58 protein-coding genes, 2 tRNA genes and 4 pseudogenes (1 of these 64 running past the window's edge) are annotated in these 57,671 nt (G+C 36.4%); 19 read left to right on the top strand and 45 right to left on the bottom strand.

Annotation, left to right across the window (positions count from 1 at the left end; genetic code table 11):
* The 3 genes from BM350_RS22485 to BM350_RS22495 all read right to left on the bottom strand — a co-directional run bounded on the left by BM350_RS22485 (nucleotide 1) and on the right by BM350_RS22495 (nucleotide 744).
* Nucleotides 1–91, bottom strand: a tRNA-Ser gene (locus BM350_RS22485).
* Between the two features lie 8 nt (nucleotides 92–99).
* Nucleotides 100–174 (bottom strand) — tRNA-Asn (locus BM350_RS22490).
* Between the two features lie 105 nt (nucleotides 175–279).
* On the bottom strand, nucleotides 280–744 hold the full coding sequence (locus BM350_RS22495) for a SprT family protein (protein WP_090917271.1): 465 nt from the start codon (nucleotides 742–744) through the stop codon (nucleotides 280–282).
* Between the two features lie 107 nt (nucleotides 745–851).
* On the opposite strand from BM350_RS22495, the gene cmpA reads away from it, so the two are divergent.
* Entirely contained in the window at nucleotides 852–965 is a 114-nt protein-coding gene (gene cmpA / locus BM350_RS22500; RefSeq protein WP_020063275.1) for a cortex morphogenetic protein CmpA, read from the top strand.
* A gap of 91 nt (nucleotides 966–1,056) precedes the next feature.
* On the opposite strand, the gene BM350_RS22505 is transcribed toward cmpA, so the two are convergent.
* The 6 genes from BM350_RS22505 to acpS all read right to left on the bottom strand — a co-directional run bounded on the left by BM350_RS22505 (nucleotide 1,057) and on the right by acpS (nucleotide 7,058).
* Complete coding sequence (locus tag BM350_RS22505; protein ID WP_139207705.1) at nucleotides 1,057–3,228, bottom strand: Tex family protein; 2,172 nt, start codon at nucleotides 3,226–3,228, stop codon at nucleotides 1,057–1,059.
* Between the two features lie 66 nt (nucleotides 3,229–3,294).
* The gene (gene ndoA / locus BM350_RS22510) at nucleotides 3,295–3,645 is read right to left on the bottom strand and encodes a type II toxin-antitoxin system endoribonuclease NdoA (RefSeq protein WP_020063273.1); all 351 of its coding nucleotides are present in this window, start codon (nucleotides 3,643–3,645) and stop codon (nucleotides 3,295–3,297) included.
* Nucleotides 3,646–3,649: 4 nt separating this feature from the next.
* A complete protein-coding gene (locus BM350_RS22515; RefSeq protein WP_000004571.1) occupies nucleotides 3,650–3,937 on the bottom strand; it encodes an antitoxin EndoAI in 288 nt (95 codons plus the stop codon).
* A gap of 239 nt (nucleotides 3,938–4,176) precedes the next feature.
* A complete protein-coding gene (alr, locus tag BM350_RS22520; RefSeq protein ID WP_090917267.1) occupies nucleotides 4,177–5,346 on the bottom strand; it encodes an alanine racemase in 1,170 nt (389 codons plus the stop codon).
* 248 nt (nucleotides 5,347–5,594) lie between these two features.
* Entirely contained in the window at nucleotides 5,595–6,542 is a 948-nt protein-coding gene (locus BM350_RS22525) for a LolA family protein (RefSeq protein WP_139207707.1), read from the bottom strand.
* A 156-nt stretch (nucleotides 6,543–6,698) separates the two neighbouring features.
* Nucleotides 6,699–7,058, bottom strand: a complete 360-nt coding sequence (acpS, locus tag BM350_RS22530) for a holo-ACP synthase (RefSeq protein WP_090917263.1) — start codon at nucleotides 7,056–7,058, stop codon at nucleotides 6,699–6,701.
* A gap of 88 nt (nucleotides 7,059–7,146) precedes the next feature.
* Here acpS and BM350_RS22535 point away from each other — a divergent pair, with 88 nt between their 5' ends.
* On the top strand, nucleotides 7,147–7,716 hold the full coding sequence (locus tag BM350_RS22535; RefSeq protein WP_090917261.1) for a rhomboid family intramembrane serine protease: 570 nt from the start codon (nucleotides 7,147–7,149) through the stop codon (nucleotides 7,714–7,716).
* Nucleotides 7,717–7,718: 2 nt separating this feature from the next.
* Here BM350_RS22535 and uvsE read toward each other — a convergent pair whose 3' ends face one another.
* The 12 genes from uvsE to BM350_RS22595 form a co-directional block, all read right to left on the bottom strand.
* A complete protein-coding gene (gene uvsE, locus BM350_RS22540; protein WP_090917259.1) occupies nucleotides 7,719–8,681 on the bottom strand; it encodes a UV DNA damage repair endonuclease UvsE in 963 nt (320 codons plus the stop codon).
* Nucleotides 8,682–8,780: 99 nt separating this feature from the next.
* On the bottom strand, nucleotides 8,781–10,337 hold the full coding sequence (locus BM350_RS22545; RefSeq protein WP_090917257.1) for a degradosome RNA helicase CshA: 1,557 nt from the start codon (nucleotides 10,335–10,337) through the stop codon (nucleotides 8,781–8,783).
* Nucleotides 10,338–10,956: 619 nt separating this feature from the next.
* Entirely contained in the window at nucleotides 10,957–12,333 is a 1,377-nt protein-coding gene (murF, locus tag BM350_RS22550; protein WP_090917255.1) for a UDP-N-acetylmuramoyl-tripeptide--D-alanyl-D-alanine ligase, read from the bottom strand.
* 62 nt (nucleotides 12,334–12,395) lie between these two features.
* The gene (locus BM350_RS22555) at nucleotides 12,396–13,484 is read right to left on the bottom strand and encodes a D-alanine--D-alanine ligase (protein ID WP_090917253.1); all 1,089 of its coding nucleotides are present in this window, start codon (nucleotides 13,482–13,484) and stop codon (nucleotides 12,396–12,398) included.
* 236 nt (nucleotides 13,485–13,720) lie between these two features.
* Entirely contained in the window at nucleotides 13,721–14,995 is a 1,275-nt protein-coding gene (locus BM350_RS22560; RefSeq protein ID WP_090917251.1) for an MDR family MFS transporter, read from the bottom strand.
* Between the two features lie 147 nt (nucleotides 14,996–15,142).
* On the bottom strand, nucleotides 15,143–16,558 hold the full coding sequence (locus tag BM350_RS22565; protein WP_090917249.1) for a branched-chain amino acid transporter BcaP: 1,416 nt from the start codon (nucleotides 16,556–16,558) through the stop codon (nucleotides 15,143–15,145).
* Between the two features lie 318 nt (nucleotides 16,559–16,876).
* The gene (locus BM350_RS22570; RefSeq protein ID WP_090917247.1) at nucleotides 16,877–18,046 is read right to left on the bottom strand and encodes a homogentisate 1,2-dioxygenase; all 1,170 of its coding nucleotides are present in this window, start codon (nucleotides 18,044–18,046) and stop codon (nucleotides 16,877–16,879) included.
* Nucleotides 18,012–18,968 carry a fumarylacetoacetate hydrolase family protein gene (locus BM350_RS22575; RefSeq protein ID WP_090917245.1) on the bottom strand — a complete coding sequence of 319 codons (957 nt, stop codon included), beginning with the start codon at nucleotides 18,966–18,968 and terminating at the stop codon, nucleotides 18,012–18,014. The genes BM350_RS22570 and BM350_RS22575 overlap by 35 nt, the downstream gene beginning before the upstream one ends.
* Before the next feature lie 93 nt (nucleotides 18,969–19,061).
* Nucleotides 19,062–20,180 carry a 4-hydroxyphenylpyruvate dioxygenase gene (gene hppD, locus BM350_RS22580; RefSeq protein ID WP_090917243.1) on the bottom strand — a complete coding sequence of 373 codons (1,119 nt, stop codon included), beginning with the start codon at nucleotides 20,178–20,180 and terminating at the stop codon, nucleotides 19,062–19,064.
* A gap of 630 nt (nucleotides 20,181–20,810) precedes the next feature.
* Entirely contained in the window at nucleotides 20,811–20,921 is a 111-nt protein-coding gene (locus tag BM350_RS22585) for a DUF3948 family protein (protein ID WP_090917241.1), read from the bottom strand.
* A 90-nt stretch (nucleotides 20,922–21,011) separates the two neighbouring features.
* A complete protein-coding gene (locus BM350_RS22590; RefSeq protein WP_090917239.1) occupies nucleotides 21,012–21,131 on the bottom strand; it encodes a DUF3948 family protein in 120 nt (39 codons plus the stop codon).
* 43 nt (nucleotides 21,132–21,174) lie between these two features.
* On the bottom strand, nucleotides 21,175–21,285 hold the full coding sequence (locus BM350_RS22595; protein ID WP_090917237.1) for a DUF3948 family protein: 111 nt from the start codon (nucleotides 21,283–21,285) through the stop codon (nucleotides 21,175–21,177).
* Nucleotides 21,286–21,567: 282 nt separating this feature from the next.
* On the opposite strand from BM350_RS22595, the gene BM350_RS22600 reads away from it, so the two are divergent.
* Both BM350_RS22600 and BM350_RS22605 read left to right on the top strand, forming a co-directional pair.
* Nucleotides 21,568–22,437, top strand: a complete 870-nt coding sequence (locus BM350_RS22600; RefSeq protein WP_139207704.1) for a Cof-type HAD-IIB family hydrolase — start codon at nucleotides 21,568–21,570, stop codon at nucleotides 22,435–22,437.
* 390 nt (nucleotides 22,438–22,827) lie between these two features.
* A complete protein-coding gene (locus BM350_RS22605) occupies nucleotides 22,828–23,028 on the top strand; it encodes a hypothetical protein (RefSeq protein ID WP_090917236.1) in 201 nt (66 codons plus the stop codon).
* A gap of 3 nt (nucleotides 23,029–23,031) precedes the next feature.
* Here BM350_RS22605 and BM350_RS22610 read toward each other — a convergent pair.
* The 4 genes and pseudogenes from BM350_RS22610 to BM350_RS22630 form a co-directional block, all read right to left on the bottom strand.
* Nucleotides 23,032–23,721, bottom strand: a pseudogene (locus BM350_RS22610) (histidine kinase); the annotation flags it as partial.
* 370 nt (nucleotides 23,722–24,091) lie between these two features.
* Nucleotides 24,092–25,957: a ribosomal protection-like ABC-F family protein gene (gene abc-f, locus BM350_RS22620; protein WP_244548058.1), complete on the bottom strand. Its 1,866-nt coding sequence runs from the start codon at nucleotides 25,955–25,957 to the stop codon at nucleotides 24,092–24,094.
* A gap of 132 nt (nucleotides 25,958–26,089) precedes the next feature.
* On the bottom strand, nucleotides 26,090–26,224 hold the full coding sequence (locus BM350_RS27905) for an RAxF-45 family protein (RefSeq protein ID WP_090917231.1): 135 nt from the start codon (nucleotides 26,222–26,224) through the stop codon (nucleotides 26,090–26,092).
* A 594-nt stretch (nucleotides 26,225–26,818) separates the two neighbouring features.
* Nucleotides 26,819–27,157: a hypothetical protein gene (locus BM350_RS22630; RefSeq protein WP_170857756.1), complete on the bottom strand. Its 339-nt coding sequence runs from the start codon at nucleotides 27,155–27,157 to the stop codon at nucleotides 26,819–26,821.
* Nucleotides 27,158–27,198: 41 nt separating this feature from the next.
* Here BM350_RS22630 and BM350_RS22635 point away from each other — a divergent pair, with 41 nt between their 5' ends.
* The gene (locus BM350_RS22635) at nucleotides 27,199–27,966 is read left to right on the top strand and encodes a DUF4931 domain-containing protein (protein WP_090917227.1); all 768 of its coding nucleotides are present in this window, start codon (nucleotides 27,199–27,201) and stop codon (nucleotides 27,964–27,966) included.
* 18 nt (nucleotides 27,967–27,984) lie between these two features.
* Here the strand turns inward: BM350_RS22635 and BM350_RS22640 are convergent, their stop codons facing one another.
* From BM350_RS22640 to BM350_RS22655, 3 genes are all read right to left on the bottom strand, one after another.
* Complete coding sequence (locus BM350_RS22640) at nucleotides 27,985–28,518, bottom strand: transglycosylase SLT domain-containing protein (RefSeq protein WP_090917277.1); 534 nt, start codon at nucleotides 28,516–28,518, stop codon at nucleotides 27,985–27,987.
* 345 nt (nucleotides 28,519–28,863) lie between these two features.
* A complete protein-coding gene (locus BM350_RS22645; RefSeq protein WP_090917225.1) occupies nucleotides 28,864–29,622 on the bottom strand; it encodes a TatD family hydrolase in 759 nt (252 codons plus the stop codon).
* A gap of 770 nt (nucleotides 29,623–30,392) precedes the next feature.
* Nucleotides 30,393–30,749 carry a YxeA family protein gene (locus tag BM350_RS22655; protein WP_139207706.1) on the bottom strand — a complete coding sequence of 119 codons (357 nt, stop codon included), beginning with the start codon at nucleotides 30,747–30,749 and terminating at the stop codon, nucleotides 30,393–30,395.
* A 231-nt stretch (nucleotides 30,750–30,980) separates the two neighbouring features.
* On the opposite strand from BM350_RS22655, the gene BM350_RS22660 reads away from it, so the two are divergent.
* On the top strand, nucleotides 30,981–31,085 hold the full coding sequence (locus BM350_RS22660; protein ID WP_090917220.1) for a DUF3948 family protein: 105 nt from the start codon (nucleotides 30,981–30,983) through the stop codon (nucleotides 31,083–31,085).
* A gap of 78 nt (nucleotides 31,086–31,163) precedes the next feature.
* Here the strand turns inward: BM350_RS22660 and BM350_RS22665 are convergent, their stop codons facing one another.
* Nucleotides 31,164–31,772 (bottom strand): lysophospholipid acyltransferase family protein, encoded by a 609-nt coding sequence (locus tag BM350_RS22665; RefSeq protein WP_090917218.1) that lies wholly within the window; start codon nucleotides 31,770–31,772, stop codon nucleotides 31,164–31,166.
* A gap of 321 nt (nucleotides 31,773–32,093) precedes the next feature.
* Here BM350_RS22665 and BM350_RS22670 point away from each other — a divergent pair, with 321 nt between their 5' ends.
* Complete coding sequence (locus BM350_RS22670; protein WP_090917216.1) at nucleotides 32,094–32,195, top strand: DUF3948 family protein; 102 nt, start codon at nucleotides 32,094–32,096, stop codon at nucleotides 32,193–32,195.
* Nucleotides 32,196–32,258: 63 nt separating this feature from the next.
* On the opposite strand, the gene BM350_RS22675 is transcribed toward BM350_RS22670, so the two are convergent.
* Entirely contained in the window at nucleotides 32,259–33,188 is a 930-nt protein-coding gene (locus tag BM350_RS22675; protein ID WP_090917214.1) for a substrate-binding domain-containing protein, read from the bottom strand.
* Between the two features lie 165 nt (nucleotides 33,189–33,353).
* Between BM350_RS22675 and modA the strand changes: the two genes are divergently transcribed.
* The 5 genes and pseudogenes from modA to BM350_RS27095 all read left to right on the top strand — a co-directional run.
* Entirely contained in the window at nucleotides 33,354–34,154 is an 801-nt protein-coding gene (modA, locus tag BM350_RS22680; RefSeq protein WP_090917212.1) for a molybdate ABC transporter substrate-binding protein, read from the top strand.
* 8 nt (nucleotides 34,155–34,162) lie between these two features.
* The gene (gene modB, locus BM350_RS22685) at nucleotides 34,163–34,837 is read left to right on the top strand and encodes a molybdate ABC transporter permease subunit (RefSeq protein WP_090917208.1); all 675 of its coding nucleotides are present in this window, start codon (nucleotides 34,163–34,165) and stop codon (nucleotides 34,835–34,837) included.
* A 369-nt stretch (nucleotides 34,838–35,206) separates the two neighbouring features.
* Nucleotides 35,207–36,058 (top strand): GRP family sugar transporter, encoded by an 852-nt coding sequence (locus BM350_RS22690; RefSeq protein WP_090917206.1) that lies wholly within the window; start codon nucleotides 35,207–35,209, stop codon nucleotides 36,056–36,058.
* Nucleotides 36,059–36,192: 134 nt separating this feature from the next.
* Nucleotides 36,193–37,008 carry a pyrroline-5-carboxylate reductase gene (gene proC / locus BM350_RS22695; protein ID WP_090917204.1) on the top strand — a complete coding sequence of 272 codons (816 nt, stop codon included), beginning with the start codon at nucleotides 36,193–36,195 and terminating at the stop codon, nucleotides 37,006–37,008.
* Nucleotides 37,009–37,013: 5 nt separating this feature from the next.
* Nucleotides 37,014–37,160 (top strand): annotated as a pseudogene (locus tag BM350_RS27095) (peptide transporter); the annotation flags it as partial.
* Between the two features lie 37 nt (nucleotides 37,161–37,197).
* On the opposite strand, the gene BM350_RS22700 reads toward BM350_RS27095, so the two are convergent.
* From BM350_RS22700 to BM350_RS22715, 4 genes are all read right to left on the bottom strand, one after another.
* Nucleotides 37,198–38,343: a YhgE/Pip domain-containing protein gene (locus tag BM350_RS22700; RefSeq protein WP_090917202.1), complete on the bottom strand. Its 1,146-nt coding sequence runs from the start codon at nucleotides 38,341–38,343 to the stop codon at nucleotides 37,198–37,200.
* Between the two features lie 53 nt (nucleotides 38,344–38,396).
* Complete coding sequence (locus BM350_RS22705) at nucleotides 38,397–38,978, bottom strand: TetR/AcrR family transcriptional regulator (protein WP_090917201.1); 582 nt, start codon at nucleotides 38,976–38,978, stop codon at nucleotides 38,397–38,399.
* An 87-nt stretch (nucleotides 38,979–39,065) separates the two neighbouring features.
* Nucleotides 39,066–39,596 (bottom strand): DUF5823 family protein, encoded by a 531-nt coding sequence (locus BM350_RS22710; protein WP_090917199.1) that lies wholly within the window; start codon nucleotides 39,594–39,596, stop codon nucleotides 39,066–39,068.
* 20 nt (nucleotides 39,597–39,616) lie between these two features.
* Complete coding sequence (locus tag BM350_RS22715; RefSeq protein ID WP_090917197.1) at nucleotides 39,617–40,519, bottom strand: helix-turn-helix transcriptional regulator; 903 nt, start codon at nucleotides 40,517–40,519, stop codon at nucleotides 39,617–39,619.
* Between the two features lie 308 nt (nucleotides 40,520–40,827).
* On the opposite strand from BM350_RS22715, the gene BM350_RS22720 reads away from it, so the two are divergent.
* Nucleotides 40,828–41,289 (top strand): YusW family protein, encoded by a 462-nt coding sequence (locus BM350_RS22720; protein WP_090917195.1) that lies wholly within the window; start codon nucleotides 40,828–40,830, stop codon nucleotides 41,287–41,289.
* Nucleotides 41,290–41,451: 162 nt separating this feature from the next.
* On the opposite strand, the gene BM350_RS22725 is transcribed toward BM350_RS22720, so the two are convergent.
* The gene (locus BM350_RS22725) at nucleotides 41,452–41,976 is read right to left on the bottom strand and encodes a hypothetical protein (RefSeq protein WP_090917193.1); all 525 of its coding nucleotides are present in this window, start codon (nucleotides 41,974–41,976) and stop codon (nucleotides 41,452–41,454) included.
* Between the two features lie 229 nt (nucleotides 41,977–42,205).
* Between BM350_RS22725 and BM350_RS22730 the strand changes: the two genes are divergently transcribed.
* Nucleotides 42,206–42,853 carry a glycosyltransferase gene (locus BM350_RS22730; RefSeq protein WP_090917191.1) on the top strand — a complete coding sequence of 216 codons (648 nt, stop codon included), beginning with the start codon at nucleotides 42,206–42,208 and terminating at the stop codon, nucleotides 42,851–42,853.
* Between the two features lie 420 nt (nucleotides 42,854–43,273).
* On the opposite strand, the gene dctP is transcribed toward BM350_RS22730, so the two are convergent.
* The 3 genes from dctP to BM350_RS22745 all read right to left on the bottom strand — a co-directional run bounded on the left by dctP (nucleotide 43,274) and on the right by BM350_RS22745 (nucleotide 46,961).
* On the bottom strand, nucleotides 43,274–44,551 hold the full coding sequence (gene dctP, locus BM350_RS22735) for a C4-dicarboxylate transporter DctP (protein WP_090917189.1): 1,278 nt from the start codon (nucleotides 44,549–44,551) through the stop codon (nucleotides 43,274–43,276).
* Between the two features lie 120 nt (nucleotides 44,552–44,671).
* Nucleotides 44,672–45,370 (bottom strand): response regulator, encoded by a 699-nt coding sequence (locus tag BM350_RS22740; protein WP_090917187.1) that lies wholly within the window; start codon nucleotides 45,368–45,370, stop codon nucleotides 44,672–44,674.
* Nucleotides 45,360–46,961 (bottom strand): ATP-binding protein, encoded by a 1,602-nt coding sequence (locus BM350_RS22745; RefSeq protein ID WP_090917185.1) that lies wholly within the window; start codon nucleotides 46,959–46,961, stop codon nucleotides 45,360–45,362. Before BM350_RS22745 ends, BM350_RS22740 begins: the two co-directional genes overlap by 11 nt.
* 232 nt (nucleotides 46,962–47,193) lie before the next feature.
* Here BM350_RS22745 and BM350_RS22750 point away from each other — a divergent pair, with 232 nt between their 5' ends.
* Nucleotides 47,194–48,264 (top strand): TRAP transporter substrate-binding protein, encoded by a 1,071-nt coding sequence (locus tag BM350_RS22750; protein ID WP_090917183.1) that lies wholly within the window; start codon nucleotides 47,194–47,196, stop codon nucleotides 48,262–48,264.
* A 186-nt stretch (nucleotides 48,265–48,450) separates the two neighbouring features.
* On the opposite strand, the gene BM350_RS22755 is transcribed toward BM350_RS22750, so the two are convergent.
* Both BM350_RS22755 and BM350_RS27720 read right to left on the bottom strand, forming a co-directional pair.
* The gene (locus tag BM350_RS22755) at nucleotides 48,451–49,044 is read right to left on the bottom strand and encodes a CPBP family intramembrane glutamic endopeptidase (RefSeq protein ID WP_244548059.1); all 594 of its coding nucleotides are present in this window, start codon (nucleotides 49,042–49,044) and stop codon (nucleotides 48,451–48,453) included.
* Nucleotides 49,045–49,125: 81 nt separating this feature from the next.
* Entirely contained in the window at nucleotides 49,126–49,356 is a 231-nt protein-coding gene (locus BM350_RS27720) for a hypothetical protein (RefSeq protein ID WP_244548060.1), read from the bottom strand.
* Nucleotides 49,357–49,818: 462 nt separating this feature from the next.
* On the opposite strand from BM350_RS27720, the gene scfA reads away from it, so the two are divergent.
* Both scfA and scfB read left to right on the top strand, forming a co-directional pair.
* A complete protein-coding gene (gene scfA / locus BM350_RS22760) occupies nucleotides 49,819–49,968 on the top strand; it encodes a six-cysteine ranthipeptide SCIFF (protein ID WP_090917181.1) in 150 nt (49 codons plus the stop codon).
* Nucleotides 49,969–50,083: 115 nt separating this feature from the next.
* Nucleotides 50,084–51,475, top strand: a complete 1,392-nt coding sequence (gene scfB / locus BM350_RS22765) for a thioether cross-link-forming SCIFF peptide maturase (RefSeq protein ID WP_090917179.1) — start codon at nucleotides 50,084–50,086, stop codon at nucleotides 51,473–51,475.
* A 67-nt stretch (nucleotides 51,476–51,542) separates the two neighbouring features.
* On the opposite strand, the gene BM350_RS22770 is transcribed toward scfB, so the two are convergent.
* Nucleotides 51,543–52,142 carry an undecaprenyl-diphosphatase gene (locus BM350_RS22770; protein ID WP_090917177.1) on the bottom strand — a complete coding sequence of 200 codons (600 nt, stop codon included), beginning with the start codon at nucleotides 52,140–52,142 and terminating at the stop codon, nucleotides 51,543–51,545.
* A gap of 421 nt (nucleotides 52,143–52,563) precedes the next feature.
* Between BM350_RS22770 and BM350_RS22775 the strand changes: the two are divergent.
* Nucleotides 52,564–53,070: pseudogene (locus tag BM350_RS22775) on the top strand (mismatch-specific DNA-glycosylase).
* Between the two features lie 69 nt (nucleotides 53,071–53,139).
* Here the strand turns inward: BM350_RS22775 and BM350_RS22780 are convergent.
* Both BM350_RS22780 and BM350_RS22785 read right to left on the bottom strand, forming a co-directional pair.
* Entirely contained in the window at nucleotides 53,140–53,997 is an 858-nt protein-coding gene (locus BM350_RS22780; RefSeq protein ID WP_090917175.1) for a putative protein N(5)-glutamine methyltransferase, read from the bottom strand.
* Between the two features lie 284 nt (nucleotides 53,998–54,281).
* Complete coding sequence (locus tag BM350_RS22785; RefSeq protein WP_090917173.1) at nucleotides 54,282–55,478, bottom strand: FAD-dependent monooxygenase; 1,197 nt, start codon at nucleotides 55,476–55,478, stop codon at nucleotides 54,282–54,284.
* A 112-nt stretch (nucleotides 55,479–55,590) separates the two neighbouring features.
* On the opposite strand from BM350_RS22785, the pseudogene BM350_RS22790 reads away from it, so the two are divergent.
* Nucleotides 55,591–55,806, top strand: a pseudogene (locus BM350_RS22790) (DUF2314 domain-containing protein); the annotation flags it as partial.
* A 33-nt stretch (nucleotides 55,807–55,839) separates the two neighbouring features.
* Here the strand turns inward: BM350_RS22790 and BM350_RS22795 are convergent.
* Nucleotides 55,840–56,529, bottom strand: a complete 690-nt coding sequence (locus tag BM350_RS22795) for an MBL fold metallo-hydrolase (protein ID WP_090917169.1) — start codon at nucleotides 56,527–56,529, stop codon at nucleotides 55,840–55,842.
* A gap of 192 nt (nucleotides 56,530–56,721) precedes the next feature.
* Nucleotides 56,722–57,671 carry the 3' portion of a malate:quinone oxidoreductase gene (locus BM350_RS22800; RefSeq protein ID WP_090917167.1) on the bottom strand. Its footprint extends 553 nt past the window's final position, so only the last 950 of its 1,503 coding nucleotides appear in the window; the start codon falls outside the window, past its right edge; it ends in the stop codon at nucleotides 56,722–56,724.

Genomic DNA, 57,671 nt, shown 5'->3' on the forward strand with positions numbered 1-57,671 from the left:
TGGCAGAGAAGAAGGGATTCGAACCCTCGCACCGCGTAAGCGATCTACTCCCTTAGCAGGGGAGCCCCTTGAGCCACTTGGGTACTTCTCTATATTATATGGCTCCGCAGGTAGGACTCGAACCTACGACCGATCGGTTAACAGCCGATAGCTCTACCACTGAGCTACTGCGGAATAAAAAAGATATTTTTTATCTTATAAAAAATCATTTTACAAGTCAAGCACTTCCTACAATGTCTTGTAGTGAGCTGACATGTTTATAATATACTGGATTGATTTTTAACTGTCAAGGTGTTTTTTCACCTGCTTCAAACGCCCTTTACACTTTCCGCAAACGTAGCGATTTGTATCCATTCTTCTCCTTCTTATATATTGAAAGCCACACGATAAACAAACATATATGTATTGTTTCTTCTCTTTCCTCTCATCGGGGATTCTTTTGCAAAAACGCGGCGCATCTACCTTATTCAACAACTCACGAAAATCCCTATCCCTATGTTGATACCCTTTTCTCATAAGGTGTAAATGATAATGACAAAGCTCATGCTTAATTACTGCAATTAATTCCTTTTCTCCATAAGTTTGATAATAACGATAATTTAATTCTATATTGTGTGTCCCCAATATATACCGTCCGCCTGTCGTACGTAAACGTTTATTAAATGTTGCTTTATGCAAAAAAGGTCTCGCAAAATATTTTATCGATACTTCCTCCACTAATCCCTGAATATCTATTTCACGCATCCTTATCTCTCCTACCCATAAAAATAAATCTACACGTCTTTTTTGTCTCATGCATACATTAAATAGTACATATACCCATCCTCATTCCTGTAAAAGGAGGGATTCATATGCCAGCATGGCTTCGCAAACAAATGCGGCGTGCTTATTATGAAAAAAACCGCTATCAAATTAAATTACTTAACGAATGCTGGTTTTTTTATAAAAAAAAGCAACATCCTTAGTAAACAAAGGGAGCGGACTAACATTCCACTCCCCTTTCATTCAACTAATAGAAAAGTTATTCATAGGCGCGGCACCCAATCATTCATTTTTTCAGCCTTCTGTCGGCAGCATAGATAAGGCGACGCGTCCCTTTTTCATATCAATCTCATCGACCCACACTTTTACAATTTGTCCGACAGAAACAATATCTAATGGGTGTTTTACAAACTGCTTACTCATTTTAGAAATATGAACCAATCCATCTTGCTTCACACCAATATCTACAAAAGCACCAAAATCAACAACATTCCGAACTGTACCTTCCAATTCCATACCGCGTTTTAAATCTTCTAGTTTTAAGATACCTTTTTTAAGAAGCGGCTTTGGTAATTCATCACGTAAGTCTCGCTCTGGACGAATAAGGGCATCAATAATATCGCGCAGCGTAGGTTCGCCAATATTTATTTGCTCTGATAACGAGGAGATTTCTACTTCCTCTAAACATTTTTGCAAATGGGGTTGTCCAACATCTGTAATAGATAATCCTAAACTTTTCAATAATAACTCCACATTCTTATATTGCTCTGGATGAATACTCGTTCGATCAAGCGGATTCTCACCTTCTACTACACGTAGAAAACCGATACATTGTTCATATGTCTTTGCACCTAAGCGCGGTATATCTTTCAGTTCAGCACGTTTCGTAAACTTCCCGCTCTCTTCACGTTTTTTTACAATATTTTTCGCAACAGTTTTTGATAAACCAGAAACATATTGCAGCAAGGAAACCGAAGCCGTATTTACGTTCACTCCAACTTGGTTTACAGCTGTTTCAACAACAAACGTTAATGATTCATTCAACCGTTTTTGCGACACATCATGCTGGTATTGTCCCACACCAACAGATTTCGGATCAATCTTCACTAATTCTGCAAGCGGATCTTGCAAACGTCTTCCAATGGAAACTGCACTTCTTTCTTCAACTTGTAAATTAGGAAACTCTTCTCTCGCTAAATCTGATGCAGAATACACACTTGCACCAGCTTCATTAACAATAATATAAAACACATCACGCACAGCCTCCTGTAGTACATCTACTACAAATTCTTCTGTTTCACGAGAAGCCGTACCATTTCCAATTGCAATTACTTCTACTTCATACTTTTCTAAAATTGAAATACACTTCTTTTTCGCTTCTTCATATTTCTGAACAGGCGGATGCGGATAGATGACATCAATATAAAGCACTTTCCCTGTATCATCTACAACTGCCAGTTTACATCCTGTACGATAAGCCGGATCTACAGCCAATACTACTTTCCCCTTCATCGGCGGTTGTAACAATAAATTTCGTAAATTCTCTGAAAAAATATGAATTGCTTGTTCTTCTGCTACTTCTGTTAACTCTTTACGAATTTCCCTTTCAATAGACGGTTGAATTAAACGCTTATAACCATCTTCCATCGCTTCTTGTACATAAGAAGCACTTGACGCGTATGAATTATGAATTACTTTTTTATGTAAAAATTGAAGAATGTCTTCAACCGGAGGAACAATTGTTATTTTTAAAATTTCTTCTTTTTCACCGCGATTCATAGCCAATATACGATGAGGAACAACCTTTTGCAGCGGCTCTTCATAGCCATAATACATTTCATATACATTTTTTTCGTCTTTTTCTTCATCTTTTACAACTGCTGAAATCGTTCCTTTTCTAAAGGTAGTATTACGAATCCAACTACGATAAGATGCTTCATCGGACACATATTCCGCAACAATGTCTTTTGCACCCTGCAGTGCTTCTTCTGGTGATTGGACTTCTTTCCCCTCATTTACGAACATTTTTGCTTTTTCTAGCACATCATCCTTCGCAAACGTTAATAGCCAATCTGCTAAAGGTTCTAATCCCTTCTCTTTCGCAATTGTCGCTTTTGTTCTTCGTTTTTCTTTATATGGACGATATAAATCCTCCACTTCTTGTAGTTTTGTTGCAGATACAATGTTACGACGCAATTCTTCTGTAAGCTTTCCCTTTTCATGAATTAAACGCAACACTTCTTCTTTACGATTTTCAAGCTGAGTGATATATTGCCATCTTTCTAAAATCGAACGAATTTGCACCTCGTCTAACGAATTTGTCCATTCTTTTCGATAACGAGCAATAAAAGGGACTGTATTACCTTCCTCTGTTAACTCAATAACATGACGAACTTGCTTCTCTGAAAAATTCAATTCTTTCGCTAACATTTTCATTAATTCTTGGCGGTTATCTACCATTTCCATTTGCAACAAAACCTCCTTCAATAATAAAAAAAGTTGCTCTTAAAAGAGAGCAACTTCAACGTTGAACTAAAAATCTATCAGTCCTAGACTAATTTGCAGAGCTTCATCTACACGATTCATCATCAGATCATCTAACTGAGTGATTTTGTCCGTTAAGCGCTGCTTATCGATTGTTCGAATCTGTTCGAGCAAGATAACCGAATCTCTCTCAAATCCATACTTTTTTGCATCGATTTCCACATGGGTGGGCAATTTTGCTTTCTGAATCTGTGCAGTAATGGCCGCCACAATTACAGTAGGACTAAAGCGATTCCCAATGTCATTTTGAATGACAAGAACCGGACGAACGCCTCCTTGCTCAGAACCAACAACTGGGGAAAGGTCTGCAAAATACACGTCGCCGCGTTTTACAATCAAAAGATTACCCCCCGCTAACTAAGCGTTCTACTGTATGAGCTGCTTCATACTCTGCTAAGAAAGCTTCAGATGCAATACCAAGATTGATTTTTCCCATTTCAATGTACCCACGTCTCATTGATTCATGCTGGTAGCGCTTCTTCGTTTTATGTTGGCGCAATAGCAATTGTGTTGCCTGGCAAATAAGTTCATGGCGATTCTTATTCTCTTGTTTTCCAATTCCGTCTAATTCTGTTACCACTTGTTTCGGCAACCGAACAACGATTTCAGTAGTTACACTTGATTCGGACACAAAAATACACCTCCACCGTCAACTACACACACATATATGACACCTATTGTAATAATACCATTGTATAGGGCCTGTTGCAAAGACTTCCTAATGTCTTGTTTTATGTTTTCCAACTTGGAAATAAAACATTCATTTCTCTGTACTTTTCTATGTTATTCTTCTAAAGCGAGTTTCCCAAATTGCCATCTAGTAAAAAACATTGCTATTATAAGCATACATTTAAACTCCGGAAGCCCCTTTTATATATCACTCAAATAATTTACCACCTCTACAACTTTTCCATTTTTCACATATACACGTGGAACACGAAAACTAATCGTTGCAATCAATTCATAATTAATTGTCCCTAAATACTCTGCAACCTCAGTAACACTAATATACTGATCGTCTTGTCTTCCAATTATAGTGACTTTTGTCCCAAGCGGTACTTCATATGGCATGTGAAGCATCAGCATATCCATTGTAATTCTCCCCACAATTGGCACTCTTATACCATTTACAAGAACTTTAAGTCCTTGCAACCTACGCAACCAACCATCAGCATATCCAACGGGCAATGTAGCAATCCATTCTTCTTTTTCTGTTCGATAAGTGACGCCATAACTAATACCATCACCTTTTATCACCTGTTTTATATGCGCAACCGTTGTATGCCAAGACAATGCCGGTTCAAGCTTAATTGGTAAAAAAGGGCCGATCTGTATAGATGGAGTCAATCCATACATCGCAATTCCTATTCTGACGGCATTAAAAGTAATGTTTTGAAAACGTAAAGTTGTCGCACTATTAGCTGTATGAATAAACTTTGGATTCACTCCAAATTCTTTTAGCCAGCTTAATTGTTCTAAAAAAGTATTATACTGCTTATCAAAGTAAGTTGTTACTACTTCATCAGCTGTTGCAAAATGAGTATAAACTCCTTCAAACTTAAGAAAGGGAGCACCTTGTAGACTCTTTAGAAATTCTTTCAATTCATCTTTTTCACGAATTCCAATTCTCCCCATCCCACTATCGAAGTTAAGATGAAAATGTAATGAATCTGAAGAACACCACACCTTCTTCGCTATTTCTATCCATTCTTTTTGAAATACAGTTAATGTAACATCATTCTCCGCTGCCACATTAACATCTTCTGGACGTGAAGGACCTAATACTAAAATAGGCGATTTAATTCCAGCTCTTCTCAAAACCAAAGCTTCATCTAAAAAAGCAACAGCTAACCTTGTTGCCCCCGCCGCTAATGCTGCACTTGCAACTTGCACTGATCCATGACCATATGCATTTGCTTTCACAACAGCAAAAATCTCTACACCTTTCGGGATAATAGACTTAATACGAGTTAAATTCTCATAAATCGCATCTAAGTTTACCTCGATCCACGTATCACGATAAAATGGCGATTTTTCCATCTAGAAAAAACACTTCCTTTATACGATATGCAAAGCTTATTCTTTTATATTCACTTTTTTCTCACCTTTATTTCATCAGATTACATAAAAATTTTTATCAATAAAGTGAAACTTCCATCAGTGGTTTTTTTTTTATCCCCCATCTAGCTTCCTTGTTTCTCTCTGCATCTTGAGTGCCCGTTAAAGCGGGATAAATTAAACCGTGCTAAAAAACGTGGTGTACACTGTAGTCACCACGTCTTAGTTGTTTACTTTACTTGTTTCTGAGTCACAGAGCGTGCTACCATTAATAATTCTTCTTGTTTCAAACCTTTTGATACAAGCATATACTCCGCCCCATTATGTGACCATGTAACAGAATCTTTTGTTAATGCCCCAATAGTGAAACCTAAATCAACAGGCTCCCCGCTTACACTTTGCATAGCAATAGTTGGTGCTACTTTCGCCTTTTCTTGTATTAATGTAAAACTCTTCTTATTACCAGTGTACGTGAGAATGCTACGTTTTCCATTATCTTCATTAAATTCTTTCTCTTCTTTTAAAGTCATGCCTTGTGGTGTATCACTTGGGTACAAAACAGCTAATGGTTTTTCTTGTTGAGCTGCCGTTTGTATATCTACTTGTGCTCTAGACATATTTTGCTTCGTATCAAATGCACCTTTATCAAATTTCGCATCAAACTTTACTTTCGAAAAATCTACTTGCACAAGAACATTTTGATCGTTATCCATCAACTTCACCGAAACAGGCGATAAATCTTTTTTATTAAATGTAATTTGTTGCCTTGGCAACATATTTTGATGATGATAGTTTGTTTTTGTTTCAAACACATAATATTTGTCTGTTTTCTTAAACGAACGGTCCTTATCATTCAAAATATCCCTTACAAGTGATTCATATAAATATGCTTGACTGCTATTTTGCGGCCAATCACTTTGAAAGCGAAAACTTTTATTTAAAGATGGAGTAAGAACAAACACACCTTCATCATTTCGTAAAATAATTTGACTTTGATCTTTCTTTGCGTTTTTTAAATTAACTCGGTAATACGAGGGCTTACTATACCAAACTTCAACATCATACACTTGTGGTTCATTTCCTGTTTTAATCGATAGTTTCGCTTCGGCTTGATAGCTTTTCATGTCTTTTACTCTTTCATTCAAATCTTGCACAACATCTTCTTTCTTCTTCTCCATGCAACCTGCTAACAGAAAAACGGTCAACAAACCGACAATAAACAAAAATAGCCGCCTTTTCATACGTTCAGCCCCTTTGTCTCAATAAGTAAGTGGAAGAAAACCTCTTCCTTAACGCTACTCAAATATATGAGACAAGGAGATGAAATATGCAGACTAGCTTGACGGGCTTTCTAAAACAACCTGCGCTACCGCAAACTCTCGGCTATGGCTAATCGAAAGATGGATAGTATGACTTGTATTCGCAAGCAAAATAGGTTTTCCTCTTTCATCATTCATAATTTCAATATGCAAAAAACTAACCTCTTTTCCAATTCCAGTACCAAGCGCTTTCGAATACGCTTCTTTCGCTGCAAAGCGCCCTGCAACAAATTCACTACGTCTCTTTCCTTTTAACGTGTATGCCACTTGGCGCTCATTTTCCGTTAAAATACGCTCTATAAATTTCGGTTGCCCTTCTATCATCTTTTCAATTCTTTCAATTTCAATAATATCGATTCCAACTCCTACAATCATATCCTTCCGTTCCTTCCTTCTATTTTCTCTCTCACTTTCATATTGTAAGAATAACAGACAATACGTTAACAGCAAAAGGAGTGTAAATATGAATACTCCATTAAAATACTCATTTTCTTCTTTCCCTCCGATTACTACGGCACTACTTTTTATACAACTTGTTTTACTATTGTTAGGGAATAAGAGCTTATCTATCGGAATCGCCTGTAACGAGTGTATAGCTGACGGAGAATGGTGGCGACTCATTTCTCCATTACTTGTTCATACAACATTTTCTCATTTCCTATCCAATAGCATCTGCTGCTTTGCGCTTGGATTTTCATTAGAAAAACAACTTCATAGCATTCGATTTTTATTTGTGTTTCTTACGTCTGGAATTACCGGAAATATTGCCTCTTACTTTTTATTTTCGCCCCAATATACTCATACAGGAGCTTCTGGTGCTATTTTCGGACTACTAGGAGTGCAGCTTTACCTATTCTATATGCAAATTCAGCCTACTAGAAGAAAAGAAATTCTTCTCTTTGTTATCATTTTATTTATTCTCCTTGCATTTACATTTCTTGATCCAACAACAAATTCAATTAGCCATCTAACCGGATTACTTACAGGAGCTTGCTTAGGACCATTATTCATAAAAAAAACAGATGGTACATAAGCTTATTTCACCCAAAAGCTTGCACCATCTATTATCTCCACTCCCGTCTTACCTATCATATCCCTCATCAACCGTAAGAGAGCTTCGTCTTTTTGTTTCGCTTCTATCATACAGTGAATTTCCGGAACACTTCCTTTTATATATTGCAAAAAAGAAATAAAATAATCAGAATCAATAAAATCGGCATGCGCCCGCGGATCCTTCCCTTCTCGCGGACTCGAAATATGCATTTTAATCGCCAAAGGGGATTGCTCCCACGTTTGCACAACACGTTCCCAGTGGGTTTCCCATTCTTCTAAATCATGATTCATCATATGATGATGTAAATCAAAAACTACCGGGGTTCCAAGTTTTTCCCCTAAGTATAGCGTCTCTTTTAAAGAAAATGTTGTGTCATCATTTTCTAGCATAATCATCTTTTGAATCCATGCTGGAACAAGCGACCAATTTTCAATAAATTGTTCTAGCGCTTGTTCTTTATCCCCATATGCACCGCCAACATGTAAAACACAACGATGCGTTCTATCGATTCCCATTCCCTGTAGTAACTTCCCATGCATCTGTAATGTTTTTAGAGACTGCTTTAAAATGGGTGGACGCAATGAATTTAAAACAACAAAATGATCTGGATGAAAGTCAATTCGCATTCCTTTTTGTTTTGCGTATTCTCCAATTTTCCGTAAATTTTCTTGCAAAGGCTTTATATAATCCCACCCTAACAATGCCTCATGGTTTGCCAGAGGAATTAATTTCGAACTTAAACGAAAGAATGAAATATCATGTCCATAATTATGCTTTAACAACCGTAAACAATTCTCCAAATTAGAATTAGAAATCCTCTCTAATTTTTTGATTGCCGCTTCTCGGTCTTGTATTCGCTGAAACTGTGCATACGTCATTGTTTGCGAAGGAGAAGCATCCTTGACATGCACACTCATCGCAACATATCCAAGCTTTACAAGCATTCCATTTCCTCATTTCCGATACAAGTTTCTATGTAGTATGTCCAAATGAAGAAACAAAAAAGACAGCCTTTCGAAAAAGGCTGTCTCTTTTCTATATATTTAGTTAGATTGTGGTTTACGGCTTTGATGCTTTCTTTCGCCACCGCGTCCTCTAGGAGCTCCAGAACGCCCTTCACGCCCTTCGCGTCCTTGACCTTCTCCTTTACGACCGCCACGATTGCGGTTGCCATCACGGTTACGGCCGCCTTCACGATTACGATTGCCTTCGCGGTTACCATCACGATAACCACCTCTTCCGTTTCCGTTTCCGTTTCTCTTTCTAGAACGATCTTTTGAAACTACTGGCGGCTCTGATGTTAAAGAAACTGGCGTTGCATCCGGCTCTTTTGTCATCATTTTTAAAGCACCTGCTACAACCGCTACAGAATCATGCTCTTCTAACAGCTCTTCTGCAATACGTTTGTAGTATGATAAGTTTTCACTTTCAATAATGCTTTGAAGCTTTTCAGCGATTAAACGTTGTTGGCCTTCTAAAGCTTCATCTAATGTTGGCGGGTTCATACGATCTATTTTACGTTTTGTTGTACGCTCAATATTCTTTAATTGACCCGTTTCACGTGGTGTTACAAATAGCATCGCAAGACCCGTTTTACCTGCACGACCTGTACGACCAATGCGGTGTACGTACGATTCAGGGTCTTGTGGAATATCAAAGTTATATACGTGCGTTACACCTGAAATATCAAGACCGCGCGCTGCTACATCTGTCGCAACAAGAACTTCAATTGAACCTTCTTTAAATTTACGTAATACAGAAAGACGCTTCGCTTGTGTTAAATCACCATGAATTCCTTCTGCTGCATAGCCACGTAAGTTTAATGCTTCTGATAATTCATCAACACGACGCTTTGTACGACCGAACACGATTGCAAGCTCTGGAGATTGAATATCTAATAAACGTGTTAATACGTCAAATTTCTTTTTCTCTTGCACTTCTAAATAGAACTGCTGAATGTTTGGCATTGTTACTTCTTTAGCTTTAACCTTAATATGTTTAGGCTCACTCATGAAGCGTTCAGCAATGCGACGGATTGGATCTGGCATTGTTGCTGAGAATAATAATGTTTGGTGTGTTTCAGGAACATCTGTTAAAATCGCTTCAATATCTTCAATGAAGCCCATATTTAACATTTCATCTGCTTCATCAAGAACAACTGTCTCTACGTTTTGCAGACGAAGTGTTTTACGTTTAATATGATCTAAAATACGTCCTGGCGTACCCACAATGATGTGTGGACCTTTTTTCAACGCGCGAATTTGACGGTTAATATCTTGACCGCCATAGATTGGTAAAATGCGCACACGCTTATGCTGACCAATTTTGTATAGCTCTTCACCTACTTGAATTGCTAACTCACGAGTTGGCGCGATAACGATACCTTGAACTGTATCTTGACGTGTATTTACTTTTTCTAATAGTGGTAATCCAAATGCAGCTGTTTTTCCTGTACCTGTTTGAGCCTGACCAATGATGTCCAAACCTTGTAAGGCTACTGGAATTGTTTCTGCCTGAATTGGTGTTGCCTCTTCAAACCCCATGTTTTCAACAGACTGTAACAAAGAACTGCTTAATCCTAACTCTCGAAATGTTGTCAATTTTACTTCTCCTTTTCTATCTAAAATAGCCCAGATTATTCCTTCTTCTCATATTTACAGGATATCCAAGTAAGGTTGGGCTAAGTCTTCTTCAGACAAAATGCGTCATCAGCGCAAGGTTGCCTGACAATTATAATAAAACTAGCTTTTGAAAAATGAATGTAACAAGTATGCGTACTTCAAACATCCAAACGTAAAGCTAGATAAAAGTAGTCCCGAGACAAATTTATCCCGCTATTCTTGGGCAGTAAACCCCCAACTTCAAACAATTATAACTTTCAAATGGCAGGAGTAATTATCCTAACTATCCATTCAAAAAAGACATTTTCCGTGTTTGCGGAAAATGCCCTTTCCCTTATGTTCACATATATAAACGGGCCTACATTTATCACAAAAATACTCTACAACGTTATTACACCCTATCAATTATAAGTTTTGTATGGGTAAAAAGCAAACCCAACTCTTCCCTTATTTTACATATGGACTTTTCCATCTTTATTCTAGCTTTTCACTCTCCGTGTTGTAAGCGTTTCTTTTTATCACGTATTAACGGGCAGTAACCAAGTAGTAGCACAGACCATATGCAGAGCAACAAAGAAACCCCTTACTGATGGAAGTTTCACTTTATCATCGTGATAATTTCTTCTAATTTCATTCCACGAGATGCTTTTACTAATACAACGTCTTTCACATCAACGACTTCTTTTAAATCTTTAACAAGTTCTTCTTTATTATCGTAAGCCTTCACGCGTTCATTAGAAAAATTAATTTTTGCACCTTCTGCCATTTGCGCCCCTAACGTACCGTACGTAAATACATATGCAATACGGGCCGGATCAATTAGTTTTCCAACTTCATAATGAAATTGTACTTCTTGGTCACCAAGCTCCAACATATCGCCAAGCACGAGAATTTTTTTGGAAAATCCATTTAATTCACTCATTAAATGGAACGCCGCTTCCATCGCTGTCGGACTTGCATTATATGCATCATTAATAATTGTTAACCCTGCATCCGTTTTTACAACTTCCATACGCATGCCTGTCATTTTCAAATTCACTAAACCTTGTTTCATTTCTTCCCACGTTACGCCAAAGAACTCAGCGACCGCCATTGATGCTAATGCGTTATATACATTATGTTTCCCAAGAACGGGCAAATAAAACACTACATCCTGCGCTTGATTCATTTTAAATTGTGTACCTGTCGCTTCCAACTTTACAGATACTGGGTAGTAATCATTCGCTCTTGCATCACCGAATGTAATTGTCTTTGCTGATAAATTCATGCCTGGCACACGTGTAGTTAACAATGGCTCATCTCCGTTATAAACAAATACACCATTATCTTGTAAACCTGTCACAATTTCTAACTTAGCTTCTGCAATTCCATCACGAGAGCCCAAATCCATTAAATGTGCTTCTCCAATATTTGTGATAATCGCTGCATCAGGACGAGCAAGCTTTGACAAAAATTCAATTTCACCACGACTCGACATTCCCATCTCTAATACAGCTATTTCTGTATCTTCTTCTAAATTTAAAATTGTCAACGGAAGTCCGATATGGTTATTGAAATTCCCTTCTGTTTTTTGCACTTTAAATTTTGCTCCAAGTAAGCTTGTCACAATATCTTTCGTTGATGTTTTTCCGTTACTCCCTGTTACACCAACTACTTTCACATTTAATTGATCACGATAGTTTTTCGCTAATGTCTGCAATGCTTGTAGTGTATCTTCCACAAAAATAACTGGTACATTTTCTGGCGGGTTGGCTACACCTTTTTTCCACAGCGTTGCAACAGCACCATTTTCTATCGCTTTCCTCGCAAAAGTATGACCATCAAAACGTTCTCCTTGAATCGGAACATATAAATTTCCTTGTTCAATCTTTCTTGTATCAATGGAAACACCTTTTATCGCTATATCATTCCACTGCTCCGCTAAACTAGTTCCACATACCATTTGCTCAACTTGCTTCGCTGTTCGTTGTATCATATAAAAAACACTCCTTACAAGGAAGAAACACTATTCATTTGAATAGTGCTTCTCCTTTCTTGTTAGATTGTATATTTAATTTTTTGTTTTTCTTCATGACGTTCAATCGCTAAGCGCACTAATTCTTGAATAAGCTCTGGATACGCCAATCCTGTATTTTCCCATAATAGAGGAAACATACTAAATGGCGTGAATCCTGGCATTGTATTTACTTCATTAATAAATACATCACCATCTTTCGTTAAGAAGAAATCTGCTCGTGTTAATCCCGCACCGTCTAAAGATTGAAATGCACGAATCGCATACTCTTTAATCTTCTCATATTCCGCTTCCGTAATTTCAGCAGGAATAACCATCGCCGTATCGCCATCAATGTATTTTGATTTATAATCATAGAATTCTTTTTTAGCTACAATTTCACCTACAACCGAACATTTCGGTTCATCATTTCCTAATACACCAATTTCCACTTCACGACCAACAATATTCTCTTCTACGATGATTTTACGATCGAATTGGAACGCTTCTTCAAATGCACTCTCTAACTCAGCACGATCTTTACATTTATTAATTCCAACGCTCGAGCCAAGGTTTGCTGGCTTCACGAAACATGGATAGCCTAATGTTTCTTCAACTTTTTCATACGCCGCTGTGCGATTTTTCTCCCAAGCACTGCGAATGAACGAAACATATTTTGCTTGCGGTAAGTCCGCTTCTGCAAAAATATTTTTCATAATAACTTTATCCATACCTGCAGCCGATGCTAATACACCGTTCCCTACATATGGAATATTCATAAGTTCTAACAAACCTTGCACTGTTCCATCTTCACCATTTGGTCCATGTAATAACGGGAAGATTACATCAATTGCATTCTCTTTATCAGAAGCTGACATCGGGATAATCTCTGAACTTAATGATACAGGAGAAATTGCGTTCTCTTCTCCGTTCAATTGTAACGCTTGAACGTTCTTTACTTCACCTTCAATACGCTCGCCGCGAATCCATTGTCCTTGTTCAGTAATATAAATTGGATGAACCTCAAATTTTTCTTGATCTAACGCTTTACTAACAGCAAAAGCTGTTTGTAAAGAAACTTGATGCTCTGCTGATTTCCCACCATATAATAAACCTAATTTAATTTTCATAATGAAATCACCCTAATCGTTTGTTTTCATTTTTCTATTGTAGCACTTTTTGCGAAAATAGATAGTTCCTATTTTCGTAAAAAGCGAAACTGACCACAAATAGTGAGATAGCCACGTCGTCATAACAATTTTTCTAGTTATGTACCTAATAATATGAGAAAAAGAACCTATTTGTGTATAATGAAAACTTTATCCCGCTATTCGCGGGCAGTAATCCCCCCACTGATTAAAGTTTCACTTTATGACGTTTGCTTTACCACGTTGTCTTTTTGTCTTTGCTCTACAAGTCGATCTAATGATATGTAAACAAGTCCTGCTATCACACATCCAATTCCTAAAATCGTAAATAAAACGTGACCTAACAAACGATCGAGTAAAAATCCTGCAAGCAGAGGACCGAACGCATTACCTGTAATCCACTGTAAGCTAGCCGCTCCCATATACGTCCCGCGCAGGTGCTCTGGCGCTAAATTTGCTACAAACGTCATTTGGACAGGAGACATAACCATTTCTCCTAATGTATAAATCGCATATACAATTAATAGCGTAATTAGAACTACAGTAGCATTTGTTCCCATTTCACCAAACCATTTCGGAAGCCATCCAATCGCAAGAAGACCGATGCCAAATAACCAAGCACCATATAGCATCGTTTTTCCTACCGGTTTATCTGTCGCCCATTTCGAAATTTGAAATTGAAACAAAACCACCAAAAGTCCATTCATGGCCATTAAATAAGGATACGGATTATTCATTCCAAATATCTCTTTCATTTCATTATCAAAATGAAGAGGAAGCATGCCTTCTGTTTGCGAAAACCCCATCGAAATAACAATTCCTGCTAACAAATAAATAAGTAAAATTTTATCTTGAAACACAACTTTCCATACAGATTGTTTCGTTTCCCCTTCCTTATTCGTTTGTGTTATTGCACCTTTTGGCATTGTCTCTTGAATAAGTAGTAAAACGAGTAATGCATAAAATAGCATAGAAGATGACGCAATCATAAAAATAACCGTTTTAGAAAGCAATGCAACTGAAGCACCTAGAATCGGCCCAATTGCCGCTCCGATATTATGCCCCATTCGCAGCAAACCGTATGCTTCTGTTCGCTTTTCAGGTTCTGTTACATCAGCTACCATCGCAGAAGCTGCTGGATGGAACAACGAATTACTAAGTCCTAAACAAACGGATAGAATAGCATATGGTATAAATCCATCTATAAATAAGAACCCCAGCATTAAAATCGCATTGCTAGCCATTGAAAATATCATAATTGGCTTTCTTCCATAAATATCGGCAATTCGGCCACCTATAAGAGAACCAAAACTTGCCGCAATTGGAGACAACGCCATAATAATTCCCACTTGTAGCAGTGAATCTACTTTATCTTTTAAATATAATGCAAAAAATGGCATTAACATCATCATTGCAATTCCATTTAACGTTTCTCCAATAAATCGAATCCAAACATTACGATCCATCTGCTTTAATTCTTGCCATGTTTTCTTCATATTCCCCCTCCTTTTCTCTCATTACTTTTAACCAGAAAACACCTAAAATTTTACTTTAGCAACCAATTTTCATCTTATATCACTTTTAGAAAAATGTAAATTTTCAAAAATAAAAAGCCGTTCTTTTTCTACGAACGGCTTTCAACTTTATAGATTCACGGTGTCTTTATTATCTGCTTCTTTGTTTAACGCACTATTCTTTCTACTATATAAGAAATAGACCACTATTCCAATTACCATCCAAACCCCAAAGCTTTTCCATGTAATTGCCGGTAATTGAAGCATTAAATATAAACAGAAAATCACTGTTAATGCCGGTAAAACTGGCACAAGCGGCGCTTTAAATGCACGAGGTAAATCCGGATGTGTTTTGCGCATTACAATAACCGCAACTGCTACAAGTGCGAACGCAGATAGAGTTCCGATATTTACAAGGTGAGCTAACACACTTAAGTCAACAAGTCCTGAAATAAGCGCTGCTACAATCCCAGTTATCCATGTATTTAAAAACGGTGTTTTAAACTTCGGATGTACTTTCGCAAAACGGTTCGGTAATAAACCGTCACGACTCATTGCATACGACACTCGGACTTGACCATACATCATAACTAACATAACAGTTGTAATCCCTGTAATAGCACCTACTGAAATAATGCCTGCTAAACCATCTTGTCCAATAAATTGAAGTGCAAATGCTACTGGATCTGATATATTTAATTGTCCATACGGTACAATACCTGTCAAAATAAGCGAAACAGCAATGTACAAAACAGTACAAATTAATAACGATGCTATAATACCAATCGGTAAATCACGCTGCGGACGTTTTACTTCTTCCGCCGCTGTTGAAACAGCATCAAAACCAATAAAAGCAAAGAATACTGTCGCTGCACCTACCATTACGCCATCAAAACCAAACGGCATAAATGGTGTCCAGTTTTCTGGTTTTACATACTTAAACCCAGCAAAGATAAACAATAGTACAACGGTTAATTTAATAAATACCATAATATTATTTACGCGGGCACTTTCACGAACACCTCGTGATAAAAGGATCGTCATAATTAAAATAATACAAACAGCTGGTAAATCAATAATTCCACCTTTTCCTGCCCCAGGAGCAGAAGCTAAAATTGTTGGAATTTGAATTCCAAACCCCTTTAATAAAGACTGAAAGTACGCGGACCATCCATTAGCAACAGCTGATGTTGCTAATAAGTACTCAAGCATTAAATCCCATCCAATTAAAAAGGCAAACACTTCTCCCATCGTTGCGTATGTATACGTATATACACTACCAGATACCGGTACGCTAGAAGCAAATTCTGCATAGCAAAAGGCAGCAAAGGCACAAGCTAGCGCGGCTAATGCAAAAGATAAAATAATAGCAGGTCCAGAATGTTTCGCAGCAACTACCCCAGTCAAGACGAAAATACCTGTCCCAACAATTGCCCCTACCCCTAACATCGTTAAATCTAACGCTCCTAATGTTCGATCTAATTTCTTTTGACTTCCCTCTTGCAACAGTTGTGTAATCGGCTTTTTTTGAAAGATTTGCTTCATACTCAGCACCTCAACATTTATAATTTTCTGAAAATTTTAATATTTACATTCATTTTACTTATTTCACCTTTTTTCGTCAATAACTTAATGGAAACTTTGTCCTTCCACCACTATTTTGAATGATCCAAAGTAGTGTGGTGCGTTATGGTATTAATAATTAAAATGAAATAAAAATCATAAAAACAGTTTATATTTTTATATTTATATATCATTTTACAAATATTTTTGGTATTTTATATAAGTCGATTCCTTTATGACAACAGGCACACTCATCAAATGAGTGCGCTTGTTGTTCTTTATACATCATAGTCATTCACCTTATACGGTATGTGTACCTTGTTCTAGCCAGCTATACATGTATTGCTCATCTTCCGTATCATGCGCATCTTTTATAACGCGTAATGGACGGAATGTATCAATCATAACCGCTAGTTCGATTGTTTCTTTTTTACCAAGGCTAGCCTCTGTTTTCCCAGGGTGCGGTCCATGTGGAATACCGCTTGGGTGAAGCGTAATAGACCCTTCCTCTACACCTTTTCTGCTCATAAAATTACCTTCTACATAATAGAGCACCTCATCACTATTTACATTGCTATGATAATATGGTGCCGGTATTGCTTCTGGATGATAATCATATAGACGCGGAACGAATGAGCAAACAACAAAGTTATGTCCCTCAAACGTTTGGTGTACTGGCGGCGGCTGATGAATGCGTCCTGTAATTGGCTCAAAATCCTCAATATTAAATACCCATGGATATAAATGTCCATCCCATCCAACAACATCTAAAGGATGATGCTGCAAAACATGTTTATGCATATATCCTCTAGATTTTGTCATCACAATAAATTCACCTTTTTCATCGTACGTTTCCAACGTCTCTGGACCACGAATATCACGCTCACAAAACGGACTATGTTCTAACAATTGTCCGTACTCATTGCGGTAATTACGCGGCGTTGTAATTTGACTATTTGCTTCAACAACGAGAAGTTTTGATTCTCCCGCTTCAGGGATTACACGGTAAATTGTACCGATTGGAATGATAATATAATCTCCTTTTCGGTAATGAATCGTACCAAACATTGTCTCAATTTTTCCAGATCCGTAATGAACAAATAGCATTTCATCTCCATCGCCATTACGATAAAAATAATCCATCTTTTCCGCCCCGTTTACAACCCCAATTAGTAAGTCTTCATTTCCTAATAGAAAATTCCTTCCGTTCACGGCATCTCCTATTTTTCTATATTCTTTCGTCCGAAAATGACGATGCGCTAACGCCACATCTTCTTCGTACTGCACACGACAAGACCGTGCTAAAGAAGCATGCCCAACTTCTGTTGGCATGTAGTGATGATACAAAATAGATTGCGTACCAGAAAAACCTTTCGTCCCCATAACTTGCTCACGATAAAGCGTTCCGTCTTGTTTACGAAACTGTACATGTCGTTTACGAGGAAGTTCCCCCATGCGACGATAATACATGCTCATCCCCCGCTTCCTTTTCTGCTTTTACCGTATTACGCAATGTTCCCAAACTAGTAATTTTCAACTCTACCACATCGCCAGCTTTCAGCCATCTCTCTGTTCCAAGTTCTAAAATACAGCCGCTTCCAACTGTACCAGAACCAAGTACATCTCCTGGATATAACGTAACACCTTGAGATGCTCGTTCAATCATTTCAGCAAACGTATAATAAATATCTTGAAAATTACCCTTGGACCATTGTTCACCATTAATATTAGCTGTCATTTCTAAATTGTAACGATCCTCATTTCGATACGCGTCTAACTCATCTTTCGTTACAATATACGGTCCAAGCGATGTAGCAAAATCCTTTCCTTTTGCCGGTCCAAGTCCGACCTTCATTTCATGCGCTTGTAAATCTCTAGCGCTCCAATCATTCATAATACAATATCCGAAAATATATTCATGCGCTTGCTCGCTTGAAATATTTTTACCTTCTTTGCCAATGACACAAGCAATCTCTAATTCATAGTCAAGTTTCTTCGTTGCGCCTGGACAAACAACAGCTTCTTCCGGTCCGATAACAGCGCGATGATTCGTAAAATAGAAAACAGGAATATCATACCACTCTGGAACAATCTCCAAACCGCGGCGGCCCCGTGCTGTCTTTACATGCTGTTCAAACGCATAAAAATCGCGGATACTTCCCGGGTTTGGTAAAGGTGCACAAAGCTCTACATCCGTAATATGATAAATCCCTCTTTCTGGCGTACCAATCTTACTAATGATTTTCATATATTCATCAGATTTCTCTAAAAAAGAAATCATTGTGGACGGAAGTGCCCCATGGCTTGCCATATGCATATCAATAACTTTGTCACCGTCAAGCCAGCCAGCTCGCATTTCTTGTGAAGGAAGACGAAATGTAATAAACTTCATCATTTTCTCTCCTCGCTTAAAAAGTAAAGCGCGGGAGGAAGGAGCATCCCTCCTAACCATTATCCCGCTCTAACAGGCAGTAGAATTTTTACTTTACAGATTTCCGCGACGCGCCTGTTCTCTTTCAATCGATTCAAATAATGCTTTAAAATTACCTTCACCAAACCCTCTTGATCCTTTACGCTGAATAATCTCAATAAATAAAGTTGGACGATCTACAATTGGCTTCGTGAAAATTTGTAATAAGTATCCTTCATCATCACGATCCACAAGAATTTTTAGCTCTTTTAATTTTTCAATCTCTTCATCAATTTGACCAACACGTGCTGTTAACTCTTCGTAATACGTATCTGGCGTATCTAAAAATTCGACGCCATTTGCACGAAGCGCAGAAACAGTTTTCACAATATCATTCGTTAATAATGCAAGGTGTTGTACACCTGCTCCGTTATAGAATTCTAAATACTCCTGAATTTGTGATTTTCTTTTTCCTTCTGCTGGTTCATTGATTGGAAACTTAATACGGCTTCCATTTGTCATGACTTTCGACATTAACGCAGAATACTCCGTACTAATATCATCATCGTCAAAATGAATCATTTGTTTAAAGCCCATTACATTTTCGTAATAACTTACCCATTCTTCCATTTTTTCCACATTTCCAACAACATGATCAACAGCAACTAAACCTGTTTCTTCAAATGGAACGATAGATACAAATGGTTCATACCCTGGCATAAACGCACCTTTATAATTTTTTCTTTCTACAAGTGTATGAATCGTATCACCGTATGTGCCAATGACCGCTTTTTTAAGAGTTCCATGTTCATCAGATAGCTCTTCTGGAGGAGCAATTGCAACGGCCCCACGCTTCACAGCTTCTGCATATGCTTTCTCTACATCTTCTACTAGAAGTGCCACATCTTTTACACCATCACCGTGCTGTTTTACAAACTCGGCAATACGACTATTCGTATTTAAAGCACCCGACACAACAAAACGCATATTTTTCTGTACAAGTACGTAAGATACTTTATCTCGATTTCCTGTTTCTAAACCAGAATATGCAGCTATGCTGAATCCAAATGCCCTCGCAAGGTAATAACTCGTTTGTTTTGCATTACCAACATAAAATTCTAAATGATCAACATCACGTACTGGGAAAAAATCCTCCATCTGTGCCGCTAAAGTATCCATAGACTTTTGTTTCATAACTTCCTCATCCCCCTATAATATAAATTTCCAATACCTTCTCCCAAAACCGTAAACGCTTCCAATCGCAAACCAAAAAACAAATTGCGTCACAACTTATTTTATCAATTTTAAATTTTCTATCTTTTCCGTCAAATACCTTCCTTTTTTTCACATAGAAAATTCGACTTTTTTCTATCTATCCCATCCGAAATAGCGTTCCCTTTACCATATAAACCCATTTTATTTTTTCAGCATCTAAATCGCTTTTATGTAAAACAAAACATGACCCGTACTCACTGAAGGCACTGAAAAAGTGATTACTTTGAAAAAACAAAACGCATTTTATTAATATGCTGAAAATAGCGAGGGGTACATCACCTGTATATAGTAGGTGGTGGACTCCTTTTTCTTATGAAGTGGACTTTTTCAGTGGCCTCGTACTCACTTTCTTCCTTTGTTTTAAACCTTGCATGTGGTAGAAAAAGGCGCTGACCGCTTCTATGCATGGCCAGATGCTCTCGTCCACCTAAAAAGAGGGAGGGTTTTATGTCATTTTTTAATTTGCATTTATATAATATCCCAATAAAAAAAGGAACTTCGTTTTTCGAAGTCCCTCTTGTCTTTCACGTTCAAATTTATCTACTTAAATTACACTAAAGCACTTGATAGAAACATAATAAGTGCTGTTAAAGCCATTGCCACTCCTGCTGATCCTAGTAAATCCGTTTTTGTTAATTGTAATACTTCTTTATTTTCCATTATCCTTATTCTCCTTTTAATAGATTTCTATATGTAACGTGCATTTTGCTATAGTTTTCCGCTCTATTTCCTATACAAAATTGCTATGAATTAAACTAAAACACTTGATAGAAATACGATAAATGCTGTTAATACCGCTGCTGCTCCTGCTGATCCTAATAAGTCCGTTTTTGTTAGTTGTAATACTTCTTTGTTTTCCATTGTTCTCATTCTCCTTTTATAAGATGTATATATTCCGTTCTGTTTTTATAAATTAAACTAAAACACTTGATAGAAATACGATGAATGCCGTTAATGTCGCTGCTGCTCCTGCTGATCCTAGTAAATCCATTTTTGTTAGTTGTAATACTTCTTTATTTTCCATTGCTCTCATTCTCCTTTTTTATAAGTATTTATATGTAATTAGAATTTATGTCATCTTTAAGAAATAATTTATTTGAAGTTTTCATCTTAACGTTACATTGAAACATTAACTGTAACGTTTGTAACATTAATGTAACATAACTATTTTATTTAAGCAATAGCTCTATGAATTTATTACAAATTTTTTTAGGAATCTTTAATGCTATTATTTCTTTCCAATATATGTGTAACAGTTTCGATATACCGCGCAATTTAGTATGATGGAAACGAAGAGGTGATCACTTTGAAATTAATTGCACTTGATATGGATGGCACACTGTTATCATCCAATCTAGAAATCTCCAATGAAAATTTAAAAGCAATCAGAAATGCTGAAGAAGCAGGACACATCGTTATGATTTGTTCTGGTAGAGCTAAAGAAGATATTTTAAAACTACTTGAGCAATACCAATTATCCCTTCCACTTGGGGCTAGTAATGGAGCAGTAGTATACGCTGATGGAAAGGTCATTCACTCACGTACTTTAAAAAAAGATAAAGTATATGAAATTGCCAAGCAGCTCGAAGCGGAGGAGTTTCCGTATAAACTCTATACAAACAAGGGTGTGTATGCACCATATAGTTGGAAAGAACAAGTTACGAAATCCTTTCAACTAAACAAAGAGTCTCTTGACATTACAATTGAAGAAATTGAGCGAATTACTGAAAAACAGCTAAAGGCTAACTTAATTACAACATTCCAAAGTATCGAAGATGTAATATCTGATTCAACTATTGAAATTTCTAAATTCTTTATCCTTACATTTAATAAAGATAATCGTACACAATTACTACAATTATTAGAAAAAGATGCAGCAGTAATGGTGACAGCATCTGCTCCAACAAACTTAGAAATTATGGACAAACACGGGCATAAAGGCAACGGATTGCAAGAAATGGCAAAATACTTTCATATCCCTTTACAAGATACAATTGCCATTGGAGATAATTTTAATGATGTACCGATGTTAGAAGTAGCCGGTTTGTCGATTGCAATGGGAAATGCAGAAAACGATGTCAAACAGCTCTGTGATATCGTAACAGCGACAAATGATGAAAATGGTGTAGCTTATGCCATCGAGGAACATATTTTACCTAAAACAATACAAGGATAATAAAAAATAAAAAAGAAGATAACCACCTACTATGTATAGTATGGTTATCTTCTTTTTTATTTTCTGTACATCGATGGAATTTCGGGTACTTCTTTCTTACAAGTATATATATTTTGATTTTTCAACATATAAATCGCTGCTATGCAGAATACAGCATGACCTGCACTTGTTTTCTCCTTTTGTTTTCAATCTTGCATGTGGTAGGAAAAGGCCCCCACCGTTTCTATGCACGGCCAGATGTTCTCGCCCCCTCTAAAAAGAAAAGGGATTTTATTTCGTTTTTTAATTTGCATTTATATAAACAATGAAACTTAAATACTTGAAAATCTATTCTATTTTTTGTAAAACGAGCATACGATAATAGCAGATTCTTAATAAAGGGGAGAAAACATGGACAAGTTATTCCTACATGTCTTGAACTATATTTGTTTAATGCTCGTCATATTAGGAGCATTACTCTTATTCCCGTTCTTCCCGACGTTCGTCCTCTTTTCAGTGTGTATCTTCATGTTCGGGATTGCGATTATCATTTCACTTAGGCCAACGGAAGCACAAGAAAAAGAAAGCAGAATTCAGCGTGCCAAGCTGTAAATTCTGCTTTCTTTTTTTCAATTTGATTAGTCCAAAACCAGGATGTACTTCATTTATAGCTGTTCCATCATCAAAAATAGAGATTTGCACCTTTCCATCCAAACAAGAAAGTTTCATTTCACATGTAGCTGCCTTACCATGACGCTTTGCATTTGTTAACGATTCCTGCATAATACGCAATATAGTTGGGTGTAATGACAACGGAATGATGGCTGGATCACCATGCAATTTAAATGTCGTTCTCACATTTGTTGCATTCGAAAATTCGTTTAACATCTGCCTAATATTACCCACTAAATCCCCTGCATTCTCTTCTTCTTTCAAGGTTCGGACAGATGCCCTCACCTCTTGTAACGATCGCTTTGCTAACTCATGACATGTTTGCAAAACCGCTCCAGTCTGATCTGATTTCTGTTTCAATAACTCCTCAGCAAGCTGCAGTTGAACAAGTAATGCCGTCATATTATGACCAACTGTATCATGAATTTCACGCGCAATTTCATTTCGTTCTTTAACTGCCGTTAATTCTTCCACCTCTTTTGCATATAGCTGCAATTGCTCATGCGCTTCTTGAAGTGCTTCATGCGATGAAGTCAATTTTTCATACTGTTCATCTACCGTTTTGCGAGCTAGCGTTAATTTTTTAATTAACCCTCCAGTAAGAGCACTAAATACAACAAACAGAAATGCCACAATAAAATTCCAATATATAGAAATCAAAAGTGTTTTATGTTAAGGTGGCATTGTGGTTAATATGTAAAGGAGAATGATACTTATGAATCTAAAACTTAAAAGACCTTTAATGTTATTGATTCCCCTATATATTATTCTCGTTTTATTTGATTATAACAATTATAATCAATTTAAATGGATTGAGAATATTATACAGTCATTATTTTTAGTGATATTTTATGAATTTTTTATGTGGTCATTTTCTACAGAAAAAGAATCAAACTCTAAACATTAAGCACGTCACGTGTAATATAACAACAAAGCGGAAACTTAAATGGATTTATAAATAAAATACATACACACAATTTAAAAAGCTGGCATACACCAGCTTTTAATCCTTCATATCTATATTATTCTCTAAATCCTCATATAACTTTGTTCTTACCAACTCTTTTTCCTCTTTTTCATGGTGCAACTTCTCCAGCTCTGCAACATTTTTCGTTTTAGCCATTTTGCAATCTAACTCGTATATACTTTGCTCCACATTCATAAGCTGTTCTTCCAGATCGACAATCTCCTTATTTATAGGCTTTGGCACAGCTGCTACTCGTTCCTTTTTCACAACGCTTCGTTGTTCTGTTTCTCTTTTTTCTTGCCACTTCTCACGTGCCCAAGCATAATTCCCAGCAAATCCATACGCTGTTTGATTATCAATCCAATACGTTTTAGGGAACAATTTATTTAAGAAATAACGGTCATGAGAAACCGCTAAAATCGTTCCATTATACTGTTCAAGCGCTTCTTCCAAAACTTCTCTCGATTCAATATCAAGGTGATTTGTCGGTTCATCAAGTACAAGAAAATTAATATCTTGATACATGAGCTGCGCTAATCGTAAACGCATTCGTTCGCCCCCGCTTAATTGATTCACCTTTTTAAATACAGCTGGTCCGTAGAATAGAAAGCGGGCAAGTATATGACGTGCTTCACCTTCTGTTACTGCTACCTGCTCCCTAAACATTTCTAATACCGTTTGTTTACTGTTCACTTGCACATGTTGAGACAAATAACCGAGCTTTACTCCGCTACCAATGCGAATTTCACCTATATCTGGACTCATCTCTTGTAATAATAATTTCAATAACGTTGTCTTTCCTGTACCGTTCCGTCCAACGATTGCAACGCGCTCTTGAAAACGAACATGTAATTCTACATTTTGAAATAAAGCACGATCATCAAAATTCTTTCCCACTTCTTTCATGATCACAACGTCTTTCCCGCTTCGTTCTTGTCCTTCAAACTGAAGACCCATTTGCTTATGCTCTAAAATTGGTTTCTTCAATTTCTCCATTCGCTCTAGGGCACGTTCCATATTGCGGGCACGTTTATGCAGTCCCTCGTTTGGCGGATTTGCTTGATTGGCCCATTCCCTAAGCCTTTTAATAGCTTCCTTCATTTTCTTTATCTTCTTTTGCTGCTCTTGATATGCTTGAAACTCTTGTAATAATCTTTCTTCTTTCTCCTTTACAAACTGTGAATAGTTCGTATGGTATACATGTACTTCCCCATCTTCTAAATCAAAAATCTTCGTTACGACTTCATCCAAGAAATAACGATCATGTGAAATCACAACGACTGTCCCGTCATATTCCTTTAAAAATTGCTCAAGCCATTCCACTGCGAATAAATCTAAATGGTTTGTCGGTTCGTCTAGAAGCAATAAGTCCGGCTTTTTAAGGAGCATATATGCAAGACTCACTTTCGTCTGTTCACCGCCGCTTAGCTCCCTAAAATCGCGTGAAAATAATTCCGTCACTTGCAGACCATTAGCCACTTTCATCATATTCGCTTCTATTTCATAACCACCTAGAAACGAAAACTGTTCCTGTATTTCTCCGTACTCCGCCATTATTTTTTCCGTAACGTTTACAGCCATCTTCTCTTCAAGTTCCCGCATCTTTCTTTCTAATGCTTGCTCTTTCGCAAATGCAGAACGTAATACATCATATACAGTCATTCCTTCCGCAAACCTCGGAATTTGAGCAACATGACCAATCTGTGTACCTTTCTTCATATGAATTGCACCGCCATCCACATGTTCAATTCCCGTTAACAGTTGAAAAATTGTTGTTTTCCCGCTGCCATTTCGGCCAACTAAACCAATACGTTCGCCTTTCTTTATTTCAAATGATATATTTTCAAATATGATATTTCCACCAAACGTCTTCGCTATATTATTTACACTACAAATCATCATCTTTTCCGTACTCCTTTCAACGTAAAAAAGCCATGAGTAAAGAACCTTACCCACGGCTTTTATTTCAAAATAGAAAAGGGAACTACCATAGCTCCCTTTTCACACGTTTCTATAAAATGGGTGAAGAGACTTCTATCGTTCAATAGTTATTATGAAATTGCTAAAAAAGGGCATACGTATCCCGTTAGCAACTACACGATGAAAAATTGCACGACAAATGTAGATAAAATCTAAAAATTGCGTGCGCATAACTATAGAACGATTCATCTCTTTCACCTCTTTCGTACGGAATTTTATACTTACCTTTTCATTATACTCTCCTAAAACACGTTTGGATAGTCATTTTTCTGAAAATAATGTAAATAGACATATTCATACATAAAAGACATCTGTTACACAGCCAAAAGAAACCTTTCATTAAATAACAATGATCCTTACAAAACTGTTATATTGCCGTAATGGAAATCGATAGTTACAAAACAAGCTTCCCGATACAATAAGAGTATAAACAAGCGGCAGACAAAAGGAGGCAAATAAGATGATGAATATGGTAAAAGCAATCTTAGAAGTATTGGTGAATGGTAAAGCTGTGGTACAAGAATTGAACTGCATGTAAAAAGGAGGAATCGGAAATGATGGATATCGTAAAAACTGTTATTCAGATTTTAATTGATGCAAAACCAATCGTTGATGAAATGAACAATTTATAAAAAGGAGACAAATATGAAGAAAGCCATGATAATACTTGTAAGTAGCGTTGTTATCTTACATCATTTGAATAATAAAAGAGAAACAGCAACACTATTAACGAAAAAATAAAGACGAGATACCTTGAAATAGTCAGGATATCTCGTCTTTATTTTACTCTACCGCAAATTGCTGTTGTACAATTTTTGGGTAATATGCATGATTCTCCATAAGTTCCTCATGTGTACCTACACCTGTAATATTCCCATCCTCTAATACAAGAATTTGATCCGCTTGTAATACTGTCGATAAGCGGTGTGCAATTACAAACGTCGTCTTATTTAAAGATGTGTTCATCAAAGCTTCTTGTATTTTTGCTTCTGATTCCGAATCTAAACTAGCCGTCGCTTCATCATCTCTCGAAACGATACATTTCTTTCTTCTTCCATACGATAACTCCTTCTTCCGATTTTTTCCTAATTCCACTATAAAGGATTTAAAATGACTTTTCACGAATATGTACTAGTTGGAATATGACAAATAGGGGGAGAAAAATGGAGGCACAACAGCAGCTATACTTTTTAAATCAGATTGGACAACAAAAACCAAACAGTATGCAAAATAAAGAAGCAGCTTGCCCATTTTGCGATCAAACACAACTAAGCAATATTTTAGAAACAGACGAAACAATCATTTGGCTAAAAAATAAATATCCAACATTACAAAATACATTACAAACGGTCATTATCGAAACTGATAATTGTCATGATCATATTGCAACCTATACACAAAAGCATATGCGAAAACTTATCCGATTCTCAGTTGGGCACTGGTTATCGTTAGAAGAAAGCGGAAAATTCCAATCTGTTATTTTATATAAAAATCATGGACCTCTATCAGGGGGAACAATCCACCATGCACATATGCAAATTATTGGTATGGAACAAGTCGACTATCGACAAAATGTAAAAACAGAACATTTCAAAGGAATCATTGTAAGCAAAGAACACGGAATTGAACTGAATATTTCTACTCGTCCAATTATCGGCTTTACAGAGTTTAACATTATAATAGAAAATACAAATCAAATTGATTTGATGGCCGATTATATTCAAAAAACAGTACGCTACGTATTACACGATTTTCATAAACGGTGTAATAGTTATAATATGTTCTTTTATAACTTAGAGGGAAAAATGATATGTAAAATTGTTCCTCGGTTTGTCGTTTCACCACTATACGTCGGATACAACATTCCTCAAGTTTCTACGCAATTACAAGCAGTAAAAGAACAGCTAGAGACATATTTTACAGAAAAATAGAGTAGGTCATCTCCGGGCCTACTCTTTCATAACACCTTTATTTTTATGATACACATTCTCTAGTCCAATATTATATTTCATATTTTTATCAGTCCACTCTGTTCCGAGATTACCCGGCCAACCAGATGTGTTCGCTACATATTTAAGTAACTCAAGTTCTGTTAACCCTTTCTCCATACCTCTTTTATATCCTTTTGCCAAATGTGGCATAGCAATTTCAGCATTTTTGTGCGGGTCTTTTAACTCCTCATCTGTTACATGCTCAGGAGCAAGTCCACCACCGCGATGCAATTGAAACAACCCAAACGATGTCCCATGATCTCCAACTGCTTTTGGATTAAATCGGCTCTCATGCTCAGCAATTGTAAGAGGTATCCATTCTGGAAGATCATATTTCTTAGCCTCTTCGCTAATAATTTGTTTCGCCTGTTTTGCTTCTTCTGAATTAACGTAACTCGTTTGTTTTACAGGTTTTTCCACACCTTCTGATTCGCCTCGAAAAAACATATATACTCCTAAAACTACTAAGAATCCTACAAAGAATTTCTTCATGTATATTCCCTCTTCTTCCGCTGAAATTTGTCCCCTTTCAGCATTACGTATATACAACTGCTTCATTATCTATCATACCAAGAATATCCAGAAGCGACATCCTTCTTAAATCTAATTTTGTGATGCATAAGGTGCGAAACAAATATAAAAATGTAATATTTTTATATCAATCATTGAAACTAGTTTAATGTTTCAACATATAATTCGCTGCTATGCAGAATACATCATGACCTGCACTTGCTTCCTTCACACGTGGCAGTGAAAGGCCTGACTGCTCTTATGCACGACCAGATGCTCTCGTCCACCTAAAAGAAAAGGGTTTTTATGTCCTTTTTTAACTTGGATTTATAAATTATAAAATTGAACCGTATTTTTATAGATCGTTTCCGCAGCATCTTCAAGCGATATTCCTTTTATTTCACTCACACCTTTTAACACTTGCAAAATCATACTTGGATGCGTCATTTCATCAGTAAATTTCCACGGTCCATCCGTTTCGACCATAAGATGTGATAACGGATAAAAAGCAACAATATCTTTAATTTTTTCTTTATATACAATGTCAGGAGTAACCGAAATATAATACTCATTCTCGATCATTCTCTCCATCGTTCGTTGACTTCCCTTAAACCAATGAAAGTGAGCTCGGCGTATTCGATAAGATTCAAGTAAATCACAAACAACCTCCGCGTCATCATAAACAGCGTGTAATATAATTGGCAAATTATATTTTCGAGCCATATATACAAATCTTTCTAGCATTTCAATATATGGCTCTAGCAACAACTTTGGATTTTCTTGACGTAAATAGTAAGGTAAACCAACTTCCCCAATCGCCGCAATACGATGTGCTTCTTTTTCAATTAATTCACAAATTTTTTCGCATTGTATGAAATCAACTTCTTGCTCAGGATGATATCCGAGAGCTGGATATATAAATGGATAGTTCTTTGCTAGCTCCAATGTTTGCTGACAAGAATGATCATTCATCGACACAGCAATTATTGCCGCTATTTCCTTCGTCTTTTGTATATCTTCAATTAACTGTAATTGCTCTTCTTTTTTATATTGATCCAAATGTATATGACTATCAATCCATTTCATTTCTATCACCTCTTCCTGGCATTGTATATAAAGTGAAACTTCCATCAGTGGGGGTTTTCTTCATCCCCACTGACGGAAAGCCCTCACCTATCTTCTTTGCTTCTCTCTGAATCTTGAAGTGGGGGTCTTACTGCCCACAAATAGCGGGATAAACCTATTTTAATTTTTCAACATAGAAATCGCTTCTATGCATAGCCAGATGCTCTCGCCCGCCTCAAAAGAAAAAAGGGGGGTATGTCGCTTTTTTAACTTGTATTTATATAGTACAACTTTTTAAAATGTATATGAAAAAAACAAGAAGATTCGCCTTCTTGTTCATTTATTTATTAAACAATAAAGTTTGTAATTATATCAAAAATCCCAATACATACAATTGCAACGCCAAAGTAGCTAAAACACTCTACTAATGGAAACTTAACTACTTCTTCTTTTTGCATCTCACTTATCTCCCTTCTATAATATCCCTAACTTTTATATCTATTTCTATTATGAGAGAAATATGACAAAAGAGCCATTGAATTTGCTTACGTAAACCTTACATTTTTGTAAGATAGAAAAATAGTCCCATCTCTTTTGAGATGAGACTCACATTTAGTTGGTTGTTAATCCTTTTCATCACATTATAAATTCAAACAGAAAGATATATTTCATTCTTTCTATTTTTATTATAGATAATACTCGCTATCACAACTATCGAATTACATTACAGGTACCTTACAATATTGTAATAAGGTAAAACTTCCATTAAACAATGATAGAAGTCCTTCTTTTTATCGTATTGTTAAAAGTTTTCCTCTTGCATTTAACGGAATATCTTCTTTATCTATTTCAACTAATTTCTCAGCATAACGTCCTTTTGCAATGATTTCTAACGGTTCATTTTGTTTTAACATTTTCTGAATCGTTTTTGTAATCTTCTGTTCCCGTCCATCTTCATCGTATCCAACGAACTCATATTCATACCAGCCATCTCCAATATGTTGACCAATACCTTTTACGACTGTGTAATACGCTTTCGTTTGATAAAACGGATTATATTTATCAATTACTGGACCAAGTCTTGTTGGTAATAGTAAGACAACGATAGCAATACTAGCAAGTACCCCAAAAAATACACGTCTCCGTATTTTTTCCACTTTGGTTTCCTCCCTTGCACTTTATACGTAACCTTTCTCTCAGTTTAGAAAAAAAAAGGAACATCTACCATTGAACTGCCTTACACTTCTATTACAAAAATGTAAGCTTTCTGTAAGCTAACTCGATGGTTAAAACGCCCCTGATTTCGTACAATGAAATCAGAAACAGGGTAGATCAAAAAACCTGTTTCTACTAAATCAAACAAGTAAGGAGAGATCATAATGGAAAACCAAATAACTTTTAACAAATTTGATTACGCTGGACTTGCTAGCGGTGCGGCTCTTCTTACAGCATTCATTTACGTTGCCGCAGTGATTCTTATATAATTTTGTGTCCCCTTTCCCCTTATATAGATAAATTTGAAAAGACGACCTTCTATGCCAGGTCGTCTTTTTCTATTACCATTATGCTGTTTTATCTTCTTGCAACGTTTCTTTTAACTGTGTAAACGTCTCATTTAATTTTTCTGTCATCAATTGCATCACTTCTTTACGATCCATCTGTGCTGACTGCTCCACTTGAATCGGGTCACCAAAAATTAATTGCGCTCTTTTTCCGCGAAACAATTCTTTTAAACTGTTAGGCCCAACGTATGCAGCCGGAACTAACGGAACATTAGAACGAAAGGCAATTGTAACAGCACCAGCTTTCAATGAAGTCGCTTCGGCAGATCTCGTTCCGCTCGGAAAAATCCCAACAACCTTTCCTTCTTTTAATAACCTAGATGGAATTTTCAGCGTACTCGGCCCTGGATTTTCACGATCAACCGGAAACGCATTTACCCCCTTAAAAAACCAATTTCCAAATTTACTTTGAAACAATTCCTTTTTCGCCATGTAGTAAATTTTCGTTGGTAACATTCCCGTTGCTAACATGACAACATCCATCCAGCTTGTATGGGTACAAGCTACAACATATGCTCCGCTTTGCGGTAATTTTTCTTTTCCATATACCTCCACTTTCCCAAATGTTTTAAATATATATTTCAACACCCTTACAATGAATGTATACATTCGATCTGTTCCCTTCTACAATTTAATTTTTTATAACTGTATTTATTTTTAATTATAACACTAAGTATTAATAGTTGGTAATAAAAATAAGTGACAATTTTTAAAATATTTCCCTTACAAAACTGTAATCCTACTGTAAGCTAATTCGATAGTTACTTCCTTACATCTGTCATATACTTAAAACAGAAACAGGGCAACAAAAACACATCGAAAAGGAACTCACATAATAAACACAATTGCAACTATAATGCGGCTCGTGTTATCCCCCCTTATCGATGCAAAAATTGTTGCTACTGATTACATAAGTAAGGAGAGATAACTATGAACAACATTACTTTTAACAAATTTGATTATATGGGACTTATAGGCGGTGCGGCTCTTCTTACAGCAGTTGTTTACGCACTCGCACATGTCCTTGCATGAAAATGCACTCCCCCCCTTTATATAAATAAAAAGTGCTGCTTGTAATCTTACAAGCAGCACTTTTTAATTTGTTTCATATATAATTTGACCTGTTTTACTTATATCATAACCACCAATAGCACGCAGTTCGTTTTGAAATTCAGAAGACTGTAATACCGACTTTATTGTTTCAATTAACTCCATATTCTCTTCTGTTTTTAAAATTACCAAATCATAGCGTTCTTGTATAAGTGGAACAAAATCTACATTTACAATTTGCGCTACTTTTTCTGTCCCTACTCCTACATCAGCTTTTCCATTTGCAACTTGAGAAGCAACGCCAATATGATTTGATTCTTCCCAATCATAGCCACAAATGTCCGTTTTCGATATTCCATTTATACGCAATTGTTCATCGACAAGAACACGAATACCAGATCCTCTTTCCCTATTTACAAATTGAATGGATGGATTACATAAATCATTCCATGTCTTTATCTGTTTCGGATTTCCTTTTTGCACATAAAAACCTGATGTTCTTGATAATAAATTCATAACAATACAAGGCTGTCCAACTAAAATTCGTTTTACATACGGAATGTTGTATTCTCCCGTATCCCCATCGAACAAATGAAGACTAACAATGTCTCCTTTTCCTTGATACATCTGAACCAAACTTGTTAAACTCCCTTGATATGCCCGTAGCATATTAGAAGCTTTCAAACGGCTCTCTAAATGTTTCGTTAACATATCTAAAGATAAATCTTGTCCACTGATAATACAAGAATCAGATTTACTTAGCGGGTTCATTACTTGCATAGATGAAGAAACTACCTGTACTTTTCCTGTTTTCATCTCTGTAATATAGCGCTCTAAATCACTTGCATCAATACGCATTTGCCTACCAACTCGATAAGAGGGCAATTCACCTTTTTTAATCAAATCATACACTGTTAATTTCGATACTTTTAACCGCTTCGCTACTTCTTCTGTTGTGTAGGAATGATGATCCATAAACCGATTCCTCGCTTTCTGCCTTCATTGTAACAAAAATAACAGTTTTGCTTCTATTTATTTTCACTATCGTGAGAAAAATCACAACATAACTAATTATAACTATTTATAATTAAATATATTTAGTTATAATTAAACTGGGGATAAAAGAAGGGAGAAATGAAAATGAACAAGTACATATTTCGCGTTACTTGCAGTATTTTACTCACACTACTTCTCGTAATCAGTACGGGGTGTACAAGCACAAATAAACAAGAAAAAACAACAGCTAAAGAAGAAAAGGTTGAACTTACCATTTCTGCAGCAGCTAGTTTACAAGATGCACTAAAAGGAATTCAAACACAATATGAGAAAAAAGAACAAAATATAAAGCTCTCATTTAACTTCGACGGTTCTGGCAAGCTTCAACAGCAAATTGAACAAGGAGCTCCTGTTGATTTATTCTTCTCTGCCGCAGAAGATAAATTTCAAACACTCGTAACGAAAGGACTTATTGATCAGAAAGAAGGGAAAAATCTACTCGGCAATGAGCTAGTATTAGTTGTTCCTAAAGATAGTAATCTAAAAGATTTTCAATCGTTAAAAGATGAGAAAGTAACAAAAATTGCACTAGGTACACCTGAATCTGTTCCAGCTGGAAAATACGCAAAAGAGGCGCTTACTCATTTAAATCTTTGGAACGACCTTCAAAATAAAGTTGTATACACAAAAGATGTACGCCAAGTATTAACATACGTAGAAACAGGAAACGTTAATGCAGGGATTGTTTATAAAACAGACGCCCTTATTTCAAAGAAAGTAAAAATTGCTACTACAGCACAGGCGAATTCACACGAACCAATCCGCTATCCATTAGGTATCGTAAAAGCAACGAAACATAAAAAAGAGGCAACTGCTTTTTATGAATATTTACAGTCTAAAGACGCTATAGCCATCTTTAAAAAATATGGTTTTACAGTGCTGTAATTGTAACTATGATATTTGATACATTTTGGTCACCTATCATTCTTTCACTAAAAGTTGCTGCACTTTCTACGATCATTGTGATGGTGTTCGGAACGATAATTGGCCGTGTTTTAGCTCGGTCCTCGAAGCGCTATAAAATTTTATTAGAAACCATTTTTCTATTACCGATGGTACTGCCGCCCACTGTAATTGGATTTTTTCTCATTATCATCTTTGGAAAAAACAGTCCCATCGGTCAGTGGATCGAAACTTTGTTTCAACAATCGATTATGTTTACACCTTGGGCTGCTGTAATTGCTGCAACTGTAGTTGCATTTCCGCTTATGTACCAATCAGCAAAAACAGGATTTATCATTGCTAATGAACAAATTGAAGACGGGGCTAGAGACCTTGGAGCAAATGAATTACAAGTGTTCTTATATGTAACATTACCGCTTGCGTTCCCTTCGCTACTTGGTGGAATGATTTTAAGTTTCGTCCGCGCCCTAGGGGAATTTGGTGCGACGCTTATGTTCGCTGGTAATATTCCCGGTAAAACACAAACAATCCCAACCTCAATTTATATGGCAATTGATGCAAGTAACATGCCGCTTGCCTGGGCACTCGTTCTTACAACTGTCGGTATGTCAATCGTCTTTTTATTGCTCATTCAATTTATCAATAAAAAAGTAACCTCTTTTTAACAGTAGCTTTCGACAAAGCTACTGTTTTTTATATTATTTCCCGCGAAATGAAATGAAAATTAGATGTTTATGTAGAATTATGGATAAAAAATCCAGTTTATTGTATCTTCTTATTTCCACATAAACTATTACAATTTTCATATTCATAGAAATATACATTCTATTTGAATTTACTTTCTAAAAGAGACTCTTTCCTGTTATTATATGAAGGTGCCAAAAAAGGAGATATGAAAACGCATTTATATAATGACAGCGTTCTCCTTATAAACATCACTACTTCATCGTTTTAACGATCACTTCTTAAGTGAAAAATTACCAATCATTAGAACTACATATATTTTATTGCTATAACAAGAAGGGAGTCTTGTAATGGACATTTTATTAGCACTTCTTCCTGCATTAGCATGGGGAAATATTTTATTAATAAGTGTAAAAATGGGTGGCGGTGCATATAGCCAAACGGTAGGTATAACAATTGGCGCTCTATTCTTCGCAACAATTATGTATGCATTTACAACACCGGCACTATCTTTAACCATATTAATTGTTGGCTTTATTTCAGGTTTATTTTGGGCTTTAGGGCAAGTCAATCAATTAAAAACAGTTCAAACATTAGGCGTTTCAACAACAGTTACCATTTCAACAGGTATGCAGCTTGTAGCTACTTCTATTTTTGGGGTTATTGCCTTTCATGAGTGGACAACAACTACTACAATTATCATGGGAACGATCGCAATTCTCTTAATCGTAATCGGTGTTGTTTTAACTTCTTTAGATGATAAAGAAAATGCACAACCGCCGGGACAATTGAAAAAAGGGATACTTACTCTAATTGTTTCTACTTTTGGTTATTTTGTGTATGTAATCATTATTCGTTGGTACAACATTGACGGCTGGTCTGCTATTTTACCTCAAGCAGTTGGCATGTTTGTTGGAGCAGTTGTACTGACATTTAAGCATAAACCATTTAACAAATATGCAATTCGCAATATCTTATCTGGTCTACTTTGGGGAACAGGAAACTTATTCTTACTTCTTTCCTTACCACGAGTTGGCGTTGCAACAAGCTTCCCATTATCTCAAACAGGTATTGTGATTTCAACGTTTGGGGCAATTGTCTTCTTAGGTGAAAAGAAAACAAAACGTCAAATGGTATTTATCGCGCTTGGCAGTGCCTTAATTATCGGCGGCGCTATTCTTCTTGGTATGACAAAATCTTAATGACACATCCTAGTTTCGGAAATGCTACTTTCTGAGACTAGTTTTTTTTGTATGCAAGTCTTTTCTTTTTACAATTCTCTTTCATCAATGTTATCGTTTTAGCAGTACATTTCCTACAGGAAGGATCAAAGAATATGCAAAAGAAACAAAGAGTGTTATTTATTGGTGCAGGTCGTATGGCTGAAGCCCTTTTTGCTGGACTTCTTCATACAAGTAAAGAGCATATTGCTGAGATTGTCGTATCCAATCAACAAAATAAAGAAAGGCTTACAGAGCTGCATGAAAAGTATGCTGTTTCTACAACAACTGATTGGAAACAATATGTGGAAGATGCTGATGTGATCGTCTTAGCAATGCCTCCTGAAGCGCATGAACAATTGTTAACTGAACTCTCTCCACTTGTCAGCAAGCAGTTCATAGTAACAGTCGCAGCTGGTATTGGACCTTCTTATTTAGAATCAAAGCTTCCTAAAGGTACTGCCGTTGCTTGGATTATGCCAAATACAGCTGCCACAATTGGAAAATCAATTTCTTTATACACCGCAGGCTCTTTTGTAAGTAAAGAACAGATTGAAATCTTACAAATGTTAGTAAAAGGTATTGGAGACGCACAATTATGTACAGAAGAAGAAATTCATCAACTAACAGCTGTCACAGGAAGCGCCCCTGCCTTCCTCTACTATTTTGCCGAGAGCTTAATTGAAGCAACAAAACAGTATGGTATCGATGAAATGACTGCAAAACATCTCGTAATTAAAATGATTATGGGGTCTGCTTCTATGCTAGAAAGTGAAAACAATCCTGCTATGCTTCGTGAACAAGTGACAACACCCGGCGGCGCAACTGCAGCAGGTTTGAAAGTATTATATGAAAATAATTTTATGAACATGATACAAGAGGCAATTGAAGCAACAAATAAAAAAGCTAGTGGAAAAACAATTCAATTTTAAAACAAGCAGAAAAGACCTTATTTAAAGATGCGGTAATTTCACCTCTATATCAAAACGGAAAGTCTTATTTACAGCGCTCTTATGTAAAAGGTGTCGTTGAGGTTGATTTTGCAGGTCCATTAAACTTTAAATGGGCAAGAATTGAAAAGTAATGTATAAAAGGTATCCCCAAAAAGGATACCTTTTTCTTTATGCTTCATTCCCTTTTATTACAGTTTGATTTTTCTTCAATGAGATAGATATTTTATATCCGATTACAGCGATTATTTGAGTCACCGCAATAATCATGCATAAAAACATGATATTTTTTGTTAGATTCTCTCCTCCAAATATAATTGTATAATATCCATCTGCTGCATATGTGGCAGGAAGTAAATTTCCAATTGTTTGATACGTATGTGATAGCATCACATGCGGTACCATCACACCAGCGCTCACAAGCTGTAAAGATAACGTAAGAATATTAAATAGCATCCCCGCATTTCCAAATAAATTAAGAAACATTTGCGTTAAAGAAAGAAAAGCAAAAAAGACAATGGTTTGAAACAACCAAACCGTAAATATCGGTTCCTGTATTGGAATCTGAAAGAACTCCATCAAAATAACTGTAATAACTGCCAATACTACAGCAACAGCCATATTAATAAGTTGCCTTGAAAAGAAATTCCCCAAACCTCTTTCAACAAGTTGCGATGCTTTATATAACTCCATACTCATAATCATCGCTCCTACAAATGAAGCTAACACGATCATAAGCGGTACCATGTTGACAGAAAATCCTTTCGCATCATTTACTTTATGAATCGTAAATCCAACTGAGTCTTCAGTTAAGCCTTTTATTGCTTCTACACTTCCTGGTCCCATGGCTTGTAATTTTCCAGCAACTGCTTGCTGCTTATAATTTGATATTTCTTTATTTACATTGTCACGAACTTGTTTCGCGACTCCTTCCATCATCTGCTTTGCCATCATAGCGTTTGCTTGGTTAATATGAAAGATTAAATCTGTTTTTCCTTTTTCACTTACATCCTTTGAAAAAGAAGTCGGAATTTCAATAATCATATCGTATGCATGTGCATTCATTTCTTCTTTTGCTTTTTCCATAGATTTTTCTTTTGTTACTTGAAAAGGTAAGTTCTTCTGTAAACCTTCTGTTACTTTACTTCCCATGTTCGTATCCTGATTCACAATAGCAATGTGCATTTGATCCGCTCTTTCATTTACTCCATCATACGCTGTCAGCCAAACGCAAAAGAAAATAAGTTGAAACGCTAACGCCACTACAACCCCTACATACGTACCCGGTATTTTAAAAAATTGTTTTAATGTATTCATCTTCTCACCCTTTCGTAAGCAAGTACATGCTTGCATTTAATTTTAAATAAATACTAGGGTCTTAATGCCCTAGCATATAAGGTTATATTATTTTCAATAAAATTTTCATCATTTATCTCTATAAGTCGATTTTCAAAACGTAATTTAGATAGAAAATAACCAAAATTAATCCATATAAAGTTCATGACTTGTGCTTCAATATTTGTATGAATAATTTTCCCGTCTTGCTGCATCTTTTCAAAATAAATCATCAATTCTTCTTTTAAGCCTTTTGGTATCTTAGCAATTTCATCATCTAATTCAGGAAATTCACCTGTTTCACGTATACCAATAGAAATCATGTCTTTCACTTCATTCAAAAATTTATGATAATGCCTTGCTAAATTCTTCAAATCCGTTTCTAATTCCCACACAATTTCTGTTTGTAAAAACTGTTTTAAATGCGGTACGTATGAAAATTCATAAACGGCTGCTTCAATGATACCCTTTTTGTTTTTGAAATTACGAAATATTGTTACTTCATTGACGCCAGCACGCATTGCGATTTCTTTCGTTGTTGCTGCTTTATATCCTCTTTCTTTCACTAACTCAATTGTTGCTTGAATAATTTTCTCTGCTGTCTTTGAGCGTGCCATATAATCCTCTCTTTCTAATGCAAGTGATCACTTACATTTAGATTATATAACTTTTCTAATTATTGTCAATCCATTGTTTATAAATTCTTAAGAACGATACTCGTATAAACAACCAAGAAACTGGAATACAGTTAATATAGAACTAAATAAAAGTATGACTAGCAGACTCATATGTAAAGATGGCTGAAAAATAGTAATTGCTCCCCAAACACTTATACTAAACAAGAAAAATTGAGCAATGACCCCCGTTGGTTTCAACCATATCCTTGTTTTTTGTTTTGTAATCTTCACTAAAAATCCGATAACTGAAAATAAGGTTAATGCAATAAATGCTAGCCACCTTCCATAAGCAACATCATAAGGTTCAATTTGCCCCGGGAATATGAAATGAATAATACGAAATAATAGAATACCAATACCGATACAAATAATTAATCCAAGTAAACATTCTATACTAGCCTTAAATAGAGATTTTAAAATTGGCTTGTTTTTCCCTATTACTTCTATTATTTCACTCAACACGCCAAGTATAAATAGTACAAAAAACCATATAAAGAAGTAAAAAGGGGTTTCTAATTTCAATAATTCTGATATTGAATAGAATAACATTTTCCACATGTGTTCTTTCTCACCCTTTCTTATTCTTCTATGTCTTCAAGCTGCAAATTCGTAGGTTCTTCAGAAAGAGTCTCATAAAAATTTTCCGCTAAGTCCGTTGACGACACCTTTACATCGACTTCATCTAATCGAAAACTATCCGCCCATATGCAGCCTTCTCCTGATAATAAAATGCCAAATGCAATTCCGAACGCCTCTTCTTTTATATCCAGCACAACTGAATAAGGCTCCCAGTTTTTCGTATTTTTAATTGGACGATTTTGCATATTATCCATAGCTAATGGCTCTGTATCTTTTCCGTCCACACGCATCCACAGTCCTGCCCAATCTTTCACACTTTTACTTTTAATAAATGCCGTTAGGCGCAAACGCTTTCCCCTGTATTTATCTGCTTTAAATATTTGCATAAGCGTTGTGAATCCACCATGAGTAACATCTTCTTTCGCTTTTATATAAGCTGACACTTTTCCTTGATGAACAACCTCATAATCTAAGCCCATCTCATATTCTGCTGGATGGCTTCCGCTTAATACCCAGCCTTTCGGTAATCCTTTTTGCATTGAAACGCCCTCCCTTTCTATATAAAAAGCTTGGAAATATGTCCGATACCTTTTCGGTGGTAAGTGAAACATACCTTTAAACGCTCTCGTAAATGCTTCTTGTGAAGAAAACCCGTACTGCACTGCAATATCTAATACAGATCGATTTGTCATCACTAATGCCTGCGCTGCATATGTTAATCGTCTCTTCCGAATATATGAGTTGACGCTCATTCCAATGTTATCTTGAAAAACCCGGTGAAAATGATACATAGACATAGCACAATAAGAAGCTACTTCTTCTAAATTCAGTTCTTCCTCAATATGCTTTTCCATATAATCAATTGCACGTTTTAATAGATCACCATACCTCTGCACACTCATCATTCCCCCTTACATTTCCAATTTAACACAAATATTCTATCTATTTTTTGATTTAAATTGCGATATTTCTCTCTTTGATACATAGAAATTAGAAAACCTTTTCGTACTCATGCCGTTTCCTGTAATGACAGGGTGTCTAGCAAAAAAGAAGTGATTACTCCCAAAAACATGACATTTGCCAGCTTTTTGGAACAACCACTTTTTCTTTATATTTCATTTTCTTATTATAAAAAATTATTCCTTTCCCTTACATAAAAAGATAAAAATTGGAAAAGCTTTTATTGAAAACTACTAAGGAGGCACACAAAATGAAAATTTTATTTTCAATCCTTTTAGCATTTATGCTATTACCTGCAATGACAGGGTGTACACCTAAAAAACAAGATACAACTACTGACAAGAAGACAACAGAAGAAACAAAAAAAGAAGTAAATCAAGATTTAAAACTAAGTTTTAATGAATTCGATTTAAGGGCAAATTATCAAGATACAAAGAAGGACTACGAAGCAGACTATAAACATAAAAAAGCAAATGAAAAACCAGAAGCAAAACTAGACGATAGTAAAACAAATGAAAAGTTGGCTGGAAATGAAGCAATGAATAAATTGGCTCCACTCTTACAGCAACTAAAATTTGATAAAGACACAAAAGATGAAGATGTCATAAATCAAGTAGTAGATATATTCCAACTGGACAAAGACTATGAAAAATTCGACTTAAAAGTTGTCTTTACAGATGGAACGAAAAAAGAATATAAAGTACCAAAGTAAAAAGCAAACTCTAAAAGTACACCTATATTTATCATGAAGATCCGAACAGCTAAAAATAAAGTAGCCCTTTTAACTTTCGTCTAAAAGGGCTACTTTATAATTTTTTTATTTTTCATTAAAACATTTTTTATGAAATAAAAATAACTTTGTTTAAAAACAAAGTTATTTCGCTGATTTCTCTTCTTTTTTAAACCGGTCATAATAGTTAACGGCTGTAGACAGGTGTACCTCAATATCGCGAATGAATGAAGAATTTTCTTCTTTCGCTACTCGTTCTAATTTTTTCATCGCTTGTTCTGTTTCGTTTAAAAAACCTGCGTATAATTCATTTTCTCTTTCTTTTGACTTTGGAACCCGAATTTCTTTACGCACATTCTCAATATCTGCTAACGTATTATCCGTTAACTTTTGGACCTCTTCTTTAAATCTCGGAAGTTTCATTGCCTTTCCAGATTTCTCTTCCGCTTCTTTCCAAAGCTTCATAGCCTCATTTACTTCTTTATTAATTTTTTCTTCATACTGACTATGTACAGATTGGTACACTTTCAGATCTTCAGGATTGTCTTCTTTATGATTTGTTTGCTCTACTTTTTCTTTCGTTTCTTGTTTTGTTTCTTTATTACTAGTACATCCTGTTAATAGTAATGCACTACTAAGCAGAATCGCACCCCAAGCTTTTTGCTTCATTTCAAACTGCTCCTTTTATTCACTGTATGTTTTCTATCATTATTATAACGATAACGAGTAAAAATTCACACGTATCTGCTCTCATTTATACTTACAGCCATATTCTGTTCACAATATCGTCACTTTATCCACTACATGCTAAAACGCTTAAATTAACCAGAATAAAATGAACGAAATAATACAAACTAACAATGGAATATTTATGTAAATCAAAAAGGAGAAGATACCCATGAAAAAGCTACTCTTGAAACTCACACTGCTCGTTATGTCTTGTACTTTCCTCTTGTCACCAATAAAAGTAGGCGCAGAAGAAAACGTACGTATCCAAAATCCTTGCCCTAGCCAATCAGCAATACAACTGAAAGATGATTTAAGAAGACTTTGGATTGACCATACAATATGGACAAGGAATTATATTATAAGCGCCTTAGCAGGGCTGAAAGATCAAGATAAGGTATTAGCAAGACTGTTAAAAAACCAAGATGATATCGGGAATGCAATAAAGCCATATTATGGGGAAGCAGCTGGTAATAAGCTTGCCAAACTATTAAGAGAACATATTCTCCTTGCAGGAAAAGTAGTAGTTGCAGCAAAAAGCGGTAATCAAGCAAATTTAAAAAAGTTTAACAAAGAGTGGTATAAAAATGCCGATGATATCGCTCAGTTTCTTAGCAGCGCCAATCCAAATTGGTCAAATGATGCATTAAAAGACCTATTGTATACCCATTTAAAATTCGTTGCAGATGAAGCTGTAGCGAGAATTAAAAAAGATTGGGATGCAGATATTCTTGCTTTCGATAAAGGGGAAGACCATATTATTAAAATGGCCGACACACTTGCAGAAGGTATTATAAAGCAATTTCCAAATAAATTTTAATAGGAAAAGCTCCTTCCTAAGTATGAAGGAGCTTTACTTACAACATGACCTGTACTCGCTTTCTCTCTTTGTTTTAAATTTCGCCTGTGGCAAAAAAAAGGCCCTGATCGCTTATATGCAGGGCCAGATGCTCTCGTCCTCCCCTAAAATGTCGTTTTTTTACTTATGTATATAGCAAAGAATTCTCTCCATGAAACACTACTAAAAAATACGTCTACAGATTGTGTTTCAGAATTCCAGTCTAATATTAAAAATGGGGCATTTCATGTAATGATGTTGTGACTGGTGAGGTCTTACTTCCCCAAAATAACAGGATAAACTAGTTTAAAAAAACTATCCACCTATTCTAGTGGATAGTTCCTTTTCCCATCATACTCTTCATTCCTTTGAAAACAAATGATTCTTCCTACTACTTATGCATTATACAGCTTCCTTCGCCTCTGCTAATCCTTTTATACCAGAAACGGCTTCTGCGTGCCTTGCTTCATCAAATTCATTTTCACTCTTTGCGACAACGATTGTCGCAATCCCATTTCCAATTAAGTTTACAATGGCTCTTCCTTCACTCATAAAGCGATCGACTCCAAGAAGTAATGCTAATCCTTCTAAAGGAATAACCTTTAACGCAGCTAACGTAGAAGCTAATACAATAAATCCACTTCCTGTCACACCTGCAGCACCTTTAGAGGTTAACATAAGCACTAAAATAATAGTAACTTGCTGTCCAATTGTTAGATCGATACCAAATACTTGTGCTAAAAAGACCACTGCCATGGATAAATAAATAGACGTACCATCAAGATTAAAGGAATAACCTGTTGGAATTACGAGACCAACAACAGATTTTGAACATCCATATCGCTCCATCTTATTCATCATTCTTGGCAGTACAGATTCAGAAGAACTTGTTCCTAATACAATTAATATCTCATCTCGAATAAACTTTAAATAATTCCATAAACTGAATCCATACATCTTACAAATAAGATTTAAAACAACAAAAACGAATAAGAACATCGTTATATATACTGACATCATTAATTTTCCAAGTGGTACAAGCGACGCAAGTCCAAAGTGACCGATTGTATATGCCATAGCACCAAATGCCCCGATCGGTGCAGCTTTCATTACATAGCCAATAATTTTAAAGAATACGTGTGAAAGTTTGTCTAAGAAATCAATTACTGAGTTTCCTTTTTCCCCAAGAGCCGCTAACCCTACACCAAATAAAATCGAAAAGAATAATACTTGTAAAATATCACCTTTCGCAAACGCATCAACCATATTAGACGGAACGATATGGGTTACAAACTCAATCCAGTTCATGCCATGTCCACCGTTTTGGGTATACTTTGATACGTCTCCTTTTGCAAGTTCATTAAAGTTAAGGCCTTCTCCTGGCTTCATAACATTTACAACAATTAAACCAACAATAAGGGCAAATGTCGTTACCACCTCAAAATAAATAAGAGCTTTTCCACCGACCTTACCAACCTTTTTCATATCCCCCATTTTTGCAATACCGAGTACAATTGTTAAAAAAATAATCGGTGCAATTACCATTTTTACAGCATTGATAAATGTGTCACCTAACGGCTTCATTTCTTTACCAACACTTGGCCAAAGTATTCCAACTAACACCCCAAGCACAATAGCTGTTAATACTTGAAAGGTTAAATTTTTAAAGAGTCGTTTCACCTTTCTTCTCCCCTTTGATTTTTCTAAATTTTCTATCTGTTCATTTCTAACATAATGATAACGTTTACATTAAAAAGGGAGAAGTTTATGGTCATAACGAATATTTTGTTCATTTTGGTCTTAGTTTTTCATTTCTCGAAACACATAACGATTAATCGGTCTTCCAACTCCGCCATATTGAACTGCCAAATAAATAGCACCTCTTTTTTCTAAATAGTCTAAGTAACGACGAGCCGTCACTCTAGCTATCCCAATGGCACGCGCCACATCTTCAGCGGAACGGGGTTCTTCTTGTTGTTTTACATACGTTACAATTTCATTTAGTGTAAACTCGTTCAAACCTTTTGGTAAATTACTCACCGTCCTCTCAGAGCGCCCAGAATATAATAATAAATCCAGCTGCTCCTGTGAAATAGACCCAGAGTCTCTCAAACTTATTCTATATTGGCGATACTTCTCTAATGCTTGCTGAATGCGGTGCAACTTAAAAGGTTTAATAATATAATCTATTGCTCCATTTTGCAGCATGAGTTTAATTGTTTCCCTATCTTTAGCAGCAGAAACAACAATTACATCCGTTTCTAATTGTTGTTTTCGAAATTCCTGCAATACCTGAATACCATCTTTTTTAGGCATAAAGATGTCCAAAATAACAAGATCTGGATTCATTTTTTTAACAAAGCTAATCCCCTCCTCACCATTGCTGGCGATAGCGATTACTTGAAACCCTTTTACACTTTTTATAAACTCTTTATTTACTTCCTGAACCATTGGATCATCTTCTATTAACACTACTTTAAATTCCTCTTTATACGCCATACAATTCCGCCTCCATCTCCATTGGAAAAGTAATGATAAAGCTAGTTCCTTCACCTTTAAAAGATGAAATTCTAATTTCTCCTCTGCCCTTTTCAACAATTTGTTTTACTAGAAACAGACCATAACCTGTTCCATCACGTTTATTCACAGTAAAGCCTTTCTCATATAACCTTGGTAAATATTCTTCTTTTATCCCGCAGCCATTATCTTCGATTAATATTGCACACACGTCCTCTGACTGCTCAATACTAATATCAATTCTTTTATTCGTGACCTCAATTCGTTCAAATGATCCAAATGCATTTTCTATTAAGTTCCCTAATAATACAACGAAATCATGTTGATCTACTTGGTACGGAAATGCCTCCAAATAACTATTTTGATCAATACTCACTTGAATTCCAAGCTCTTTCCCTCTACTTACTTTACTTAAAAGAAGCCCTGCAACGGCATCATTTTTAATGGTCTCATTTAAATAATTGGTTACACTCTCCTGCTCCTCTGAAGTGTTATAGGCAAGTTGTAATGCCTTATCAGCTTTACCGAGCTGAATTAGGCCTGCTATTGTATGAAGTTTATTCATATGCTCATGACTTTGTACACGCAGTGCTTCAACAAAGTTCTTCACTCCAGTTAATTCTTCCGCAAGCTTTGTTACCTCCGTACGATCTTGGAAAATTGCCACCGCTCCAATTAATTCATTATCTTTCTTAATAGGTATACGGTTACTTAAAATGACCTTTCCGCTTACTTTTATTTCTTCATTGTATACTGCTTGATTTTTCTCCACGATTTCGGGAAGCCTTGTATCCTGTAATATTTTACGAATAGGCTGTCCGACAACATCTCCAGTTACATGAAAAACTTGCTTCGCTTTCTCATTAAAAACCGTAATCATTTCTTGATTATCAATCGCAATCACTCCCTCATTCATTGAATGAAAGGTTGCTGTCCTTTCTTCAAGTATTCTTTTAATCTCATAGGGCTCCAACTGAAACATCTGTTTTTTTATATGATTAGCGAGCATTAATGATCCTATCAATCCAAGTATTAAAGTTAAGATAACTATAAAAAGAATTTCTCCTCTTAATTCGCTCATAATCTCAAAAAAGTTTGGTATTTTATTTCCTACAACAACAACACCGATTTGGTTTAAATTTTGATCTTTAATGGGCATAAAAGCACGAATAACAGTACCTATTTCTCCCTTTGCTTTTGAAAAATAAATATGCTCTGCAAATGCTGCTTTTTCATCTGCTCCTTTCGAACGTTTTCCAATCATCTCCTTCACGGGATGCGAATACCGAACTCGTTCCATATTCATGACAACAATATAATCTGTTTCATTAATGACTCTAATATTTTCAATAACAGAATTTAATGTAACCCATCCATTTGTTTCTTGAAGGGACTTCTTTACATCTGACATTTCCGCTACCGTTCGCGCTGTATTCATAGATCTAATTCTTAATTCTTTTTCTTCTTTTTGTTGAATATTTGCGACTATAATCCCTCCACCAATCATGAGGGAAACGATAACAACTGCATAAGAAAGAATCGTAATCTTCCAACGGATTGGTAAATTCCTCACACTTGGCCCTCCTTTCCTCTAAAAGCATCTTTACGAATAGAAATCTTCTCGGTATGCTTACAATAAAGTGAAACTTCCATCAGTGACGCATTTCTCACTGATGGTTAGTTGAACCAATCGGGCTTTTACGGGCAGTAAGCCCCCACCTAACTTCCTTGCTTCTCTCTGAATCTTGAGGTGGGGGCTTACTGCCTGTTAATAGCGGGATAACAACTTCAAAAGGAGAACGACGATGAAAAAAGCAGCTACTTTTATACTCCTTTTTACCACTTTTATTGCAAGCGCTTTATTTATTAATTATCAGAGGCATTCTCCTCAAAATGAACTCTCATATGACGATGACCAAGAAGGACTTAAAGACCAGGTCGTCTTTAAATTTAGCCATGTTGTTGCAGAAAACACACCGAAAGGACTTGCTGCCAACAAATTTGCGGAACTCGTGAATGAAAAATCAAATGGTAAAATAAAAATAGAGGTCTTTCCTAACGGGAGTTTATATTCTGATATAGAAGAATTTCGTGCTTTAAAATCTGGACAAGTACAAATTATTGCTCCTTCCACATCAAACCTTGGAACGTTCTCCCCTGAATGGGGTGTACTTGATTTACCATTTGCTTTTTCAAATTATGAAGCCTTACAAGAAGGCTTAAATGGAAAAATTGGAGAACAATTACTTCAATCCTTACAAAAAGATGGAATAAAAGGACTTGCACACTGGTCCAACGGCTTTAAACAAATTACTTCAAACAAAGGACCCATTTATACACCAAAAGATATACAAGGACAATCTTTTCGCATTATGCAAAGTAATGTCATCCAATCCCAATTCGATTTATTAAAAGTTAACGCGCATCAAGATTCATTTAATTCTACATATCAATTAATTGAATCAGGAAAAGTTGACGGTGAAGAAAATACCATCTCAAATATCTACTCTAAAAAATTCTATAACGTTCAAAACTATTTGACAATTAGTAACCATGGATATTTAGGGTATGTTGTCATGATGAATCAAAAAACTTGGAACCAGCAAACCCCAAAAACGAAGCAAATATTAACGGAAGCAATGGAAGAAGCTACCGCTTGGAATAATCAACAAGCCGAGCAAATAAATAAAGAACAACTTGAACTTATTAAACAAAATTCATCGATTCAAATTCATGAACTAAACAATGAACAACGAAAAGATTGGGAAACAGCACTATTACCCATATATGATAAGCTTGCGCCTGCGATTGGAGAAGATTTGGTAGAAGAGTTGAAAGCATTACAAAGGAAGTATCGCGCACAAGCACCGCAATAGCAAAATCTATGAAATAAAAAAATCCGTCCGTTCTTAAGATCATAAACGGACGGATTTACTATTTCGGATACCTCTAGAAAAAGCTTACTAAGCATATGCCATTGAAGATAGCGTAATTACAGATTAGAATCACATCGTTAGATTAGCTTGATAGTCATGGGGTCTTCTAAACTATAATTAGCAATCCTAGTTGCTTCTCATGAAATACCATTTTGGATTCTTTTTGTGTAGTTTTATTAAATAATATACACAGAAAATGAGTGCTATTGCTGAGATGATAAGATAGGCCTTATCCTGATAAGCCTCCATGTGAGCATTTGCATAGAATAAATGCTCACTCCCCATACTGTCATCGTTAAATTTAAACAGCGTCTCGGACGCGTTATAAACCCCATGAATTACCATGCTTTTATATATGCAATTACTATCAACAGCAACTAAAAATAATAAAAATCCCAAACAAAGAGCATACGTCAAAAATATTGGCTTAAATCCACCCAAGGAATGCATGAGAGAAAATAGAATAGAAGTGAAAAGAAAAACAAGCAAAAGATTGTATTTTTTCACGAGCCATTTCGTTAAAAAACCTCTAAAAACAAGTTCCTCTGCACCGCCTTGTATAAGGTAAGTAACAAAACATAATAAAACATATGGATAAACATTAAAATTAGAGATTTGCTCTGTAAATCCGATTTGAACATTAAACATAAGAGCGTAAATATAAATACCTACAAAATTGATAAACAGAGCAATTGCTACACCACTAAATATATTCGCCATAACCCTATATGACCGATCTCTTGTAAATCCTATACTCGAAATCGGGTTCTTAAATATGTAAACATATACTAACAACAGCAGCTATATTCCAATAAAAGTACGAATGACTCCTCCAAAACGATATGCGGAACTAGTTTTTGGAATTAGATCTTGGATAGATTGGAGCGCCATGCTCACTATTGCTTGTGTTCCATAAAAGAGAACCATGATACCAATACTACATAGCAGAAGGTATACCAAACTAGGTATTTTATCTACAAATTTATTACTGTTTTTCTCTACTTTATTTTTAAACATCCATAAATTTTTCATTCATGAATCCTCCTGTATATTTTGGGGAATTACATTCCAGGTAATTTTTATCACTTTATATTCATTTATTATTATATTAAAATTGAAAATAAACTATCTAATAACCTTACATAAAGATGACAGTTTTGTAAGATAGTCCACTTTCAAGTTTATCCCGACTGAATCTTATACCTATCAAGTTAAACTTATGTAAGAATGTTTTGTACTCCCAAGACTCCCCAAATCGCGGTAAAGAAAAAGCAGAAGTACAATCAAGTGGAATTTCTGCAGTATCAAGACATCACGAATGATTGACGTGAACCAAAGGTGTTGTTAAAATTATTACTGGAATTAATGTGAAAGTACTCACAAAGCTTAACTATCAATGTGAAACATTTCACAAAATGCAACTTTAAATGTGAAAACATTCACAAATATTGAGCTTGTTTCTTAAAAAATATTCTTAAAAAGGAGTTATACGCTATGAAAAGAATCGTAACACTAAGCACTCGTAAACTGATGGATACGGTAAAACATGGTGGATGTGGTGCATGCCAAACATCTTGCCAATCAGCTTGCAAAACGTCTTGCGGAGTTGCAAATCAAAAGTGCGAAAATACACTGAACAGATAGAAAACAAGAAACGGACCGCCCAACTGCTTACCAGATGGGCGGCCATTTTTATCCTGTATTCACACCCATTCAAGGAAGTTTCACTTTATAGATAAAAGGAGCTTGATTAGCAAGTATGATTCATCAATATAAACTAAACGGATACAACATCGTACTCGATACCTACAGTGGATCAGTACACGTTGTCGACGATCTCGCCTATGAAATCATCGCGCTTTATGAGAATACTTCTGCGGAAGAAATTGTAACAATAATGCTGGAAAAATACGCACATGATTCCGCCATTTCTGAGAATGACATTCGAGAAACAATCGCAGATATTGAAGAGCTGAAAAATGATGGGCAACTCTTTACTGAGGATGAATATAAGAATCTCTCAATTGATTTAAGAAATCGCCAAACTTATGTAAAGGCCCTCTGCCTCAATGTCGCACATACATGTAACCTGTCATGTGAATACTGCTTCGCCAGCCAAGGAAAATACAATGGAAGCAGAGCGATTATGAGCTATGAGGTTGGCAAAAGAGCTATTGATTACTTATTGGAAAACTCCGGTCACCACCGAAACCTCGACGTCGACTTCTTCGGCGGAGAACCGCTCATGGCCTGGAAAGTTGTTAAACAGATTGTCACTTACGCAAGAAGCAAAGAAAAAGAATACAAAAAGACTTTTCGCTTCACCTTCACTACAAATGGCATGCTCTTAAACGATGAGGTCACCGATTTCTTGAATAAGGAAATGTACAATGTCGTATTAAGTCTTGATGGTAGAAAAGAAGTCCACGATCACCTGCGTAAAACAGTAACTGGAAAAGGAAGCTACGATTATATCGTTCCGAAGTTCCAAGAATTCGTCGAAAAGCGTGGAGATCAAGAATACTATGTGCGTGGAACCTACACCCACAACAACGTCGACTTCACCAATGACATTTTTCATATCGCAGATCTCGGTTTCGACAAACTCTCGATGGAACCGGTCATCTGTGATCCCCGGGAACCATACGCGCTGACCGAGGAGGACCTCCCTGAGATTTACAACCAGTATGAAATTCTCGCCAAGGAAATGCTAAAGCGTAGGGAAGAAGGCAATGGCTTCACCTTCTACCATTACATGCTTGATCTTTCTGAAGGCCCTTGCATTCAAAAGAGAATTTCCGGATGCGGCTCAGGAACCGAATATCTCGCTGTCACACCATGGGGCGAGCTCTTCCCTTGCCACCAATTCGTCGGAGACCAAGAATACAGTATGGGAAACATCTGGGATGGAATCACAAAACAAGAGACGCAGTGCCAATTTAAAGAAAGCAATTGCTACTCAAAGCCGGAATGTCAGGACTGCTGGGCGAAGCTTTACTGCAGTGGCGGTTGCCCTGCCAACGCACTGCATGCAACTGGCTCCATCAATGGAATCTACGATTTCAGTTGTGACATCTTCCGTAAGAGAGTCGAATGTTCCATGATGGTTAAAGTGGCCGAATCTATGAGAGCTATGAAAAAAGCTGAATAAGTACAACAATATACTAAGAGGCTGAGATTTATGCTCAGCCTCTTTAAAGGTTTTTATACTTGTATACTCAAAATCCCTTTGATTTGTTTTTGGATGGTAAAACATGTTTCTCTACTCTTTCATATAGAGTAAGCAATTGCTTGATAAAAGAAAATTTCGGTACTAACCAATACGAAAATAACGCTGAAACACATCCTATTAAAGCCCCTATTGCAACGTCAAAAGGATAATGAACCCCTACCCAAATACGAGAGATTGCTACACAAAATGCAAGTATAATCCATAACCACCCCGTCTTTTTACGAACAAGCCAAAACGAAAAACAAATCGAAAAAAAGAGAATCGTATGGTCACTAGGAAATGAATTATCTACAGCATGGTCGACAAGTTTATTAACATCTGGCAATACTGCAAATGGTTGATAATTCAAGTGAAATTTCCCTGCTATTTTTCCAATCACCTCAGCTACCACGAAAGCTATCATCGCTTGAATAACCATCATCCTATTTTTTCTGGACCCGGTAAACCAACAAGCTATAACAATTAAACCTAAAATATATACCATATATTCCGCCAAAAATACCATGGCTGAGTTTAGGAACGAATATTGTCTACCTAAATCATTGATTGCTCGAAAAATATCAATATTGAATTGAGAAAAAGACATTTTCAAATCCCTCCTTTATAGTAAGGTGTTTAACTGATTGCCATATACCTTCATTACATGAATAGTTTTGATTATTGTACTCATCTAAAAATACCAACCTTCTTGTATGCTTATAACTTTATTATGGGAAAAAAGCTTTAAATGGGACTTAACTACTTCTTAACTATTTCTTAATTAAGGAGTAGAAGATGCAATTGTTCCTCATAAGAAATAAAAAAACACGAGGAGAAGTAGATGTAGAATCCACTCTCACTCGTGCGAAACCGCCGTTAATATAACACCCAGAACATCATGAATTTTTTCCGTATTTTATTCACTTGAACTGCCCTCTTACATCTTTTAATAGGAAGTGTAATTCAGAAATTGTGGTAAACTAAAAAAACTTTATACGTTTAAATTTCATAAAAGAGGAGGTTTAATCTTGAACCCCGTTAATGATTATGTTAAAGAAGATTTAAACATTTTATTTGTCGGCTTTAATCCAAGCATTCGCTCAAGTGAGACAGGACATCACTTCGCCAATCCGAATAATCGCTTTTGGAAAATTCTCTATGAGGCAGGATTAACCCCAAAAAAATATGAGGCTTCGGAAGATTATAAACTGTTGGATCTGGATATGGGGCTTACAAACATAGTAGCAAGACCAACTAAGGCAGCGGATGAAATCACAAAGGAAGAATACAAAGAAGGAAAAGAAATTTTAAAATAAAAAATTATACGGTTAAAACCAAAAGTAGTTTGTTTTGTTGGGAAAGGTGTTTATCTAGAATATAGCGGACAAAAAGTAGCTCCGTGGGGACAGCAGTCTGGGTCAGTTACACCTGGAACAATTGATTTTGTTGCGCCATCCTCAAGTGGGTTAGTAAGAATGAGGCTTGAAGAAATTGTAGAGATCTATAAGCGTCTGACTAAATTAGTATGCAAATAAAAAATCGACGGGTATGCAAGCCCGTCGTATTTTTTGTGTGATCCTCCCCTCTACGTTTTCATTGCCTCACTATGTACTTTTATTTTGCAACAAATAGGCTGTCTTGGTTCCGATGACCACAGTGGCATCCAGCTCTTCAGAACTGGCCACCTGCGCTATTAGTCCGTTACGGATAAATATCTCGACGGTATGCGGCGCCTGCTGCTCACTCGTCTCAACAAGCAAATGACCGCCAGGTGCCAGCCAAATTGGCGCCTCAGCTGCCATCCGCCGCTGTATATCAAGCCCGTCCGTTCCCCCGTCAAGCGCCACACGCGCCTCGTGTATGCGAGCCTCTGGGGGTAGCAGCCCGATTGCCTCAGTGGGTACATAGGGTGCGTTCGCAACCAGGACATCGATGCGGCCCTGCAGTACGGCGGGCAACGGTTCATATAGATCACCTTCATACACGTAACCACCAGCAGCAGTGATATTGCGCAAAGCGCACCGCACCGCAGCGGGGTCAATATCAGAGGCGTATAATTCAATCCGTTCCTGCATTGCGGCTAGTACAGCGCCCAACACCCCTGAGCCACAACATAAGTCAACTACGATAGATCCTGGCCGGGTAAGGGCGGCAGCTTGGCGGACGAGAAACTCAGTGCGGTTACGGGGTACGAAGACTCCCGGGTCCACCGCTATCCGCAAACCACAGAACTCCGTCCAGCCGATAACGTGTTCGAGGGGCAAACCAGTTACTCGTCGGTCCACCATAGCAGTGAGATCTTTCGGCGTCCTGGCCGCAAAGATGAGCAACTGAGCTTCATCTTCAGCGAAAACACAACCAGCAGCTCGAAGCCTGTTAACGATAATTGTATAAGTAGCACCTCCATGAAAACCACCACAATTGACTTTCTCGAAGCTCAAAGATGCTTTCCTTGAATCCATAAGTTCCCCTCATTCCCACCTTCATAATCTTTTCGTTAACTTAATTGATCAAATTACAGTTCAGTCTACAACTTTATTTTCATCGGACACTTAGAGCTGAAATTTTTTCTTATTACACATTACAAAAAACACATCAAAAGAGATGTCATCATGATATCTCTCTTGGTGTGTTTTTAAATGACTTTATTGATAATTAATATAATTGCGTAGCTTCGAAATAAAATTTCATTAAAAACGGACAGTATTAGAAATACTTTATTATCACTCAACAGTAAATATCCATATCAATAATCTTTCAGTTCAATCGCATTGGAAGCTTTCGCCATCATTTTTGTAACCATTTTAAACATTACACCCATAAGGATAGGTACACGTAACATGAAATTGCGCAATAAGATTTTGGAGTTTGAAGTTTCGATCATACTTCCAGCAGCTACCAGCCCTATTTTTTGGTTTTCCTCAACAAACTCTTTCATCTCTTTTTCGTAGGCAACAAAGGCACGCTCGTAATTGCCATGCGCAGCTTTCAGTTCACCAGCTAGTACATAAGCTCCAACAATTGCTAGACTAGAGCCTTGACCCGAAAGTGGTGATGGGCCATACGCCGCATCACCTACCAATGTAATCCGACCTTTTGACCATGTCGGCATATGAATCTGGCAAATCTCATCAAAGTAAAAGTCTGTTGCCTCTTTCATAGCTTTGAGTAGATGCGGAGTTTCCCAACCTGTATGACCCTGGAAAGCATTTTCTACCAGTTTCTTTTGGGCTTCCACATTATATCGGTCATACTTCAGTACCTCTGATTTGAACAAGAACATACCTTTTGCTTCAGTATTATCACGGGCACTGTACATACCTACAGTTTTGCCTGGCATCGTATAAAGTAGCTGGCGGTGATCAAGGTTAAGGTAATTCTTGAGGGTAAAAATTGCGATATAACAGCCAAGAGTACGTTTAAATTGTTCTTTGCCTCCAAAAATTAAGGTACGCACATTGGAATGGAGCCCGTCCGCGCCGATAACCAAATCAAATATCTGCGGCTTGCCACGAACAAATTGGACTTCTGCTCCTGCTTCAGTCTCATGTATAGCGGTAATCGAATCGTCCCAAATATATTCGATCGTATCCTTGGTCAAGTCGTACAAAATATTACTAAAGTCCTCACGCATGATTTCAATATCCAGATCCTGCTGGTTCCCCATACTCGCTTCACTTATTTTACCTTCGATTTTACCTTTGCTGTTCACGAAGTAAACACCAGTCATGCGCGTGTCAGCTGCACGAACTTGATCGAGAATCCCCATCCGCTTAAGCACCGTAACGGCTACACCACGGATATCAACACCATATCCACCTGGGCGCAATGCGGGCGCACGTTCTATTATAGTCACATCAAAACCATAGCGATGAAGCCAGTAAGCTAGTGCTGGCCCAGCAATGCTCGCACCGGAAATAAGAACGCGTATCTTTTGTTTTATAATTGCTTATTCACTCCTATCCTTATTAAAGTCATACAACATATCCACAGTATATTCACGGCCTATTTTATTTATGTACCGCAGTAAAATATAGGAATCTAATTATTCAACAAATTACGAAGAAGTTAAAAGTGAACATATGTGGTTTGGAATGAAGAACATCACAGAAGACAACATTCACGGAGTACTCATTAACCATCCATTTTTTATCGAACATATGACTGAAGGGATTTCATACAATCTAGATTTCGAGCCCTTAACAGACTGGTTCATTTATGCAGGAGATGAAGTCATAAAACCAAGCAACTTATATCTATTTTTTGAATAAACAGCTCTCCAAAGCACTGGTGCTTTGGAGACTTCAATAATTAGAAAATTTCCCGCCATGATAACAATAGTAAGTTTCAACTTTAAGGTTTCTAATCTTTCTCAAAGACCATTCTGCTTTCTCAACACTTAAACAAAAGTGTGGATTAGCAATGACCAATTCATGCCCCTCATTAACAGCTGCATCACCTGTAATTATACTTTTTAAACTTGGAAAATATAATGAAATATGCCCTGAAGTATGCCCTGGTGTTGCTACTACTCTACATTTGTTATCTAAAATCATATCACCATCATGTACCTTTTCATCAATTGAAACATGCTTCAAATTCTTTAATTGCTGTATAAACCATTTACCAAATTCGACTTCTTCATTTGGCATACTTTCTAGCATTTCTTCAGCTTGAACCAATCTCTCTGACTTCATTTCACCACTAATGTATTTGGATTCAATTTCACTAGCTATAATGTTAATCCAAGGATACTTTTCTTTGAAATCATATAAGGAACCTATATGATCATCATCATAATGAGTAATGATTATATTCTTTAAATCCTTCATTTCATATCCATTTTTTAAAATTTCATTTTCAATTAAAGTTAAAAAATTTGCATACCCTGTATCGACCAAGGTTAGTTCATTATTCAATATAATTAAGCTAGGATAAATGTAATTTTTTTGTCCATTACATTCACATTCAATTGGTAGCTCTATTATCTTCATTTTTCTTCCTCCATACTGCTCGTTTGTAAAACATTAAATAACTGAATATTCTATGCGTTTATTATATAATATGGAAAAAGACGATATGAAATCTTTCATATCGCCTCAATTTTTAAATAACTATTTTATTTTCAAACAACTTTTGTTACTTAAATTTTTTCATTAAATACCTTTGTTTCTACATCCAAAGAATTAACAATAGACCGTTTCTTTTTCGTGTAGACCCAGCGTCTGCGCTGTTGAATGATGAACTTCTTGGAAAATCTCAGGGTTTTCCACTAGTGACACACCATAAGAAGGAATCATTTCTTTTATTTTCGTTTCCCACTCTTTCATATGTTGTGGGAAACATTTTTCTAATACCTCAAGCATAACGTGAACGGCAGTAGAAGCACCTGGAGAAGCGCCGAGCAATGCAGCTACCGAGCCATCAGCAGCACTAACAACTTCCGTACCAAATTGAAGTGTTCCTTTACCACCAGCATCAGTATCTTTGATAACTTGCACACGTTGGCCGGCTACCACTATATCCCAATCCTCGCTTTTGGCGTTCGGAATAAACTCGCGTAATTCTTCCATGCGCTTTTCATTCGATAACATAACTTGCTGGATTAAATATTTTGTCAATGCCATCTCTTTTACGCCTGCAGCCAACATAGTGAAGACATTATTCGGTTTTACGGAACCTATCAAATCAAAATTTGAACCAGTTTTTAAGAACTTTGGTGAGAAGCCGGCAAACGGTCCAAACAGCAATGTTTTTTTGTTGTCGATATATCTTGTATCAAGATGCGGAACAGACATTGGCGGAGCGCCAACCTTAGCTTTACCGTATACTTTTGCATGATGCTGCGCTGCAACTTCCGGATTGTTACATACCATAAATAGTCCGCTTACCGGGAATCCTCCAATATGTTTTGACTCAGGAATACCGGTTTTTTGTAGTAAAGGCAGACTTCCGCCCCCACCACCGATAAAGACAAATTTTGCAGTATGGTATTCGATTTTACCGCTATCGATATCATGCACTTTCACTTCCCACGAGCCACCGCTAGTACGTTTAATATCCTTAACACTATGCTTGTAGTTTATCTCGACGTTCTTACTCTGTAAGTGGTCAAACAACATACGTGTTAAAGCAC

This window comes from Bacillus sp. 103mf (genome assembly GCF_900116295.1).
In the GTDB taxonomy this organism is placed as follows: Bacteria; Bacillota; Bacilli; order Bacillales; family Bacillaceae_G; genus Bacillus_A; species Bacillus_A bruguierae.

Coding starts and splice junctions, on each gene's coding strand:
- modA (WP_090917212.1), top strand. CDS start 33,354: ATGAACAAGTACATATTTCGCGTTACTTGCAGTATTTTACTCACACTA.
- BM350_RS22690 (WP_090917206.1), top strand. CDS start 35,207: ATGGACATTTTATTAGCACTTCTTCCTGCATTAGCATGGGGAAATATT.
- BM350_RS22605 (WP_090917236.1), top strand. CDS start 22,828: ATGGACAAGTTATTCCTACATGTCTTGAACTATATTTGTTTAATGCTC.
- uvsE (WP_090917259.1), bottom strand. CDS start 8,681: ATGCTTGTAAAGCTTGGATATGTTGCGATGAGTGTGCATGTCAAGGAT.
- BM350_RS22700 (WP_090917202.1), bottom strand. CDS start 38,343: ATGAATACATTAAAACAATTTTTTAAAATACCGGGTACGTATGTAGGG.
- BM350_RS22720 (WP_090917195.1), top strand. CDS start 40,828: ATGAAAATTTTATTTTCAATCCTTTTAGCATTTATGCTATTACCTGCA.
- BM350_RS22570 (WP_090917247.1), bottom strand. CDS start 18,046: ATGTATTATCGTCGCATGGGGGAACTTCCTCGTAAACGACATGTACAG.
- hppD (WP_090917243.1), bottom strand. CDS start 20,180: ATGAAACAAAAGTCTATGGATACTTTAGCGGCACAGATGGAGGATTTT.
- BM350_RS22585 (WP_090917241.1), bottom strand. CDS start 20,921: ATGGAAAATAAAGAAGTATTACAATTAACAAAAACGGATTTACTAGGA.
- BM350_RS22645 (WP_090917225.1), bottom strand. CDS start 29,622: ATGAAATGGATTGATAGTCATATACATTTGGATCAATATAAAAAAGAA.
- scfA (WP_090917181.1), top strand. CDS start 49,819: ATGAAAAGAATCGTAACACTAAGCACTCGTAAACTGATGGATACGGTA.
- BM350_RS22590 (WP_090917239.1), bottom strand. CDS start 21,131: ATGAGAACAATGGAAAACAAAGAAGTATTACAACTAACAAAAACGGAC.
- BM350_RS22750 (WP_090917183.1), top strand. CDS start 47,194: ATGAAAAAAGCAGCTACTTTTATACTCCTTTTTACCACTTTTATTGCA.
- BM350_RS22770 (WP_090917177.1), bottom strand. CDS start 52,142: ATGTCTTTTTCTCAATTCAATATTGATATTTTTCGAGCAATCAATGAT.
- BM350_RS22725 (WP_090917193.1), bottom strand. CDS start 41,976: ATGAAGCAAAAAGCTTGGGGTGCGATTCTGCTTAGTAGTGCATTACTA.
- BM350_RS22635 (WP_090917227.1), top strand. CDS start 27,199: ATGGAGGCACAACAGCAGCTATACTTTTTAAATCAGATTGGACAACAA.
- murF (WP_090917255.1), bottom strand. CDS start 12,333: ATGATACAACGAACAGCGAAGCAAGTTGAGCAAATGGTATGTGGAACT.
- BM350_RS22705 (WP_090917201.1), bottom strand. CDS start 38,978: ATGGCACGCTCAAAGACAGCAGAGAAAATTATTCAAGCAACAATTGAG.
- BM350_RS22740 (WP_090917187.1), bottom strand. CDS start 45,370: ATGGCGTATAAAGAGGAATTTAAAGTAGTGTTAATAGAAGATGATCCA.
- BM350_RS22495 (WP_090917271.1), bottom strand. CDS start 744: ATGCGTGAAATAGATATTCAGGGATTAGTGGAGGAAGTATCGATAAAA.
- BM350_RS27905 (WP_090917231.1), bottom strand. CDS start 26,224: ATGAATCGTTCTATAGTTATGCGCACGCAATTTTTAGATTTTATCTAC.
- alr (WP_090917267.1), bottom strand. CDS start 5,346: ATGGAAAAATCGCCATTTTATCGTGATACGTGGATCGAGGTAAACTTA.
- BM350_RS22670 (WP_090917216.1), top strand. CDS start 32,094: ATGAACAACATTACTTTTAACAAATTTGATTATATGGGACTTATAGGC.
- BM350_RS22715 (WP_090917197.1), bottom strand. CDS start 40,519: ATGAGTGTGCAGAGGTATGGTGATCTATTAAAACGTGCAATTGATTAT.
- BM350_RS22675 (WP_090917214.1), bottom strand. CDS start 33,188: ATGGATCATCATTCCTACACAACAGAAGAAGTAGCGAAGCGGTTAAAA.
- modB (WP_090917208.1), top strand. CDS start 34,163: ATGATATTTGATACATTTTGGTCACCTATCATTCTTTCACTAAAAGTT.
- BM350_RS22595 (WP_090917237.1), bottom strand. CDS start 21,285: ATGGAAAATAAAGAAGTATTACAACTAACAAAAATGGATTTACTAGGA.
- BM350_RS22665 (WP_090917218.1), bottom strand. CDS start 31,772: ATGTATACATTCATTGTAAGGGTGTTGAAATATATATTTAAAACATTT.
- BM350_RS22730 (WP_090917191.1), top strand. CDS start 42,206: ATGAAAAAGCTACTCTTGAAACTCACACTGCTCGTTATGTCTTGTACT.
- acpS (WP_090917263.1), bottom strand. CDS start 7,058: ATGATTGTAGGAGTTGGAATCGATATTATTGAAATTGAAAGAATTGAA.
- BM350_RS22710 (WP_090917199.1), bottom strand. CDS start 39,596: ATGTGGAAAATGTTATTCTATTCAATATCAGAATTATTGAAATTAGAA.
- BM350_RS22560 (WP_090917251.1), bottom strand. CDS start 14,995: ATGAAGAAAACATGGCAAGAATTAAAGCAGATGGATCGTAATGTTTGG.
- BM350_RS22755 (WP_244548059.1), bottom strand. CDS start 49,044: ATGGCGAATATATTTAGTGGTGTAGCAATTGCTCTGTTTATCAATTTT.
- BM350_RS22575 (WP_090917245.1), bottom strand. CDS start 18,968: ATGAAGTTTATTACATTTCGTCTTCCTTCACAAGAAATGCGAGCTGGC.
- BM350_RS22525 (WP_139207707.1), bottom strand. CDS start 6,542: ATGGAGAAGAAGAAAGAAGATGTTGTGCAAGATTTGAATGAAAGAGTA.
- BM350_RS22780 (WP_090917175.1), bottom strand. CDS start 53,997: ATGGATTCAAGGAAAGCATCTTTGAGCTTCGAGAAAGTCAATTGTGGT.
- scfB (WP_090917179.1), top strand. CDS start 50,084: ATGATTCATCAATATAAACTAAACGGATACAACATCGTACTCGATACC.
- proC (WP_090917204.1), top strand. CDS start 36,193: ATGCAAAAGAAACAAAGAGTGTTATTTATTGGTGCAGGTCGTATGGCT.
- BM350_RS22640 (WP_090917277.1), bottom strand. CDS start 28,518: ATGAAGAAATTCTTTGTAGGATTCTTAGTAGTTTTAGGAGTATATATG.
- abc-f (WP_244548058.1), bottom strand. CDS start 25,957: ATGATGATTTGTAGTGTAAATAATATAGCGAAGACGTTTGGTGGAAAT.
- BM350_RS22795 (WP_090917169.1), bottom strand. CDS start 56,529: ATGAAGATAATAGAGCTACCAATTGAATGTGAATGTAATGGACAAAAA.
- BM350_RS22535 (WP_090917261.1), top strand. CDS start 7,147: ATGAATACTCCATTAAAATACTCATTTTCTTCTTTCCCTCCGATTACT.
- BM350_RS22660 (WP_090917220.1), top strand. CDS start 30,981: ATGGAAAACCAAATAACTTTTAACAAATTTGATTACGCTGGACTTGCT.
- BM350_RS27720 (WP_244548060.1), bottom strand. CDS start 49,356: ATGAAAAATTTATGGATGTTTAAAAATAAAGTAGAGAAAAACAGTAAT.
- BM350_RS22565 (WP_090917249.1), bottom strand. CDS start 16,558: ATGAAGCAAATCTTTCAAAAAAAGCCGATTACACAACTGTTGCAAGAG.
- BM350_RS22505 (WP_139207705.1), bottom strand. CDS start 3,228: ATGGAAATGGTAGATAACCGCCAAGAATTAATGAAAATGTTAGCGAAA.
- cmpA (WP_020063275.1), top strand. CDS start 852: ATGCCAGCATGGCTTCGCAAACAAATGCGGCGTGCTTATTATGAAAAA.